Below are 57671 nucleotides of genomic sequence, written 5' to 3'. Positions count from 1 at the left end.
TTGCCGGGGGCGGTCGTGAACACGGCTCGGAAAAGTGTCAGAGGGTCGGGTCATGATGACGCCATGGCTCAGCCTTCTTCGATGCCCGCCCGCGCGATCCCTTCTTCGGTGCCCGCCCGCGTGGTCGAGGTGCCGCTGCATGAGGCTCGTGTGCGGCTCACGGCTCTGGCGCGGATGACCAACCTGGCCGGCGGTGTCACAATCCTGACCGATGGCGGGAAACCCGTTGCCGCGTTGGTTGCGGTTGACGCCGCCCGCAGCCGTCAGGAAGCTGGGGCTGCCGCTGCTCAGCATGAGGCGGCGGCCCGGGGATGGCAGCAGCGCCTGGAAACCATGAGAGACAACCTGCGCGCACAGCATCAGCGGCGGGTCGGGGAGCTGCAAACCGCCCTGGCCGCGGCGTGGCAGGTCATAGATCGGTTGCCCCGGTACGCACAAGATCGCGATGTTGAGCAGTTACGTGCCCAGCACCGCGATCTCAGGTGAGCCCGCGGCCGCCATCCGCTGCGTCCGCGCCTTCAGGCATCGGACCCCTGAACCGCGGCTCAGGCGCCGGAGTTGCGTTTGCCGGCCTCGCTCAGGCGCCGGAGTGTGTTCGTCCGCACCGCTCAGGCGCCGGAGTTGCGTTTGTCGGCCTCGTGATCGTCCTCGCCGACCAGGACGCCGTCGGAGTCGCGGCTGGCCTCGGCCAGGTCGGAGTCGTCGGCGGCGCCCGAGCGGACCGCATCCGCTGCGGCGTCGGAGGCGCCAACGGTGGGGCCACTGGCCGGCGGACCCGCGTCGCGGACAGCTTCGCCGGTGGTCTCGCGGGCCAGCTCGCCGGCTACCGGCAGGCCCTGCGGGGATTGCGAGTTGGTCATGACAGCCTCCGAGGGGACGGTGAGACTCATGGAGTACCCGCTATTCGGCGCAGCAGGCGTGCTTGGCCTCTTCGAGGTAAGCCGGGTCATGCCACCAGAACCCGGCGTTCGCCGGATGCTCCGGCAAGACCGCGACGCCCGCCGAAACCCTTGAACCAACCGCAGCCGGCGCGCCTGCCCCGCCCGGCGCGCCGGCTCCGGCGGGGACGTTCGCAAATGGCGCCAGCAGGTCGTCCATCGTGTGCAGCACTCCGTTGGCCATGACCTGCCGCACCTCCGCGGCTTGAGCGATGTCGGTGAGCGGGTCGCCGCCGAGCACCGCCAAGTCGGCGTAGTAACCGGGCTTGAGCCGGCCCAGCGGCTCGTTGAGGAACTCGCCGGGGATGCTGGTTGCCGTGATCAGTGCCTCGTACGGGGTCAGGCCGTACGCGACCATGGCTCGCAGGTTGTAGTGCAGGAACACCCCGTTGGGCGCGATCGGGGCGTCGGTGCCGCTGATGATCCGGCCGCCGCCGCGCAGGACCCGGGCCACGTGGGCTACCTGGCGGGCCAGGTTCTGCCGGGTGGCCGTCTGGTCGGTGGTGCGGGCCTGCTGGACGAAGCCTTGTAGGTTCGCGTATTCCCAGCTCGGGTACAGGGTCCGGGTCCGGATGTCGGTGACCAGGCTGTCGTCGTCGCTCAGCAGGGCCGAGGCGTTGAACAGGGTGGGCGTGAGCGTGGCCCGGGTGGTCGTGAAGACCTCGGCGACGTCGGAGCGGACGTTGCCGAGCGCTGTGACCGTACGGGAAAATCCAAAGCGGCTGGTGGCACCCACATGTTCCATGCCGTCGCCGCCGAAGGCGAAAGCCGGGTAGTGGTAGTGCGACGTGCTCGGGATGCCGTGGCGGTGGGCCCAATCGATGACTCTGCGTTGGCGTTCCGGGCTGAGCCGGACATAGGCTTTCATGAGGTCGTAGTCGAGGGCTTCGGCGCGCGACAATTCCAGGGCGAGTTGGGCGTCGCTGAAGGTTGGCCGCATGAAGTTGTAATAGATGCGCGAGCCGTCGATGGCCTCGCCGGTGGCGAAGTAGCGGGGGCCGAGGCGGGCGCCGGACTGGATGGATTCGCGTTCCTCGACCATGTGGTACGCCGGGCTGCCCGGCGAGCGAGTGGTGGTGACGCCCAGCGACAACCAGAGCCGGCCCTGCCGCGCGCCGTATGAGTAGCCCTGCATCTCCCGGTGGTGGTGCATGTCGATGAGCCCCGGCGTCACCACGGCGTCGCGCGCGTCGATCAGGGTGCCGTCGCGTCCCGCGCGGTGCGGTTCGACGGCCGTGATGCGGTGACCCTCGACAATGATGTCGACGTTGTCCCGCAGGTGCTTGCTGGTGCCGTCCCAGATTCGTCCGGCCTGGATGACGGTGCGTCCGCGGGGACGGGTGTTGGCCCAGGTGAGCGGTGTTCGTACCGGGTGCGGTCGTCCTCCGGCCGCGGCGATGCGGCGCAGCGTGCCATTGTGCAGATAGAGCAGGGTGCGCGAATCTCCGCTCCACGACGGCGCGTCGGTGACCTCGGTGGTCAGCTGCCGCGGCGTACCGATGATCGTGCCGTTCGCGGTGACCTCGGCGAGGTGGAGCACGCTGGCGACCACGAACGCCAGGTGCTTGCCGTCGGGCGACCAGACCGGTCCGTCATCGCCGCGCGTCTGAATCGACCGGCCCGGCAGCGCGTCAACATAGCGACCGGCACCCGTAGCGCGATCGACCAGCAGAATCTTGCTCAGGCCCTCCCGGTAGCGGGCGGAGAACGGCACGATCGCGGCCAGGGCTATGGTCTTTCCGTCGGCAGACCAGGTGGGCCGGCCGGGTTCGAACGTCGCGGCATACACCCGGGTGACGGCTCCGGTGGCGACCTGCACGGTGTGGAGCGCGCCGGTCTGGTCGAGGAAGGCGAGCATGGCGCTGTCCGGCGACCAGCTTGCGCTCACTGCGGCGGCGCCGGGCAGATCGGTGAGCTGCCGATCCGCGCCGGTACGCAGGTCGCGCAGCCAGATGTCCAGCTTGCCGCCGCGGTCGGTGGAGTAGGAGAGATAGCAGCCGTCCGGTGACCACGCCGGATCGCTCTTCCACCAGGTGTCCCGGGTGAGCGGACGCGGTGCCTGCCCGATGGTCATGGTCCAGATGTCGTTGAGCGCGCGGAACGCCACCCGGTTGCCGTCGGGGGAGAGCACCGGACTGCCGATGCCCAGCACCTGACGCCGTCGGGTCGAGTCGAAATCGCGGCGCTTACGGCGGTATCGTGGCGTCAGCACACTCAGCGGCGCGACGAAACCGATCCGCGCGGACCTGCCCGTGCTCCGATTGCGGCGGCGGATGTGCCCATCGGCGGTGTACAGGAAGTCGCCGTTGGGCGCCCAGGAAACCCGGAACGGGTAGACGTCCTCGCCGGTAACCTCGGCCGCAGTGCCACGCCACAATTCCGCGCGCCCGTCGTGCGCCAGCTGATAGATCAGCTCCGAGCCGTCGGGCGTCCACATAGGTGCATGCAAAACCTGCCCCGCCGGTACGACCACAGCGCTCTCGCGAACACCGGTGGCCACGGTGACGATATCGATACGCGTATTCGCCACTACAAAAGCGAGCCGAGCGCCGTCCGGCGACCAGGCTGGCTCATATTCCTCGGCCGCGCTGTCGGCGACCGTGGTGATCGTGCCGGACGCCACGTCGAGCATGTAGATGCCGTAGCTGCCGGCCCGGTCCGACGAGAAGGCCAGCCGGCGTCCGTCGGGGGAGAACTGGGGTTCCCGGTGGTCGTACGGGCCTTCGGTAAGCCGCCGCAGCCCGGACCCATCGGCGCGAATGGTCCACAGGTCGAACGAGCCGTAGCGGTAGGACTGGAACGCAATCGTGGCGCTGTCCGGCGACCAGGATGGTTGGGCGATATCGTCCAAGTCGCTGGTCAACCGGCGAGCCGGACCGCCGGACGCGGGCAGCACCCAGAGCACCCCGGCCAGGTCGACAGCTATTCGCTTACCGTCCGGCGAGATCTGCGCGGCCAGGTCGGTGCCTTCCCGGGCCCGGACGCTGCTGCCTCCCGAGGCTCGGCCGTCGTCCCGGGCTGCTGCCACCACGCTGCCGTCCGGGCCTGCTGCGCTGGTGACCTGGGCTGCTGCCGCGCTGTTCGGTTGCGCGGCGGGCAGCACCGTGGCTCCCGCCGCGCCGGCCAGAAGGGCGCGCCTGCTGATTCCCGTCATGATGACCCCGCTCCACGAATCGACGAATCTAGATGGACTCTACTGCCGCACAGTCCCGGGATTCAGTCGCGCAGTGCGCATCCAGCCTGCCCTGCGTCTTGGTCGCCCTACTCGGTTTTCGAGTCCACGCCGGTGTCACCGCCCTCGCCGACCCACACGGCCTTGAGGTTGCAGAATTCGCGGATCCCGGCGGCCGACAGCTCGCGGCCGTATCCGGAATTTTTCACCCCACCGAACGGCAGCTGCGGGAACGAGGTCACCATGCCGTTGATGAAGACCGCGCCGGCGTCCAGCGTGCGGATCAGCCGGTCGCGTTCCTGCGGGTCGTTGGTCCAGGCGTTCGAGCCCAGCCCGTACGGCGAACTGTTCGCAATCTCGATCGCCTCGTCCAGCGATCCGGCCCGGTAGACACCGGCAACCGGCCCGAACACCTCCTCGGCGTACATGCGCATGTCGGTTGTCAGATCGGTGACCACGGTCGGTGGGTAGAACCAGCCGTCGCCGTCACCGCGGACGCCGCCGCAGCGCACGGTCGCACCCTTGCTCACCGCGTCGGCGACCTGTTCTTCGATGTCGGTGCGGCCCTGCTCGGTGGCCAGCGGGCCGACATCCGTGTCGTCGTCCATCGGGTCGCCGACCGTGAGCGCTGACATCGTGGCCACGAACTTGTCGACGAAGGCGTCATACACCTCGGCGTGCACGATGAAGCGCTTCGCGGCGATGCACGACTGGCCGTTGTTCTGGCAGCGCGCGGTCGTTGCCACCTCGGCCGCCTTGTCGAGGTCGGCGCTGGGCAGCACGATGAACGGGTCGCTGCCGCCGAGTTCGAGCACCGTCTTCTTCAGCTCCCGCCCCGCGATGGCGGCGATGGACCGGCCCGCGCCTTCGCTGCCGGTCAGCGTGGCCGCCCGTACCCGGTCATCGCTGAGAATGTCCTCCACCGCGTCCGAGCCGACCAGCAGGGTTTGGAACGCCCCGGCCGGGAAGCCTGCGCGACCGAACAGCTCGCCCAGGTAGAGCGCGGTCTGCGGAACGTTGGACGCGTGCTTGAGCAGCCCGGTGTTGCCCGCCATCAGCGCCGGCGCCGCGAAGCGCATCGCCTGCCAGAGCGGGAAGTTCCACGGCATGACCGCGAGCACCGGGCCCAGCGGGTCATACCGCGTGCCGGCCTGGGTGGCGTTCACCGAAGCGGCGTCGACCGTCTCATCGGCCAGGAACTGCTCGGCGTTGTCGGCGTAGAACCGGCACGCCTTGGCGCACTTGGTCACCTCGGCCTTGGCGGCGCTCAGCGTCTTGCCCATCTCCAGGGTCATCAGCGCGCCGAGCTCGTCCTGCTCCTTGTCGAGCAGGTCAGCGGCGGCGCGCATCCACTGCGAGCGCTGCGCGAACGTGGTGCCCCGAAGCTCCCGGAACGCCTCGACCGACCGGCCGATCGCCGCGTCGATCTGCTCCTTCGTGAGCGCGTCGAAGGTCTTCAGCACCTCACCGGTGACGGGATTGGTAGTGGTTATCGGCATAGCACCCACCTCTTCTTCCTTGTAGAAGGGAGCTACCCGGTGGCGGTCCGGATAACCGGTTACGGCGCCTCGGCCCAGGGGTCGATGGCCGGGATGCTGCCGGTGTGCGGAGGGTGCTCAGGCGCGGGAGGGTATGCCGGAGGCGGCGCGGACCCGGCCGGCGGCACCGGCACATAGACGTAGGCCACGTTGCGGGGAATGCTGAAGAAGCGGTTGGCCGACGGCAACGCCAGCAGCACGAGCGCCGCGAGGACCGCGGCGACGGTGAGCAGATCGGCGGCGCCCACACTCGTGCCGTACGCCATGGGCATGACGTGCGCGAGCGCGCCACTGCCGGATGGCCGCGACGGGCGGTGCAGGTCGCCGGAGATCGAGCCGAGCCCGCCGCAGAGCAGGAAGAGCCCGCCCAGCACCAGCGTGGCGATGCGGGCGTTCTTGCGGCCGTGGTTGTTGAGGATGGCCAGGATGGCGGCCACCGCGGCGAAGAAGATGCCGACAGTCGCGCTCACCAGGCTGCCGAACCCCGAACCGGTGTCACCCCGGTAGGCGTCGCGGTAGACGCTGAGGTCGGTGTTGACGAAGACCAGCTCGATGATCGCCTGCAGCAGCGCGAGGCCGGCCACGCTGAACAGCAGCGCGGAGGAGGCCCGCACGCTGGTGGGCAATGGTGGTGGCATCGGTGCCGCTTGATGCATGCCAGCCACCGTAGACCTCGCTCGCCAGAGATGAGAAATCCGCTGGTCAGAGGGGTTCTGCGAGCCCGAGAAGGTCGTGCAGCGCGACCCTTCCGCCGGGGGTCAGCCGCACCGCCCGCCCGGTCCCGATGCGCTCCACCCAGCCGTTGCCGAAGAAGGCCGCACACACCTTGGCTCCGGCTGTTCCGGCCAGATGCTGCCGGCGCTCGGTCCAATCGAGACATCCGCGGGCCACCGGTCGCCGGCCGGGTTGCAGGTCGCCGGCCTCGACCTGGAGCGTGCCGGTCATCCAGGCCACCCCGGCCGGGGTGAGGGTGAAGCCGGCGCTCTGGTCCAGCAGCCCCGCGTGGGTCATGGCATCGGTGACGGCCACCCCGAGGCGTCCGGCAAGATGGTCATAACAGGTACGCCCACGCGCCAGCGCCGAGTTCGCGGTCACCGCCCGCAACCCTCGCGGTGCAACCGGACGGTGTCCGACGCGTGCCGCCACATCCTCGAGCAGCTCCGCGACGGAGGGGCCGGCCAGTTGGACGTACCGGTGGCGTCCCTGACGCCGCTCGACAAGCAACCCGCCGGCGATGAGACGATGCAGGTGTTCGGTCGCCGTGGAAGGGGCCACGCCGGCGTGCGCGGCCAGCTCACCCGCGGTCCACGCGCGGCCGTCGAGCAGCGCCAGGCACATCGCCGCCCGCGTCCGGTCGGCGAGCAGAGCCGCGAACGCCGCCAGGTCACAGGCTGCAGTCACTCACCCAGCCTAGGTCCGGCACACTTCGGCAAAGGCCAAACGATGGTGGCCGTACGTTCGCACTCATGCAGCACATCAGCGGCCCCGCCGCCGCCGTCGTCCTGACCAGCCCGGCCTTCATCGTGCCTCCGGTTCCGCCGGCGGCTACCGGGGTGGCCTGGCTGCGCGCCTCTGTCGGCCGGTTCGCCAACGGTGAGGTTCACCAGCGCCGGCGCGCCCTGTCCATCGCCGTGCTGGAGGCGATTCCGCCGGACTCGCTGCGCGGCGGTTGCCACCTGCATCCGGTGGAGGTGCTTGCGCAGGCCATGGGTATCGGCGAGCCGGTGGTGGACGTGGTGCGTGACATCGCGCAGGCGTACCAGCCGGGCACCGGGGATGACGCGCGAGCCGACCAGGCGGTCAAGCAGTTGATCCGGCTACTGGCTGGCAGGCACGACGAGATGACGGCTGCGCGCATCGGAGTGCTCGTGCAGGCGTGTGAACCCACTGCCGCGTTGATCGAACGGGCCAGGCTGCGCAGCGTTGAGGAGGTGCTGAGCGAGGACCCGCCGGTGCTGGCAACCAAGCGGCAAGCACGGACCCCGGTCACTGTGGGCCACGTCACGGTCGAAGCAGATGAGCTGGTCAGCGTGGGTCTGGCCGGCGACCTGGCGTTCGGAACCGGGCCCCGCCGCTGCCCGGGGCGGGTCCACGCACTGGCGATTGTCGATGGAGCACTTGACCCCGCGAAGTGGTAGGAAGACGGAGTGAGCCAAGAGCCTTTCGCAGACCTCGACGCGTACGTCGCCCTGCCCCGCATCGAGGGGCTGCGGCTGTCCCCGGGCGGTGACCTGCTGGTCATCGGCGCGGGCACACCTGAGCGCAAGAACGCTCGCTACGTCACCGCCTTGTGGGAGGTCGACCCCCAGGGGGAGCACCCGGCTCGCCGGGTGACGCGCAGCGAGCAGGGCGAGTCCTTGGCGGGTTTCACTGCGGCCGGCGATCTGCTGTTCGTCTCCACGCGCGACCAGCCCGGCAAGGACGCCGATGACGACCGGCGTGCGGCGCTGTGGCTGCAACCGGCCGGCGGCGGCGACGCCCGCGTGCTGGCCAGCCCGCGCGGCGGAGTGCGCGGCGTACAGGTCAGCGCATCCGGCCGGCTCGTGCTGGGCTCGGGCCTGCTGCCCTCGGCCAAGGACATGGCCGCCGACGAGGAGTTGCGGACCAGACGCAAGGACGGCGGCGTCTCGGCGATCCTGCACGAGGACGTTCCGGTGCGCTACTGGGACCACGATCTCGGCCCCGGCCGCACCCGGCTGCTCATCGCCGATCTGCCCGGCACCGACGCCGAACTCACGCTGCGTGACCTCACCGGCGATGCGGGCTGGGCGCTCAACGACATGTGCAGCTGGGACATCACCCCCGACGGTGCCACGGTGGTCAGCATGTGGGTGATCGGCGAGCCCGGCGGCGCCCAGCGGACCACCCTGGTGGCCATCGACGTGGCGTCCGGGCAGCGCCGCGTCCTCGCCGACGATCCCGGCCACGACTACGAAAACCCGCGGGTGTCCCCGGACGGCACCCGGGTCGCCGTCGTCGTCAGCAGCGAGACCAGCGCCGACGCCCCCGGCGACGGCTGGCTCAGCGTCATTCCGCTGGATGGCGGCGACGTCCACCCGCTGACCAGTTCCTGGGACCGGCTACCCGGATCGGTCGAATGGACCCCGGACAGCACCGCGCTCATCGTCACCGCCGACGACCAGGGCCGCTCCCCGCTGTGGCACGTGGATGCCACCACCGGCGAGGTGCGCCGGCTGACCGCTGACGACGGCGCGTACACCTCGATCGAGGTCGCCCCGGACGGCCGCTTCGTGTACGCGCTGCGCTCGGCCATCGACGCCCCGCCCGCCCCGGTGCGCGTCGCCTTGCCGGACGGCGAGCTGACGGTGCTGCCCGGCCCGGCCGACCCGATCACGGTTCCCGGGCGCCTGGAGGAGATCACGGCGACCGCGGCCGATGGCACCCCGCTGCGGGCCTGGCTCGCCCTGCCCGATATGGATACTCCGGCGCCGCTGCTGCTGTGGATCCACGGTGGTCCCCAGTCCTCCTGGAACGCCTGGCAATGGCGGTGGAACCCGTGGCTCGCCGTGGCGCGCGGATATGCCGTGCTGCTGCCCGACCCGGCGTTGTCCACCGGCTACGGCACCGAGTTCATCCGCCGCGGCTGGGGAGCGTGGGGCGACGCGCCGTACACCGACCTCCTGGCCATCACCGATGTGGCGCAAGCCCGACCCGACATCGACGCCAGCCGGGTGGGCGCGATGGGTGGCTCCTTCGGCGGCTACATGGCCAACTGGATCGCCGGCCACACCGACCGTTTCCAGGCCATCGTCAGCCACGCCTCGCTGTGGTCCCTGGAACCCTTCGTGGGCACCACCGACTATTCGTTCTACTGGGCCCGCGAACTGACCCGCGACATGGCCGCCGCCCACTCACCGCATCTGTCAGCCGCTGCCATCACCACGCCCATGCTGGTCATCCATGGCGACAAGGACTACCGCGTGCCGATCGCCGAGGGCCTGAGCCTCTGGTGGGCGCTCACGTCCGGCTGGACCAAGGACGAACCCAGCCCCCACAAGTTCCTCTACTTCCCCGACGAGAACCACTGGATCCTCAAACCCGGCAACATCAAGGTCTGGTACGAGACGGTGTTCAGCTTCCTCGCCCAGCACGTCCTGGGGGAGGAGTGGCGACGGCCCGAGCTGCTCGGGTGAGAGCGCCGCAGCGCTGACGCGGGCAGCCCAAGGCTCCCTTGTGCCCCCTGGCCTGGGCGCAGAAGGGACGAAAACGATCAAGGTAAGCATGGATATTGACAGCCGTAACCTAGCGGTGACACCGTTGTCACGTCTCTGACGCCCGCCCGTGCGTTCCGGCGGCTGTGCCGGGCAAACGGTGCGGTGCCGCTTCTCTGCGGGAGTGTGTGAATGTTCAGTAAGGTCCCTTTGCGGCGGTCGGCCGCCGCCGTGTCTGCCTTCCTCATGGTTGCGGGCGTGGCGGTCGGTTCCCCAGGTCAGGCCCTGGCTCGCCAGCGCGACGCCGGCTCCCAAGCGGTTGTCTCCGGAAATGCCCGCTTCGAGGTGCTCTCGCCGACGCTCATCCGCACCGAGTACGCCGGTGACAGCGAGTTCCTCGACGCCGGCACGTTCAATGTGGTCGGCCGCGACGAGTTCAAGCGCACCAAGTTCGAGCGGCGCACCGAGAACGGCTGGCTGACGCTCGAAACCAGCGCAGTCACGTTGCGCTACAAGGTTGGGTCGGGTCCGTTCACTGCGGACAACCTGACCGTCCGGTTGCACGCCGGCCAGCAGGTCGTCGACGCGGCTCCGTGGTCCGAGGCGGGCGCGAAGCTCTGCGACGTCGGCGTGCTCTGCGAGGCCGAAGAGCTCACCGTGCAGGGCGCCGGCCTGGCCAACGACCACACCGGCTACACCGGCCGGGGCTTCGCCGCCGGCTTCCAGGGCACCGGTGACTCGGTCAAGGGCCTGGTCACGGTGGCCGAGGCCGGTGACTACGTCATCACCACCAAATATGCGAACAGCACCGGTGGCGACGGCCAGAACACCACTCGCACGCTCACCGTCTCGGTGGATGGCAAGGCGTCCACGCTGACGCTGCCGCCGACCGCCAACTGGGACACCTGGGCCAACGCCGCAGTGCCGGTGACACTGAGCGCGGGCCAGCACGAGATCGCGATCCAGCGGACGGCCACCGACACCGGCAACATCAACCTGGACAGCCTCGCAATCCTGCGGCCGGGCCAGGCATACCCGCAGCCCACGCCGCGCGCCGCGCAGCCGTGTGCGTTCGGCACAATCTGTGAGGCCGATTCCGGCACGCCGGCCGGGGGAGCGCGCACGGCCAGCGACCACAACGGCTACTCGGGCACCGGGTTCCTGGCCGGGCTGGAGAGCACCAACGCCTCCGAGACCCTGCAGGTCACCGGGGTTCCCGCGGCGGGCACCTACCAGGTGCAGCTCCGCTACGCGAACGGCAAGGCCGGTGCTCAGCCGGTCCGCTCCCGCACGATGAGCGTGCAGGCCGGAACGGAGCAGGCTCAGGTGGTGACACTGCCGCCGACGAGCAGCTGGGATTACTGGCGCACGGTGTCCGTACCGGTGAAGCTTGCTGCTGGAAACAACACGCTGAAGCTCGGATGTCCGGATGCGGACAGCTGCAACGTCAACGTCGACACCGTGGCCGTGGCTGCACAGCCGGCGCCGCTGCTGGCCCCGCACGCGCCGCTCGGCGGTTACCGGCGTGGTCTTGACGGCGTCAACGGTTCCGGACCGACCTCGGCGGGCCTGCTCTACCAGGACGGCTGGTCGCTGCTCGACGACACCGCTTCGGCGCTGTGGGAGGAGGGCGACGACAACGTCGTTCAGCGCTCCAACCACGATGGCAAGCCCTACCAGGACGGCTACGTTTTCGCGTACGGCCAGAACTATGCTGTCGGCCTGAGCGACCTGTCCACGCTGACCGGTCCCACCATGGTGCTGCCCAAGTGGGCCTACGGCGTGTGGTACTCCGAGTACTACGACCGGACCGCCTCGGAGTTCCAGGCCATCGTCCAGCGCTTCAAGGACGAGAAGGTGCCGCTGGACACGCTGGTCATCGACACCGACTTCAAGTCGCCGGACAGGTGGAACGGCTGGGAGTTCGACCCCACCCGCTTCCCCGACCCCAAGGCGTTCTTCAAGTGGGCCAAGAAGCAGGATCTGCACACCCTGCTCAACATCCACCCGAGCATCCTCGGCTCGGACCCGGCGTTCCCGAGGGCTCAGGAGATCGCCAAGGGCAAGCTGCAGCGCACCGGCTGCAACAGCGGCCCGGACTGCTACGTGTTCGACTTCGGCGACCCCGACCAGATGAACGCGTACTTCTCGCTGCACGAGGCGATGGAGAAGCAGGGCGTTGACGCCTGGTGGCTCGACTGGTGCTGCGACAACTCGAAGTCGTCGCTGCAGGGCGTCACCCCGGACACCTGGATCAACAAGCAGTACGCCGACCGGCAGGACTTCGCGTTCTCCCGGGCCTACGGCTCGCTGCAGTCCGGCGGCTACGGCAACCCGGTGTCGGTGCCGACCGGCCCGTGGGCCGACAAGCGCACCACGCTGCACTTCACCGGCGACACCATCTCGACCTGGGAGTCGCTGCAGTTCCAGGTCGGCTACACCCCGGGCGAGTCGGTGGCGACCGGTCTGGCCTCGATCAGCCACGACATCGGCGGGCACACCGGTGGCCTGCAGGAGCCGGGTTCCGAGCCCGGCACCACCAAGCTGCCCGACGACCTGTACGCCCGGTGGGTGCAGTTGGGCACCTTCCAGCCGGTCGACCGGCTGCACTCCAACCACAGCGACCGGCTGCCCTGGCAGTACGGGCCGGCTGCGGAGGCTTCGGCGAAGAAGTTCCTGAACCTGCGCAAGGAGCTGCAGCCGTACACCTACAAGGCGGCCAAGCAGGCGAACAAGACCGGTGTGCCGATCGCCCGGCCGCTGTACCTGGCATACCCGGGGGAGCAGGACGCGTACGCGACGGCCGGCGCCGAGTACCTCTACGGCGACGACTACCTGGTGGCCCCGGTGACCACGCCGGGCGCCACGGCCGCCACGACGGTGTGGTTCCCGCCGGGTAACACCTGGAAGGATTACTTCACCGGCAAGACCTACGCCGGCGGCACCACTGCCGAGATCACCACGACGCTCGACACGATGCCGGTGTTCACCCGCGCCTGACAAAACCAGCGCTGGTTGCTCGCTGAGAACCCCGCCCGGGTGCACCACCCGGGCGGGGTTCTGTCATGTCAGCCCATGGTCGAGTTGGCGCCACCATCAATGGGGGACCTCGCACTACTGCACTGCAAAACCCGATGAAGCGTTCGAGACCGTGGCCGGGCAGATCAAGCGCATCTGGGCGGTGCGCAACCCGGCATCGGGCTGGCCTGCTCGATGGGCCAGTTCCTGCTCACCTCGAGCACGCCGGGCAAGCGCTACGCCCTGCCCCACACCCGGATCATGATGCACCAGGCCGCCGGTGGCATCGGCGGCACTGCTGCGGACATCACGATTCAGGCCGAGAACATGCTCTTCGTCAAGCGGCAGATGCACGAGCTCATCGCCCGGCACAGCGGCCGCCCGGTCGAGCAGATCGCCGAGGACTCCGACCGCGACCGCTGGTTCACCTCCGAGCAAGCCCGCGACTACGGACTGGTCGACGCCGTGATCACCGATGCCGCCGCGGTGCCCGCTTAAGAGATCAGCCTGCTGTGGCGGTGGCCGCCGAGTGCCGCCGCGGTGTCCGCTCACGTGGTCAGCTTGCTGTGGCTGCGGCCGTACGCGTAATAGACGATCAGGCCCGCCGCCATCCACAGCAGAAAGCGCAGCCAGGTCTCCACCGACAGGTTGGTCATGAGATAGAGGCAGGCCAGCGCCGAGAGGACGGGGATCACCGGCGACAGCGGCACCTTGAACGGGCGGGACAGTTCCGGGCGGGTGTGGCGCAGAACCGGCACGGCCACCGAGACGATGAGGAACGCGAACAGGGTGCCGATGCTGACCAGGTTCGCCAGCGAGGACAGCGGTACGAAGCCGGCCAGCAACGCCACGCCGATGGTGACCACGCTGGTGAGGCGGTACGGCGTGCCCCAGCGCGGGTGGACCGCGCCGACCGCAGGGGGCAGCAGACGGTCCCGGGACATGGCGAAACCGATGCGCCCGATCGCCACGATGTCCACCAGGATCACGCTGGTCAGCCCGGCCACCGCCGCGATCGACACCAGATGGGAGGCCCAATTGGCCCCGACCGCGCTGAACGCCGAAGCGATCGGGGCGCCGGGGTCGATCTGGCGGTAGTCGACCATGCCGACGACCACGAACGACACCGTCACGTAGAGCGCCGTGGAGATGCCGAGCGTGCCGAACAGCCCCAGGGCCAGATCGCGGCGGGGGTGCCGGGTCTCCTCAACGAGGTTGGCCACCGCCTCGAAGCCGGTGTACGCGAAGAACACCACGGCTGCAGCGGTCAGCACCCCGGCCACGCCGAACGCCGAAGGATCGATCCCGAACAGCAGCTGCGACAACGGCCGGGCCAAGCCGGCATTGTCATCCGTTGCGGGCTGGGCCGGCGGCACGAACGGCGAGAAGTTCGCCGCCTTGATGAAGAACAACCCGGCCACCACCACGAAAACGCAGATGGCAACCTTGATCGCGACCAGCGCATTGGTCACCCGCGACGACTGCCGGATGCCGATGGTGGCCACCGCCCCCAACACCAACGTGATCAGGACGGCGCCCACGTTCACCGTGCTCGACTCGCCAAAAATGGAGCCCGGCAAGCCGAACAACTCGGCCAGGTACCCCGACCACCCGCGAGCCACCACAGCGGCGCCCAGCGCGAACTCCAGCACCAGGTCCCACCCGATGATCCAGGCCACGACCTCACCCATGGTGGCGTAGGCATACGTGTAGGCGCTGCCCGCCGTAGGCACGCTGGAAGCCAGTTCGGCATAACAGAACGCAGCCAGCAAGCTGACCACCCCGGCCAGCACAAACGAAACAATGACCGCCGGCCCCGCATGATCGCGCGCCTCAACCCCGGTCAACGTGAAGATCCCCGTACCGATGACAATGCCAATGCCGAAGCCCATGAGGTCCAACGGCCCCAACCGCCGGCGCAGTCGCGGGCCGCCCCCACCCTCGTCATCACCCTGAGCCAGCACATCCTCAACAGGCTTCGTCCGCATGCCGCGCGCATACCCCAATCGCCTCCCGGCGAACGCGGGCAAGAAGGGGGCGCAGACGAGGAAGGTTGCTGAGGGCGCCTCGGCAGAACATCGCGGACCCGCGCCGCACCCAACCAGCCTGGTCAGCGGTTTGCGGCAGCTTGATCAGGGCAGAAGGGTCTTATGGCTGATTCCGGTACGCTCCGAGCCCTCGTTCTTGGCTGCTCCCTCAAGTCGACGTCGCAGGAGTCCAGCAGTGAGTTGCTGGGGCGTGAGTTGCTGGCCGCCCTTGCCGATCACGATGTTGCCGGGGAGGTGGTGCGGATTGCCGACCTGGGGGTCAAGTTCGGGGTCACCACCGACGAGGGTGACGGGGACGGCTGGCCTGCCGTACGGGAGAAGATCCTCGCTGCTCAGATCCTGGTGATTGCCACCCCGATCTGGATGGGTCAGCCGTCGAGCGTGGCCAAGGTGGTGCTGGAGCGGCTCGATGCCGAGATCTCCGAGACTGACGATCTGGGCAGACCTTCGATGTACGACAAAGTGGGCATCGTCGCGGTAGTGGGTAACGAGGACGGCGCGCATCACGTGTCCGCGGAAGTGTTCCAGGCGCTCAGCGATGTGGGCTTCAGCATCCCGGCCGGCGGCGTCACGTACTGGGTGGGCGAAGCCATGAGCGGCGTCGACTACAAGGACGCCAGCCCGAAGCCGGAAAGTACCGCGAGCACCACGAAGACCCTGGCCGCCAACGCCGCCCACCTCGCCCGCGTCCTGGCCGCCACGCCCTACCCGGCCTCCTGAAACGGCGGCACTCTTTCTCTTACCGGTTAGCACCCGGGTTACTACCGGTTGGCAATCAATCCGGCGCACGGTCGAAGTCCGGCTCCTAACCCCCTGGGAGACTTGACTTGTCTGACGGCGCTTTTCTCGGGTACCTCGCCATGCTGCTGCTCAGCGGCGCCACCTTTGTGGTGCTGGCCGCAGGTGGATTCGGCTTGCGGGTTGCCATGCGGGTCCTGATTGCTGCGTTCGCCGTGCTGTACTTCGGCTATGCCGTGTTCCTGGTGCTGTTCTTCGACGGCGGCGCTCTGCGGGTGTTTTATCTCGCGTTCCTGTTGCCGGTCGTCGCGGTGATCCGGACTGTCAAGGCCTGGCGCGAGTTGCAAGCCCGAGAGGGTACGCCGGGAGTGATGCGCTTCTGACACTCGCCGCGGCGTCCTGCCTTCGAGATCTCGGCGGCATGGCAGTCAGGGAGTCACCCCTCGGACCGGGCCGACAGCAGGTGCCGGATCACCGGCGTGCCCTCGGCCAGGCGCAGGGCTCGCTCCTCGACCTCCCGGTCCGATCCGGTCAGCCGCCCCTCGTGCTGGCGCACATGCTCATCCCAGCTGGGCACGACGTACGCCTCCACGAACCGCCCGGGATCAGCGCCGTCGCGGAACAATCCCCACCGCACCGCCCCGGTGCGCAGCCGTGTGCGCCGCACCCCTTCCATCGCCTCCACGAACACCGCTTCCCGTTCGGGGCTGACCTCGTAGGTCGCCGTGATCAGCACCGGGCCATGGCGGTCGGCCGGGTCGACCTGGACGTGCGGTTCGGGCCAGAAGACCGCCGGGTCGCGGTTCATGCCGGTGACGTCGCGCAGCGGCAGCCAGCGCAGAGTGACCACGCCGGCCAGCATCAGGGCGCCGGCCACCAGGTGGGCGGTGACCAGGCCGGCCGCGTCGGACAGCGCGCCCCAGGCGAGCGCTCCGGCGGCTTGGGCTCCGGCGAAGACCATCTGGTACACGCCGAGGCCGCGGGCGCGCACCCAGCCGGGCAGGAAGAGTTGCATGGAGGCGTTGATGTTGGACAGCACCATCACCCAGGCCACGCCGGAGGGCACAAGGGCCGCCACCACGGCGATCTCGGAGCGGCCCAGGGCCAGCACGATCAGCACCGCCGTGAAGACGAAGCCCGCGATCAACAGCAGCCGGTTCGGCGACCATCGTGCCCGCAGCTGGGGCAGCAGGATGGCGCCGGCGACCGCACCGACGCCGACGGCGCCGAGCAGCACGCCGTAGCCGCCGGAGCCCAAGCCGAGGCGGCGGCTGGCGACCAGCGGCAGCAAGGCCCACAATGCGCTGCCGGGAATCAGGAAGAGCCCGGCGCGTAGCAGGATGCGCCGGACGACGGGGGAGTGCCGCACGTAGCGTCCGCCGGAGCGTACTGCGGCGGCGAACTGTTCGGGGGCCGCGGAGCCGGCCGAAGTGGGGGAGCGCCAGCGCCAGAGCACGACCGCGAAGACGGCGAACGACACGGTGTTGAGGGCGAAGACCACCCCGACGCCGGTACGGGCGATCAGCACACCGGCCACCGCCGGACCGACCGCCCGGGCCAGGTTCATGCTGATGGCTCCGAGCGCGGAGGCCGACGCGAGCTGCGCGCGGGGCACCAGCTCGGGGATGATGGCCTGCCAGGCCGGGGCGGTCAGTGCCTGCCCGGCGCCCAGCACGAACGTCAGCGTGAGCAGCAGTGCGGGTGGCATGCGCTGAGCCAGGGTCAGCACGGTGAGCACGATCCCGGCGGCCACCAGGAAACCCTGCACGCCCATGAGCAGCCGGCGGCGGTCGAACGTGTCGGCCAGCGCGCCAGAAGGCAGCGCGAGTAGCACGATTGGCAGGGTGCTGGCGGTTTGCACGACGGCCACGAGGGTGTCCGTTCCGGACTGCTCGACCAGCAGCCACTGCGCACCAACGGTTTGCATCCAGGTACCGATGTTGCTCGCGAGCACGGCCAGCCACAGGCTGCGGAAGGCGGCGATGCGCAGTGGACCCCAAGCCGACGGCGCCGCGACCGGCGAGGTCTTTGACACGTCGATCACCCCTTGCGGCCCTGAGTTGCCACTCCTTCCACGAAATAACGCTGGCACGCAAAGAAAGCGACAATCATCGGTACGGTGGTCAGCACCGCACCGGCCAGCACGACTTCCCAGCGGGACTCGCCGGCTTGGCCGAACTGGTCGAGGATGGCCTTCATGCCGCGCGGCATCGTGAACAGCGCCGGGTCGCGCAGGTAGATCAGCGGGCGGAGCAGGTCCGACCAGCTTGCTCGCAGCTCGAACACGAACGAGACGATCAGCGCCGGTTTGCACAGGGGCACCGCGAGGCGCCAGAACAGCCGCCAGTACCCGGCGCCGTCGACCCGGGCGGCCTCGAACAGCTCGCGCGGCAGCCCCAGGAAGAACTGCCTGATCAGGAAGATGTAGAACGCGCTGCCGAACAGGTTCGTGGCCCAGAGCGGCACCTGCGTGGCGGCCAGGCCGAGTTCGTTCCAGATCAGGTAGGTCGGGATCATCGTCACCGCGCCGGGCAGCATCATGGTGCCCACGACCAGCGCGAACAGTGTGTTGCGGCCAGGGAAGCGGAAGTAGGCGAAGCCGAAGGCCACAATGGCGCTGGAGATCGTCACGGTTACCGCGGCGGCGAGGGCGACCACCACGCTGTTGACCAGCCAGGTCAGCACGGGGGCGGCCGACCAGATCGAGGCGTAGTTCTCCGGCGCCCAGTGGTGCGGGAGCAGCGCGTTGTCGAACACCTCGGGGCGCGGCTTGAGCGAGGCGCTGACCAGCCACAGGAACGGGTACAGGAACACCACCGAGGCCACGGCAAGCGCGACCCACCAGATCCAGCGCCGCATGCTCACTCGCTTTCGTAGTACACGAACCGCCGGCTGAGCCGCACCTGGACCAGCGTGATCACCACGATGACCAGGAACAACAACCAGGCCAGGGCGGAGGCGTAGCCCATCCTCAGGAACTGGAACGCCTCTTGGAAGAGGTAGACGACATAGAACAGCGCCGCGTCGTTGCCGTAGGTCTGCTGATTGGCGCTGCCGTAGAACGCCGTGTAGACCTCGTCGAAGGTCTGCACCCCGCTGATGGTGTTGATGATGAGCGTGAAAAACAACGAACCACTGATCATGGGTACGGTCACAGCCCGGAACCGCGCCCACGGTGAAGCGCCGTCCATCTCGGCCGCCTCGTACAGATCCCGGGGGACGTTCTGCAGGGCCGCCAGGTAGATGATCACTGTGCTGCCCAGGCTCCACAGGCTCATCAGCACGAGGCCGGGCTTGATCCACGGTCCATCGGTGGTCCAATCGGGGCCGTTCACGCCGGCGAACCCGAGCACCTTGCCGACCAGGCCGACCTGGCCGTTGAACAGCAGCAGGAACAGCACCCCCACGGCCACCTTGGGCGTCACGGTCGGCACGTAGAAAATGGTCCGGAAGATGCCCGCCGAACGCCGCCCGGCGCGGATCAGCACCAGAGCCAGCGCGAGCGATACCGCCATGGTCAGCGGCACGTGCAGCACCGTATAGATCAGCGTGTTGGCCATGCTCGTGCGCACCCGCGAATCGCTGAGCAGCTCGCGATAATTGTTCCCACCCACGAACTCGGTGCTGGTCAGCACGTCGTAGTCGGTCAGCGACAACACAAAGCTTGCCGCCATCGGACCGGCCATGAAAACCAGAAAACCGACGATCCAGGGCGAGAGGAAGCCGTACGCCGCCAAGCTCTCGCGCCGCCGCAGGCGCATCGTTACGAGCCGGCTCTGTCGAGGGCGGTCTGCGCTTCCTGCTGGGCCTGACTCAGCGCCTGAACCGGTGTTTGTTTGCCGTCGAGCACCCGATTCACCGCGTTCTGCCACGCGGCTTTGAATTCCTCACCGGCTGCCATGGCGGGCTCCGCCGTACCCGAATCCTGGGTTTGCAAAATGGTTTTCACGGCCGTGTCGAACTGCGGGTTGCCGCTGGGCTTGACCACGTCGCGGAAGATGACCTCGTCGGCTCTCTTGTTGCCGGTGAACACGCCGGCGAAGGGCTTGCCTGCGGCGGACCGGGCGGCGGCGCGGGCCTTGGCGGCAGCGATCCACGAGTCGCTGGCGGTCATCGTCTTGATCCACTTGCAGGCCAGCGCGGCGTGCGGACTTTTCGCCGGGATCGCCCACGCGTTACCGGTAACCCAGTTCACCGGCTGACCGTCCACACCTCGGAACGGCGCTACGGTGACCTTGACGGCGGGGGAGTTCTCGGCCAGTACGTTGAGATAGAAATCCTCCATCGGGAATGCGCCGAGCTGGCCTGCCGCGAACTCATTCCTGGCGCCGAAGAAATCGAAGGAGTCGCGGAACGACTTGAACGCCGACCATCCGCCCTGGGCCTTGATCAAGCTCACCGCGTACGCCAGAGCCTCAATGACGTCGGGGTTGGTCAGTTGGGCGGATCTGCCGTCAGCGCTCACCATTGCGGCGCCGTTCGCGCGCGCCCAGATCGGCAGGAATTCCGGCAGTTTCGGATCAAAGCCGATGCGCTGCAGCTTGTCGCCCTTGAGGGCGGTCAGCCGGGTGGCGGTGCCGGTCAGCGTCGTCCAGTCGGCGGTGGTGAAGCCCGCTGGATCCAGGCCCGCGCCCCGCAGCACCGCGTCGTTGATCATGAGAACGCGGTTGTTGAAGAAGTCGGGCAGGCCGTACAGCGTGCCGTTGAGCGTTGCCTCAGCCAGCGCAGCCTCGCGGAACTGGCCGGTGTCGACGTTCTCGCGCCGGACGCAATCGGTGAGCGGCATGAGCGCCTTCTTTGCCGCGTACGTGCCGAGCAGCCGCCGTTCCATGTACACCAGATCGGGTGGGCGCCCCGAGGCCACCGCGGACAGGAATTGCTGGGCGTTGAAGCTGCCTTCCGACGACGTCGCCTTGCTCGGAGCGATTGCGGCATTGGCCAGGTCGAAGCGCGTCTTTGCCGTCTCGTCACCGGTAGCGAAGCCCTGCATGCTCAACGTGGCGGCGCCACCGTCGTCGTCCTTGTCGCTCCCGCCCCCGCCGCACCCCGTGACCAGCGCCAAGAGCATTGCAGTGACTGTCGCGTGACGTAACGTTATGCCCATCCGCTCAATATAGAAGCAGATCGATGACGCTGCAGGTCGAGCGGGTCGAGCGGGTCGTGGGTCTGGGCGGGCGGAGCGCGGGCCGGGGCGAGCGCGGCTAGGTGCGCCTGTCTCGGCGGCGTACATGGCGCCGACCCGCAAGCTGAACTCCCGCAGGCAGCGAGCGGCGCTCAGGAACCCTCAGCCGACTTGATGCCGAAGGTGCTGTCGGCGGTGAACGTGGCCGAGTCGCCGGGTTCGTCGATGTAAAGCTCCGTGCCGCGCCGGTGGATGACGTGGTCCGGGTAGTTCTTGGAGCGGAGCCGCACCGCGCCGGCGGGTGTGCCGTCCTCGGGGCAGAACGTGGCGTCGTTGCGGAAGAGGTCGGCGTCCTCGGTGGCGTCGAAGCGGAGCCGGTAGTTGAAATGTCTCAGGTAGCGGCCGTCGTCCGTGCGTACCGAAAAACATTTGTCATCGGCAAGGCCCTTGACCACGTTCAGCGCCACCGGCTCGTTCTTGGTCAGCGCGGCGAAACCTTGCTTGGAGGTCAGGAAGGTGTCCGTCGCGTCTCGCGGAAAAATCAGCCAGGAACCGGGGGCCAGCCGGGTGGGTGCGGCCTTCGAGGGCGTGGCCGGCGACGGTGACGGGGAGGCCGAGGCTGTCGCAGCGGCGACCGGCTTGGTGGTGCCGGTGGTGGCTCGCCAGATCCAGTAGGCGAGCGCGAGCACCGCGATGATGGCGACGCTGACGCCGGCCGTGACCGCGGGATGCAGCCGGGTGAACAGACCCTGCCGCGGCTCTTTCGCATCGACGCCGCCGCGTCCGTACAGGGTCATCTGTTTCGCTCCTCACGAGAGAGCCCAAGGTGAAATGGGCCAAGGAGAGGCTACGCGAACACCTAGCGTGAACAGTTGTGTACTTGTCGCGGATTGCAGGGTCGTGACCGCGCTGCGTCTGACCCCCTTCCTGGACACCGGCTTCTGAAGCGTGGCGGTCCTATGCTGGCCTCGACCAGACATGCCTCGACATCTATCGAACAGGAGGCTCCTCGTGCGTCACAGAGGAACTCTCAGCTTGCTGGCCGGGTGCGTCACCGCGGTGCTCACAGCCGGGTTCACGCTGCTCGGCGCGGGCCCGGCGAACGCCATCGCCAACGGTGAGCCGGTCAAGGACGGGCGGTACCGGTTCGCGGTCAAGCTGACCATGACGGGTATCCCGGTGCTCGGCGGGGGCACCCGCAACAGCGCCTGCTCCGGCGCGCTGATCGCCCGGGACTGGGTGATCACCGCCGGGCACTGCTTCCGGGACGAGAACGGGGTGCGCGTCGAACGCCCGGTCGCCGCCTCCACGGTGGCCACGGTGGGCCGTACGGACCTGGTCACCGGCACCGGCGGGCACGACGTCGAGATCGTCGCCGTGCGCCAGTCGGCCACCGCGGACGTGGCGCTCGCCCGGCTCAGGACGCCGATCCGCGACATCCGGCCCGTCAAGCTGAGCGGGCGGGTCGCCAAGCCCGGCGAGGTACTGCGGCTCACCGGCTACGGCTCGCTGACCAGCACCAACCCGGTGCCCGCGACGCACCTGCAGACCGGCCTGCTCAAGGTCGAGTCGGTGCAGGACGCGACGCTCGGGGTGCGCGGGTTCGCCCCGCACCCCGACACCACGCCCTGCCCGTACGACTCCGGCGCACCCTATTTCCGCGAGCCCCGCTGGCGCGCACCCGAGCTGGTCGCGGTCGAGAGCAACGGTCCGAGCTGCCCGCACACCGCCATGGAAAGCCCGGCCCGCACCGACAACCTCGTCACGTGGATCCGCGGCATCATCCGGCCAGGCGGCCCTCGATCGCCTCGATGATCCGGGGGCGCAGCTCGGCGGCGCTGATCACGGCGTCGACCGAGCCGACCTCGACCGCGCGCTGAATGTTGTGCACCCGGTCGAACTCGGTGGCCACCTCGCCCAGCTTCTCGGCCCGTACGGAGGCCCGCAGCTCGTCGAGCTGGGCCGCCAGGGTCGCCCGGTCGGCGCCGGTGGCCGCCGCGACCTGAGCCTCCAGCTCCCGCACCCGCGGGTCGGCGGCGGTGCGGGCGTTGACATCACCGGCGAAGACCACAGCGGCGGCCGGGGCCCCACCGAGCACCGAGGCGAACGAACCCTCCAGCGCCAGCACCGTCATGTTCGGGTTGAGCGCCTTGGAGAAGACCACGAACGCGCCGCCGTGGTAGCGCGAGATCACGCAGAACACGATCGGGCCGCGGAAGTTGACGATCGCGCGGCCGATCTCGGCGCCGTACTCGAGCTGCAGTTTGCGCATCGACTCGGGGGAGCCGTCGAAGCCGGACAGGTTGGCCAGCACCACCAGCGGGCGGTTGCCGCTGGCCGCGTTGATCGCCCGGGCCGCCTTCTTCGACGAGCGCGGGAACAGCGTGCCGGCGGTGTAGGTGTCCGGCCCGTCGGTGGGCGGGAAGCCCCGGCGCGGCACGGGACGGGACTCGATACCGAGCAGGCACACCGGGATGCCGCCCAGGTGCACGTCCTGCACCGCTGCGGTTTCGGCGTCGGCCATCCCGGCCCAGCGCTCCAGCACCGGGTGATCCTGGTCGGACAGGGCACGCATGACCGTACGGATGTCGAAAGGCTTCTTTCGGTCGGGGTTGTGCGTGGCTGAGAAGATCTCGCCGACCGTGGTGAAGTCGCTGCCCTCGATGGTGTGCGGGAACGGCGAGATGTCGCGGCCGGCCGGGTCGGAGGTCTCGGCCCGGCGCGGCGACGACTCACCCGGGGCGACGTACGAGTGGTCGTAGTACGACATCAGCACGTCACGCGCGGCGGTCAGCGTCGGCGCCCAGTACTGCGCCTGACCGTTCGGGCCCATCACCCGGTCGTAGCCGCCGATGCCGAAGTTGTCCTCGGCCGACACACCGCCGGAGAAGTCCAGCGACTGCTTGCCGGTCAGCACCATCGCCGAGTCCGGGGTCATCACCAGGATGCCGCGGGTGTGCATGAGCATCGTGGCCTCGGCGTTCCAGTACGGCTGGGCACCCACGTTGATGCCCGCGACCACGATGTTGATCTCGCCGCCGTCCTGGGTGAACTCCACGATGCGCTTGAGCGCCGCGGCCACCCAGTCCATGTTCTCAGTGCCCGACTCCATCGAGATGCGCGCCCCGGCCGACAGCGCGTACCACTCCAGCGGCACCCGCAGCCGCTCGGCCAGGTCGAGCGCGGCGATCACCCGGCGGCACTCGGCCTCGCTCAGCGCACCCAGCGACTTGGTCGGGTCACCCAGCAGCACCACGCGGGTGACGCCCTGCGGGTGCCGCGACGTCGGGGTGGTGACGACGCCGGCCACGATGGCCGCGGAATTGCGACCCTTCGGGCGATCGACCGGGACCAGCGTGTGCGTGTCGTCCAGGTCGTGTTCGGTGAAGTCTCCGAGCAGACCGGTCAGCTCGTACGGATACACGGTGTTGCGGGCCGCCGCACGAAGAACCTTCAGCCGGTACGCATCCAGCGGCTCGACCGTTTCGGCGCTCAGCTCGCCAAAGGTGACCTTCGCGCCCCCGGTGACGCCGAGCGAGATCCGGACCGAGGTCTTGACCAGCTCGCCGGTCTGCTCGTCGCGGCGGCGGGCGATGAACTCGATCTCCTCGAGCCCGGCGCCGGCGGTGGTCGGCAGCACCCGCTCGGCGATCATCTCCACCTCGGCGTCGGTGATCGCGATGGGCGGCCACACGTACAGCACGATGCGGTTGGTGTTGAACCGGTTCTTCGACGCCCGCTGCGACTGGGCCCGCCGCAGCGAGTCGAGGCAGGTGGCGATGATGTCCTCGGCGGTCGGCAGCGCCACCAGCCGCCCGTTGTCGTCGCGCAGCTCGGTCAGGTCACGCACCTGGGCGAACGCCACGAGCCGGTCGTCGGCCGGGTTCTCGCGGGCCACACAGCGGAACAGGTAGACCTCCTCGTCCGCGGCGGGCAGCCGGGTGAGGTCGAACTTGCTCAGCCGTTCCAGCTGCATCCGCTCGGCGATGTACGGGTGCAGGCTGCGGATCAGCCGGTCCTCGCTCAGCGCCGCGCCGGAGGGCCGGAACGTGAAGTGGTGGTGCATGACCGAGCCGCCGCGACCGGCGACCGTGGCAGTGACCCGGCGCACCTGCGCGGGCAGCGGCTGGGCGCTGATCACCTCGCTGAGCGCGGCGGCCATCGCTTCGGAGTCCTCCGACTGCGTCTCCCAGGCCACATAGATGTCGGCGTCCACCGGGTCCTCCCCGGTCGCCAGCTCGGCCAGCCCGCGCAGCGCGGCGCTGAGCGCGTCGAAGCTCACCGCTGCCGACACGACCTGAGAGCCGACTCGCTGGGCGACCACGAAGGTGCTGCCCGCGGCCTCGCGCAAGGCGATGCCGGTGATGCCCTTGTTGCCGTAGTAGCGGCGGGTGAGCACCTCCAGCATGACCGTGTTGTCCAGCTCGGTGCGGGTGAGCCGCTGACCCAGCAGCCGGACCAGCGGCTCGGTGCTGCGGACCATCTCGGCGATGCGCTCGCCGCGGTCCGGGGCGTCCGGGTGCTCGTCGAGGTGGCGCAGGTGGCGACGGATGCCGGCGTAGACCACGGCGCGGTTGCGGCGCAGCAGTGGCTGGGCGAACCAGGCGAACACCACGCCGCGGGCCAGGTCGGCGACCACCGGGAAGCGCACCTGGGTGGTGGCGATCAGCCGTTCCAGGGCCAGGCCGACCGATTCGCGCAGCGCGTCCTCCGGCGGCGGCTCCTGCAGCCACACCCGTAGCAGCGCGGTGACGACCTTGACGTCGGCCGAGGCGCGCTGCTGGGCCAGGAAGATGCGGAACACTGCCGCTTCCAGCTCGGGCGTGCGCTCCACCTCGGTGACGCCGTAGTGCCGCAGCACCTTGGCGAGCTTGGCCTGGAAGGACGCGGGCAGACCGGCCCGATCAACGTCGAGGCTTTGCAGGTACGTGTGGAAGTGCTCGCGGGCGCTGTGCACCCGGGTGTCGCTGCCACCGTCCTCACCCGCGGGCCGGTTGCGGCTCAGCTCGGCGAGGTCGGCGAACACCGCGAGCAGGTCCAGCTCCTCGGCCAGCGGGCGGCGCCCGTCCTCAGCCGCGCGGCGCCGCGCGCCCAGGTAACCGGCCAGCACCCGCTGTTCGTCGTGCGGGTCGACGTCGTAGCCCAGCAGCAGGCTGCTCAGGTCGCCGATCCCGCGGGTCAGCTGCTCCTGCACCGGGCTCTGCTGCGGGCCCTGGGGCAGGTCAAGTTCGATGGCCCCGGTGTCGGCGGCCTCCTCGGCCTGGGTGTCGTCGGCCAGCGGCTCCAGGCGCAGCAGCGGCGCGCCCGACTCGACCTGGCTGCCCACCGCCACTGTCAGTTCCTTCAGCCGGGCCCGGAACGGCGCCCGCAGGACGTTTTCCATCTTCATGGCTTCGAGCACGAGCACCGGCGCGCCCGCCTCGACCTCGGCTCCGACGGCCAGCGGGGTGGCCACGACCAGCGCCGGCATGGGCGAGCGCAGCACGCCGCCCTCGTCGCGGCTGACCCGGTGGGTCACGCCGTCGACCTCAACCAGGTGGATCGGGCCGTGCGTGCCGGTCAGCAGCCGGAACCGCTCGCCGTTGACGGTGATCTGCCCGGCGTAGGCATCGAAGCGGTCGAGCTCGACGTCGGCGGTGCGCGTGTCGCTGCCCGATTCGATGCCGACGCGGAAGCGGTGCGCGCCCACGCGGGCCACCCGCAGGCGGTAGCTGGCGCCGCGCAGCTTGAGGTCGAGCGGCCGGCCGCTGCGGTGCTGCACCTGGGGGCGCCCGCCGAACGCGGTGGAGAGCAGGCGCTGACGTTCGGCGCGTTCCTCCTCCTCGTAGGCCTCGATGGCGGCGGCGGCCAGCGCGACGGCCGAGTGGCGGTGCAGGACCAGCCGGCCCTCGCCGCGGACCCGGTCGATCCAGCCGGTGTCGGCGCTGCCGTCGATGACCTCGGGCTGGTCGAGCAGGTCGAGCACGAAGCTCTTGTTGGTGGCGCCGCCCTCGATGATGACGGTGGTCCCGGCCATCGCCCGGCGCAGGCGCCCGAGGGCCTCGGTGCGGTCCCGGCCGTACGCGATGATCTTGGCGATCATGGAGTCGAAGTCGGCGGGGATCGTGTCGCCCTCGCTGACCCCGGTGTCGACCCGGATGCCCGGGCCGGCCGGCAGGTCGAGGCGCACGATCCGCCCCGGTGACGGCGCGAAGTCACGGTCGGGGTCCTCGGCGTTGAGCCGCGCCTCGATGGCGTGCCCGCGCTCGGCCGGCGCGCTGCCCTCCAGCCTGCCGCCCGAGGCCACGTGCAGCTGGGTCTTGACCAGGTCGAACCCGGTGGTCGACTCGGTGATCGGGTGCTCGACCTGCAGCCGGGTGTTGACCTCGAGGAAGGCGAGCAGGTCGTCGCCGGGGTGGTAGAGGAACTCCACGGTCGCCGCGCCGCAGTAGCCGACCTTGACGGCCAGCCGCTCGGCCGAGGCCTTGAGCTCGCCGACCCGGGCCGGGGGTAGCACCGGGGACGCCGACTCCTCGATGACCTTCTGGTTGCGCCGCTGCACCGAGCAGTCGCGCACGCCCAGTGCCCAGGCTGTCTCACCGTCCGCGATGACCTGCACCTCGACGTGCCGCGCGCCGGTGACCAGGCGCTCCAGGAACACCACGCCGCTGCCGAACGCGCGGGCGGCCTCCTGGCTGGTGCGCTCGTACGCGTCGTCGAGCTCGTCCACGCTGCGGATCACCCGGATGCCGCGCCCGCCGCCGCCGGCCGTCGCCTTGAGCATCAACGGGTAGCCGATCTGCGCGGCGGCTGCCCGGGCGGCCTCCAGCGTCTCGACGGCACCGCGGCTCCACGGCGCGACCGGCACGCCGACCTCCTCGGCGATCAGCTTTGCGCCGATCTTGTCGCCGAGCTTGCGCATGGCCTCCGGGCTCGGGCCCACGAAGGTGACGCCGACGCGCTCGCACAGCTCGGCGAACGCCGGGTCCTCGGCGACGAAGCCCCAGCCCACCCACGCGGCGTCCGCGCCGGTCTCGACCAGCGCCCGTTCCAGCGTCTTGAGGTCCAGGTAGGGCCGGGCCGATGCCGGTCCCAGGTCGTAGGACAGGTCGGCCTCGCGCACGAAGGTGGCGGTGCGGTCGACGTCGGTGTACAAGGCGACGGTTTCGATGTGCGCGCCGGTCTCCGCGGCGAGATCCCGTACGGCGTGAATGAGCCGCATGGCGGCCTCACCACGGTTGACGATGGCGACACGGCTGAACACGGTCGGCAGACCTCTCTCCGGTGAGCAGATGGGCGTCCGCCCCCACTTTTCCTTCTCCGGGTCGGCAGCGCCATGTCGTACTCAACGTGGCGGGCCGGGGGTTGTTTGTAGGAAACCACCAAAGGGAGTTGGCCGCATACCCCTAAAGGATGGCTAGAGTTGCGGTAATGAGCGATCACTCGAACTCCTCCCTGACCGGCCGGGTTGTCATTGTCACCGGCAGTTCCTCCGGCATCGGCGAGGCCACCGCGCGGCTGCTCCACCAGGCCGGAGCCCACCCGGTGCTGGCCGCTCGGCGCGCGGATCGGCTGGCTGCGCTGAGCCAGGAGCTGGGCGGCGCGCTGGCGGTGCCCACCGACGTGACCGATCCTGATCAGCAGCGAGCGCTCGTGGCCGCCACCGTGCAACGGCACGGCCGGGTGGACGGGCTCGTGGTCAACGCCGGGGCAAGCTTTCACGGCACGCTCGAAGATGTCGACCCGCGGGCGTACCTGGAACTGCTGAATTTGAATGTGGTCAGCGTGGTGACCGCGATCCAGTCGGTGCTGCCGGTGATGCGCGAGCAGGGCTCCGGGCGAATCGTGACGGTCAGCTCCGGCACCACCCGGATCGCGCCGCCCGGGGTGGGTGCCTACGCGGCCTCCAAATCGGCGGTCAACATGCTCACCGAGGTGGCGCGCAAGGAACTCGCCGGCGACGGCATCGACGTCAGCCTGGTGCTGCCCTCGGTCACGGCGACCGAGTTCGGCGGCGGCATGTTCCGCGCCGGTGCGTCGCCGCGACCGGGCATGGTCGTGCACAGCCCCGGGTACGTGGGCCGGTTCATCCTGCGGGCGTTGCGCACCGGCGAGGACAGCATCGACATCCCCCATGGTCCGGAGCAGACGGACCTTTCCTAGGACTGGGCTGCGCCCGCGGCGGACGCCGAACCCCGGCACCGAAGTGCTCCGCTCAGCGCAGTGCCCCTGTTCCTGGTCGGCTGGCTCCTCTTCGGCTCGGGTCAGCGGGTGTAGCGAGCGGCCACCACGGCGGGTTGTTCCAGGACCCGGCCGGCCTCGAGGTCGCGGGCCAGGCGCAGGTACTGGGCGTGCGTCCAGGCCAGCGGGGTGGCCGAGAACGTCGGCGTGCCGGGTACGAACGGCGGTGCGCCGGCCGGCGACTGGTTGTCCCAGACCTGCTCGGGCAGCATGGAGCCGGGTCCGGCGCTACGCGTCATCGTGCTCAGCTGGGTGTGCGCGGCGCTCTTCGCGCCCCGGGCCAGGTTGTACTCGCCGCGTTCGCCGTTGAGCAGGGGCCAGGCGCGGCCCCGGGTGATCCGGCTGTCGTCGGGCAGGCCGTAGTCCCAGGCGGTGCCGTCGAGCTTTTCGCCGTACCCGTCGAAGGATGCGCGGTGCCAGAAGAAGCCCCGTGCTGTGGGTACGCCCAACTGCTCGTCCACGACACGCAGGGTGTTGACGATCGCCGGGTCGGCGGCGGGCAGCACCCCCAGGCGCACCAGATCCAGGAAGCTCGGGTCGACCACGCGGCGCTGGTCCACGTTCGACGGGCCGCTGTCGCCGATCGGGTACGTGGTGCCCGCGTCGGGGTTGCCGTCCTTGGTCAGCCGCAGGAAGTACGGGCGGTCCGAGTACGGGCCGGTGCTCGTGACCGTCCACGCCTTGACCCGGGCCTGCCAGTCGTCGGCGGTCGCCAGGTAGCGTGCGGCGGAGGCCGGGTCCCCGTTGGCCCTGGCGATCGAGGCGGCACACACCAGACCGGCGATCTCCGCGGCGATCGTGGCGGGGGAGTAACCCGACTGGTTCTCCCAGCGCTCCTGCGGTGTCCACGGGGCTGCGTTGCCGTCCTGGGAGAAGCCGAGCAGGAAATCGGCGGCCCGGCGTACCCGGCTCCAGGTGCCCGCGTCGGTGCGCTTGAGCTGATAGGCCAGCACGATCGGCAGCGCCACCTCGTCCAGCTGCAGCCCACCCCACACCGGGGTGCCGTCGACCTGCGAGTTCTGCGGGAACGAGCCGTCCGGCTTCTGCTGCACGCCGAACAGGAAGTCCAGAGCGCGGTTGGCCCCGGCGACGTCCCCGGCGGCGATCAGCCCGGTGCCGATCTGATAAAGATCACGCGACCAGACCAGGTGGTACGGCCCGGACGGATCATCGCGGCCGAAGGCCCACGGCGCAGCGGGCGCAGCCACGTACGCCCCGCGGTGGGTCTTGTCCTCGCTGGCCGCCAGCACCATCGCCGACACCTGGTAGAGCCGCCGGTCGGCCGCCGCGGGGGCCCGCTTCAAACCGCCCAGATAGCGGTGCCACCCGGCCGCGTAGTCGCGTGCGACCGGCCGGAAACCCCGGCGCAGCGACGCTCGGGCGGTCGCCGGGGCGCTCTGCGCGGTGCCGAACCCGAGGGCCAAGGTGGTGTGCCGGTGCAGCTTCGCGGTCTGCACGAGGTTGCCCGCGGCGGCCGAGCGGTAGTGCCAGTCCATCCGCCCGTCGGCGCGCAGGTCGGTCCAGCCGTCGCTGACCCCGCGCAGGCCGTTGGAGGTGGCGGCGAAGGCGGGCGAGGCCACCAGGGCGCTGGCGGTCGTGCCGTCCGTAGCGACAAGCGCAGTCCCCTCGGTACGTCCACTGTCCCCCCTGCGCGTGTTCGCCAGAGCCGGGTCGTAGACGGTGAACAGGTCGTATCCGGCCCCGCTCAACGACACGTCGACCAGCACGGTGGGCCGGGCCGGGTCGCTGGCGTACGATGCGGTGAGCCGCCACCGGCCGGAGCGCTCGGTGAACGTCTGGCGGAAGCTGAGGCTGCGCTCATCGGTGAGCTGGGTTCGTACCGTGGCAGCGTCCTTGGCCTGGACTGCGTGCCCTTTGTGGTCGGCGACAACGAAGTCCAGCGTGCGCACGGCGGGCGACCCGACGGTCGGGTAGAAGATCTCGCCGAGCCCGCCCTGCTTCTGCACGGTGAACCAGACCGGGCTGGCTGTCGTGGCCGAGGTGCCGAATCCGGACTTGTCAGCGGGCAGATACTGCTCGTCCACGCCGGGCGCCCCGGGCGCATCAGGCCCAGCCGGCGTGGTGCGGGCCGGTGCCGGCGCGGCGGGCAGAAGCAGCAAACCGGCGGCGAGGCTGTGACCGAGCTGGGCGACCATCATCGTGCACCTCCATCGACCACAGCCTATGCATTACCGACCGGTCAGGCTACCGGGGCAGATGAAGCCGGGTGCTGATGGGCTGGGAGCGCTCCCGGGTACGTGCCGCAGCCATGGTGATCGCATTGCTGCTGGATCTGGCCACCATCGTCGGTGGTTTCTTGCTGGCTGTCGCGTTGCTGCGGCGGCTTCGAGATCGTGGGCATCGGGGTCGGGCTGGCCCTGCCGTGGGGCCGGCTGACCGGCCGGCGACCGCGGGAGGGTTCGCCCGGCGTGGGCCTGCTGCTGGCCGTCTTCGGGCTGATCGCCATCGTGTCCGGGCTGCAGGGCCTGTTCACCCCGGACAACTAGTCACCGCCTGCACGGGACCGACCTCCGGGCTCCACCGGACCGTCTTGCGGATTCCCCTGGACCGTCTCGCGGGCGAACATGCGTTCCTCGTCGAGCGCGGAGGTCTGCACCACCAGCACGTCGCACACCGCGTTGCGCACGACCGCGGCCGGAACCGAGCCCAGTAGCTGCCCCTCGCTGGCTCCCAGCCCGCGGTTGCCCACCACGATCAGGTTTGCCGGGTTCGCCCCGACCGCGTCCAGCAGGGCCTGCGCGGCGTCCCCGGCCACCAGGCGCTGGTCGATGTAGCGGGCCCGTTCACGGGTCAGCGCGGTCACCGAGCGGGACAGTGCGTCGCGGGCCGCCTCGGCGCCGTGCAGATCGCGGTGCATGCCAGAAGCTACGCCGGGCGACATGCCCTGATCGGTCTCCCGGTACGCCGTGACGACCACCAGCCTGGCCTGCGCGGCCTGCGCCACCTCGGCGGCCCGGTCCACGGCGTACAGGCTGGTCGGGGTGCCATCGGAGCCGACGACCACGCGGTCGTACACGGTGATGCTGCGTTTGCTGCCCAGCGGCATGATCGGGGACTCGTCGTTTTCGTTCGGCGGGTTGACCCAGAGCATGGCCACCGCGCCGATCGCCAGCAGCACCCCGGCCAGGGTGATCGCATTGCTGCCCTTGCCGTCCAGCAGGTGCTTGAAGATCCAGCCGAAGGTCACGGTCTGCACCAGCATCGGCACCACGATCATCATGTTGAGGATGCCCATGTAGACGCCGGTGCGCTTGGCCGGCACCATGCTCGCGACCATCAGGTACGGCACGCCGACCGCGCTGGCCCAGAAGATGCCGACCCCGATCATCGGCACCAGCGCGAGGTACTGGTTGTCGATGCGCGCGAGCCACACCAGTGACAGGGCGGCGAGCCCCAGAGCGATCGCGTGCACCCGTTTGGCGCCGATGCGCTGCGCGAAGCCCACCAGGAACAGCGCCGAGACCATGGTGACGAAGTTGTACGCGCCGTTCTGCAGGCCGCTCCACGCGATCGCGTCCTCCCAGGCCGGGCCGCCCTGTCCGGGGTTCGCGCGGAACACGGTCTCGCCCAGGCTGACCGCGAGGAACTGCCAGTAGATGAACATGGCGTACCACTGGAACGCGAACACCACGCCGATTTTGTGCATGGCCACCGGCATCGACCGGACAGCGCCGGCGATCTCGCGGATCGCGTTGCCCGCGCCCTTGGGGGTCGAGCGGATCTCCTCAAGTTCCTGATCCGACGGGGTCAGCTCGCGGGTGCGGGCCATCGCGGTGAGCACGGTCAGCAGAATGCAGATCGTGCCGATCATGAAGCACACGAACATCCAGTACGGCACCCCGTTGCCGGCGGTCTTGTCCAGCGCGTTGACCTTCTGCAGCAGGAACAGCGACACGTTGGCCAGCACGGCCCCGGCGCCGGTGAACATGCTCTGCGTCAGGAAGCCGCGGGCCAGTTGCGACTTGGGCAACCGGTCGGAGATGAACGCCCGGTACGGCTCCATCGAGGTGTTGTTGCCGACGTCGAGCAGCCAGAAACAGATCACGCCGAGCCAGAGCACCCCGACGAACGGGAACACGAACAGGATCACCGCGCACAGCAGCGCCCCGGCTGTGATGAACGGCCGTCGCCGGCCCCAGCGGGGATGCCAGGTCCGGTCGCTGATCGCGCCGATCAACGGCTGGATGATCAGCCCGGTGACCGGGCCGGCCAGGTTGAGGATCGGCAGCTGGTCCGGGCTGGCCCCGATGAGCAGGAACAACGGGTTCACCGCCGACTGGGTGAGCCCGAAGCTGAACTGCACGCCGAAGAATCCGAGGTTCATCATCAGCAGGGCGGGACCCGACATCAACGGCCGGCGTTCGGCTTGCCTGCTCTCGCGTTCCGTCGCCTCCATGACCATGGCGGACCCCTCCGGCGATATGTGATCTGGTTCACACCTCAGTCGACGCTAAACCGATCGAGCAGGCCGGCGCAACCATTGCCGCCGGTCCATGCGTCAGGGCGCGTTCTCGCAGGCCGGCGTTGACCCCGCGGCGGGCGCTGCCATGTACTGGCGGCTTCTGGCAGGAAGGAGCCGATAGTGGCCAGCTGGAAGACGATCGTGGTGGGCGTGGACGGGTCGCCGGGCAGCCGCAAGGCCCTGGTCTGGGCCGCCGCCGAAGCCGCCGACCACGGCGCCGGTCTGCTTGTGCTCAACGTCTGGGAGCACACGCTGCTGCCTCCGGCCGGCAGCATCAGCGTGTCCGAGCACTACGTCCCCGACCCCAGCCAGCGCACCGCCGACGACCTGGTCGAGGTCATCAAGGAGGAACTCGGCGAGGATCCGCCGGTGTTCGTGCAGTCGCAGGTGCGCCAGGGCCGCCCGGCCAAGGTGCTGATCGACGAGTCCGCGGGCGCCGACTTGCTCGTGGTGGGCAAGCGTGGGCACGGCGGGTTCGCGGGCCTGGTGCTCGGCTCGGTCAGCCAGCACGTGGCCGCGTACGCCAAATGCCCGGTGACGGTGGTCCGCTGAGCCGCTCCGCGCCCGTACGTCTGTAGCTGCGTGCACGGGCGCTCAGCTCCCTCAACTGCGGAGCTGAACCTGTTCTGCCGGGAGATCCGGTGTGTACGTCCTTCGAGGACGGCACTTTCTCCATTGATCATCGACTATTGACAGGGCGCTCCCGGCGGGGCAAAGCTCACAGCGTTGCGGGATGGCTGCGGAACTTGGTCAGGGGGCGTCATGTCCGGGCATGTCGGTAAACGAGGACTGGCCGCCCGGGTGGCTGGCTTCCTGACCGTCCTTCTCGCGCTGGCCCTGCTGCCCGGCGCCGCGCTCGCCGCGCCGGCCGCACCCCGGGTCCGCGGGCAGAGCGTGCAGGCCGGTCACCTTCGGGTGCAGGTGCTCAGCCCCACGCTGCTGCGGTTGGAGTATGCCGCCGACGACGCGTTCGAGAACCGTTCCACCTTTACCGCGGTGAACCGCAACCCGGGACGCACCTGGTTCACGGCTTTCACCCGAAACGGCGAATTGCGGGTACGTACCAGCGCAGTCACGCTGAGGTACAAGCTGAACAGCGGCCCGGTCACCGCCGCCAACACCACGCTTGAGCTGCGCGTCGGCCGCCGGGCCGGCACCGCGCACCCCGCGTTCGGCTCGCCCGGGCGTGCCGACTCGCTCGGCGGCTGGTATCGCGGCCTGGACTACTACGACGGGCAAGCCGGTCCGGTCGAGCAGATCGAGCTGCACCCGGGCATGCTCAACCGCAGCGGCTGGTACCTGCTCGACGACACCAAGACGGCGGTGCGCACGAGCAATGACTGGGTCGCGGCGCGGCCCGAGCGCGCCGGCGCGTACCAGGACGGTTACCTGTTCGGCTATGGCCACGACTACCAGCGTGGACTGGCCGACCTGAAGACGTTGACCGGCCCGTCGCTGCTGGCGCCGAAGTGGGCGCTGGGCACCTGGTTCTCCAAGTACCAGGCGTACAGCACCGAGGACTACGAGAACGAGCTGCTGCCCGCGTTCGACAAGAACAATGTGCCGCTTGACTCGCTGGTCATGGACACCGACTGGAAGTCGCCGAACCAGTGGGCCGGCTGGAACTGGAACCCCACGCTGTTCCCCGACCCGCAGAGCTTCCTGGCCGATCTGAAGAACCGCGGGATCAACGCCACGCTCAACGTGCACGCGGCGATCTCCGGTGACGATCCTCAGTTCGCCCAGGCGCAGGCCACAGCCAAGGGCAAGCTGACCCCGGCGACGAGCAGCTTCGCGCCTGACCCGTACCGCTTCGACTGGACCGATCCCGACCAGGCCGCCGCCTACGAGCACCTGCACCAGCCGTTCGAACAGCAGGGTGTACGGCAATGGTGGCTCGACTACTGCTGCGACGACAGTTTCGTCAGCACGCCCGGGATCACCGCCGACAGCTGGGTCAACGAGCTCTACAAGCGCGACGGCGACGCGCGCGGACAACGCGGCTTCTCACTGGCGCGAATCGGAGCCGCTTTCCCCGCGTACAACGAAATCGGTCCTTCCGGTCCGTGGGCCGAGCATCGCAGCACCATCCACTTCACCGGCGACACCCGCCCCGACTGGGACACGCTCAAGTTCGCCGCGGCGATGACCCCGGCCGAGGGCAGCATCGGCCAGTCCTATGTCAGCCACGACATCGGTAGTTTCGCCGGCACCCACCTGCCCAACGACCTGTACCTGCGCTGGGTGCAACTGGGCGCCTTCCAGCCGGTGCTGCGGCTGCACTCCGACCACGGCGACCGGCTGCCCTGGGAGTACGCCGACACCGTGGGCAAGCCCGCCGCGGACTTCCTGCGCCTGCGCGAGTCGCTGGTGCCCTACCTGTACACCGCGGCCCGGCAGAGCTACGACACCGGGATGCCCATGGCCCGCGCGCTCTACCTGCAATATCCCGAGCAGGACGAGGCGTACGAGCACGACACCCAGTATTTGCTCGGCGATTCGCTGCTGGTCGCCCCGGTCACCACTCCGGGCCTGAGCACCACCGTTCCGGTCTGGTTCCCGCCCGGCGTCTGGACGGACTTCTTCACCGGTACGACCTTCCGCGGCCCGGCGACCCGCACCGTCGCCGCCACCCCCGATCACATCCCGGTCTATGTCAAGGCCGGCGGCATTGTGCCCCGCTCGCAGGGCACCGAGAACGTGGCCGATCAGGACAAGAGTTGGCTTCGCCTGACCGCCTACCCGCACGCCCACGGCACCACCAGCGTGTACGACGACGCAGGCGACGGCCCCGGCTACCGCACCGGCCGATTCACGCGCATCCCGGTCAGCTATGACGAGGGCCGCCGCTCCAGCCTCACCGTCGGACCGGCCACCGGAACGTACCCGGGTGCTCCGGTCGCGCGCCGCTACACCGTCGAGTTCGCCGGGGTCTCCCAGCCGCGCGTGGTGACCGTCGGCGGGCGCCGGGCGCCGTTCACCTATGACGCGGCCAAGCACCTGGTGTCCGTCGAGGTGCCCGCCACCTCGGTACGCCGTTCGGTGACGGTGACCCATGACGGCTCGCCGCTGACCGTGGCGCAGCAGCCGGTCGTCGACCTGAGGTTCACCGCTCCCGACGGGCTGCAGTCCGGGGTGGCCAGCACGCTGGTGACCGAGGCGCGCAACGAGGGGCCGGGCACGATCACCGACCTGTCGGCGGCCGTGCGGGCACCCGAGGGTTGGGTCATCACCCCGCGCACGCCGACCACTGCGGCGTCGCTGGCCCCGGGCGCCACGTTCACTGTCACCTACGACGTCACGCCGGCCGGAGCGTCGCCGCGAACCGCTGACGTGACGGCGCTTCTGACGTACCGCAATCCGGATGGCACAACCGCGACCCTGCCCGCCGCCTTGACCGTTCCGGTGCGACCGGTCGCCGTGACGTTCCGCGTGCTGGCCCCGCCGGGCACGCCGGCCGACGCGACGCTGTACCTGCCGGGCAACATCACCGAGCTGGGCCCGTGGGATCCGGACAAGCTGGCGATGACCAACAAGGGCAACGGGATCTGGGAAGCCACCATCACCGTGCCCGACGGCACCGACATCCAGTACAAGTACACGCGCGGCTCGTGGGAGACGGTGGAGAACTGGGGTTCGATCACCGGCACCAACAACCGTAGCGTGACGGTCGACGGCGGGGTCACCCGGACCATGCTGGTCGACGACACGTCAACGGCCTGGGGCAGCGGTGCGCCCGACATCCACCTGGCCATCCAGTACTGGCGTGATCCGCTGGTGCTGTCCATCGCGCCCGGGGCTTCGGCGGTCACGGTCACCTTCCAGCGCGACATCCAGCCCACCGGCGTCGACTACTCGGGCTCGGTGACGGTGACTGGAGCGGCTGGTCCGGTGGCGGGCACGGTGGCCGAGTCCACGCCGGGCACGCTGGTCTTCACCCCGGCCAGCCCGCTGGTGCCCGGGTCGTACACGCTGACCGTGGACAAGGTGAGCAGCGTGCTGGTGGACGGGGTGCCGATGCAGAAGCCGTACACCAGCACCTTCACGATCGGGTGAGCGCCCGCTGGGCCACCGCCCAGCGAACCACGGGCGGGACCAGGCTGCCGGTCACCGCGAACAGCACGCCGAGCACGATCCAGCCCGGCGTGCCCCAGCCCAGGGTCAGCGCGGTGACCACGGCGGGCGCGATCATCTGGCCGAACTGGATGCCCATGCCGTACGTGCCCTGGTACTGCCCGTGCGCGTGCTCCGGGGACAGCCCGAACGAGATGCCCCAGCCGCCGGCGGAGTACCAGAGTTCGGCGAAGGTCTGGCACAGCACCGCGACGATGAGCAGCACGATCGTGACGGCGGAGCCGGTGCCGGCGGTCAGCGGGAAGATCAGGCAGGCGGCGAGCAGGCCGAACCCGGCGCGCCGGGACGCGCGGGCAGCGCCGTCCAGGGTGTCCGTGCCGGTGGCCGCCTTGACCTGCAGCAGCACCACGGTCACGGTGTTCACCGCGAACACCACGGAGATCATCCAGCGGGGTGCGTCGGTGCGGTCGGCGATCCACAGCGGCAGAGCCACCTCCAGCAGCCCGAAGTTGGTGGCGAGCAGCCCGTCGAGCACGATGAAGGCCAGGAACGGCCGGTCGCGTAGTGCGATCAGGCGAGGCCCGCCACCCTCGTGCGGCATCGGGGCGAGCGGGGCCAGGCGGGTGAGCACGGCGGCGGCGAGCAGGAAAGTCACCGCGTCGCCGAGGATCAGCGCCAGGTACGCCGTGCGGGTGTCCACGCTGAGCCCGATGCCCGCGATGCCGGCGCCGACCGTGATGCCCACATTGGTGACCGCGCGCAGGTAGGCCCTGGTGTAGACGCGTTTGTCCGGGGGCACCGCGTTGGCGATGAGCGCACCGCGGGCCGCCCGCTGCGCCGACTCGAACACCGCCATCGGCGCGGCGACCAGCAGGAACCCGGCCATGGACCGCACCTCGACCAGGGCCACTTCGCACAGCCCGAGCGCCACCAGGGCCCCGATGGCCACGCCGCGCGGGCCGAGCCGGTCGGCCAGGTAGCCCACCGCGGTGCTGCTCAACAGGCTGACCAGGGCCACCAGGGTGAGCGCCAGGCCGGTCTGGGCGACCGGCAACCCGACCGAGCGGGTCAGGAACAACGCGCTGCTGGCCATCCACAGCCCACCGCCGACCGTGTTGATCAGCGTGGCGGTAGCCAGCGTACGAATCGGGCCCGGTTCCGGCAGCAGAGGCATGGACCCATGTAACAGTACGGACGTACGGTTTGTAAAACGATTACCGCGCGATGCCGGCCGCTGCGCACGCCTGGCGGAACTCGTCGGTGCACAGTTGCGCGCTGGTGACGTACCCGTCGGCTATGACGTCCTTGACGGTGTTCCTGGTGATGGCCCTCGGCATCAGTAGTATCTCGCGCGGAGCGGCCGGCGGCTGCCCCTTGGCGAGCGCGATGGCCAGGCTCGACGCCGCATCCGCCTCCTCCTTCACCGGTTTGTAAACCGTCATGCACTGATCGCCGGCGAGAATGTTCTGCAGGCCCTGCACGGTGGCGTCCTGCCCGGTCACCGGCACGTGCCCGTTGAGCTTGTAGCGCTTGAGCACCTGAATGGCCGCATTGGCCAAGCCGTCATTGGCCGCCAGCACGCCGCGGATGCCATGGTGGGCGGTCAGCATCTGCTCGAAAATGGTTGCCGCTTGATTGTTGTCCCAATCGTGGACATTTTGCTGCGGACCGCGCACAAAGGTGCCGTCGGCGTAACGCGGATCGAGTACGGAATTGTAGCCCTGGGCGAACAGCGTGGCGTTGTTGTCGGTGGGGGCGCCGTTCAGCTCGGCGATCACCGGATGTGCGTCACCGCTGGTGGCCAGGCAACCGACCAGCCCCTGACCGAGCAACTGGCCCACCCGGACATTGTCGAATGAGACGTAATGATCGGCGTTGCCGTCGAGCGTCAGGCGATCGTAGTCAATGGTGGCGATGCCGGCCGAGCGCGCCTTGTCGAGAACTGCTTTGCCCGTACCGGAGTCCAGGTTCACAATCATCAGAACCTTGACCCCGCTGGAGATCATGCCGTCGGCAATGGTCTGGAACTGCGTTTTGTCACCCTGAGCGTTCTGCACATCCACCGGTACGCCCGCAGCATCGAAGGCAGCCTCCAGGTACTTGATGTCCGCGGTCGCCCACCGCGCCGACGTCTTCGTGTCCGGCAGAATGATGCCGACCTTGCCCGTCCCGCTGTCCGGATCGGTGCAGGCAGCCAGCCCGGCGGCCAGCAGGACCACGGCAAAGATTCGTCTGAACACGGTTCGCATTGTCCAGCCCGGGGCGCCACAGCGGTATGCTCGGGCATCGATCTCAACGATGCCGTGTCCTGGCAGTTGTCCGAGCCCGCGTTCTGGCGGCGTCCCGAACGCGAACGCGCCGCCGTCTTCGCCCGGCTGCGACACCTCGACGCGCCGGTCTTCTTCCCCGAGCGCCGCAGCGGACGCCACGCCGGCGCCGCGGCCGGCTTCACCGCTCTGGTCCGGCATCGCGACGTGGTGGCGGCCAGCCGGCGCCCGGAGGTGTTCCGCAGCGGCCACGGCGTGACGACACCACGGCCCGCGCGGTGGGCCCGGTTGCTGCTGGGCGACTCGATGGTCAACCTGGACGATCCGCGGCACGCCGAGCTGCGTGGCATCGTGGCCCGGGCGTTCACCCCGCGCGTGCTGGCCCGCGCGGCCGCCGACATCGATCACGTCGCCGCCGAGATCGCCGGCACCGTCGGTGCGGGCCGCGACGGCGACTTCGTGACCGCCGTCGCCGCGGTGCTGCCGCTGCGGGTCATCTGCTCGATGATGGGCATCCCGGCTGCCCGCTGGACCCAGGTGTTGCGGCAGGTGGACGCGACCAGCAGCCACACCGCGCTGCGGCGGATGCCCGGCAGCGGGCTCTCCGACCTGCTGCGGCTGCAGCACCTGGTCGCCGAGGTGGCGCACCGGCGGCGACGGGAACCGGCCGGCGACCTGATCTCCGCGCTGGTGGCCGCCGATCTGGGGCGCCGCGAGCTCGGCTCGTTCTTCTCGCTGCTGCTGGTCGCCGGGGTGGAAACAACCCGCAACGCGATCGCCCACGCCCTGTGGTTGCTGACCCGGCACCCCGAGCAGCGCGACCTGCTGCTGACCGACTTCGACCGGTACGGCCCAGGCTTCGCCGACGAGGTGATCCGGTACTCCTCGCCGATCGTGCAGTTCCGCCGTACGGTGGCGGTGGATGTCGAGCTGCACGGGCACTGGTTGCGGGCCGGGCAGGATGTGATGCTCTGTTACGCCTCGGCGAACCGGGACGAGACGGTGTTCGCCGAGCCCGAGCGCTTCGACCTCACCCGCTCACCCAACCCGCACGTCGGGTTCGGCGGTGGCGGCCCGCACTTCTGCCTCGGTGCCGTGCTGGCCCGCCAGGAGCTGACAGCCATCTTCCGCCAGTTGCTCACCCGGTTCCCGGCGATCCGCGCGACCGGGCCGCCCGGCTACGTACCGTCCAGCTTCGACCACAGAATCCGCCGTTTGCCGTTCGCCATCTGATAGAAACGTTTCTATGCTGGTCGGCCCTTCTCCGGCCCCTGTCCTGTTCCTGTCCCCCCACCCCGACGACGCGATCCTGTCGTGCGGCGCGCTGATGCGCTCGCTGGCCACCACCTGCCCGATCACGGTGGTCACGCCGTTCACCGACGCCTCGCCGCCGCCGCACACCTACGCGGCCCGCTCGTTTCTGCGGCGCTGCGCGGTGCCGGACGCGGCCGCCCTGTTCGCGTTGCGGCGCGCCGAGGACCAGCAGGTGTGCGGCGGTCTCGGGGCGGCGCACGTGCATCTGGGCTACCCCGACGCGCTGTTCCGCCACCGCCGGCCCGGTCAGCGGGTTCGCCGGCTGCTGCCCGAGCTGGGGCACCGCTACCCGACGTACCGCTTCGACGTGGCGCGGGGCCGCATCGCCCGGGGGGATCGCGAGGTCATCGAGTCGCTGACCGAGGCGGTGGGGGAGCTGATCGCTGAGACGGGCGCCCGCACGCTCTACTGCCCGCTGGGCGTGGGCCGGCACGTCGACCACCTGATCGTGCGTGCGGTGGGCGAACGCTTCCCGGATAACGTCGTCTACTACGCCGACTTCCCGTACACCCAGGTCGCCCGGCCGGAGACCGCGTTCCTGCACCGGCACGGGTTGATGGCGCATTCGTGGACCGAGGGGTTGGCGGGCAAGGAGGAGCTGATCCGCGGCTACCGCTCCCAGTTGGCTGCGCTGTTCCCGTCCGGGCACATCCCGGCGGTGCCGGAGACCTACTACGTGCCCCGGCGGCGGTCCAGCACCTCGGAGATCAGCTTGCGGTAGCGGGCGCCGATGACGTCCCAATCGTGCTCGCGGCTGAGGGCATGACCGCAGCGGCCCAGCTCGGCGCGACGGTCCTTGTCGTGGGACAGCTCGTTGAGAGCGGTGCTCAGGGCGCTCACGTCGTACCGTGGAATCCGCCATGCCGCTTCGGCCGGAATCCATTGCAACTGCGGCAGATCGAAGCAGACCACCGGTTTCCCCTCGGCCATCGCCTCCAGCGCGGTCAGGGAAAAAGTCTCGAACCGCGACGGTACGACCACAAGCGCGCTACCCCGGAGCAACTCCGCCTTCTGCATCCCACCCACTCGCCCGGCAATGCGCACATGCTCGCGGACCGGGCGCACGAGCTCGCGCAACCGATGCTCTTCGCGGGCCGTCCCCGCCCCGGCGATCACCAGCGGCAACGGCGGCGGATCGGCAGCAACCGCGGCCAGCAGCAGATCCAGCCCCTTCTGGCGCACGTCGATGCGACCCAGGTACAGAATGTGCTCGCCGGCACCGAAGACGGGCTCCGGACCGGGCGCGCGGGTGACACCGTTGGGAATCAGCATGCTCGTGGCCTTCGGGGCGTAGCGGCGCACCGCGGCAAGGTCGGTGCGGTTCAGCACCACCACATGCCGGTACGCCCGCAGCCCCCAGCGTTCGACAAGCGTGAACGGCAGGCGGTAGCGGCGTTGCATGTCGGCCGCGCTGAGCATCTGCACCAGGGCGACCACCGGCGCCGGACCCAGCAGCGGCAGCAAACTCGTGGACACCGGCGGGGTCAGGCTCTCGATCCACACATCTGGTCGCCGCCGCCGGGCCAGCACCGGCAGCAGCAACGGGAACAGCACCTGACCGCCGCGAGGCCCGGCCCAGCCCACCGGCAGGAACACGTACTCCACGCCGTCGCGCACCACCGAGCGCGGGCTGCCCCGGTACGAGCCGCAGTACACCGTGACCTCATGCTCCTCGGCCAGCCGGGTGGCAATCTCGTGCACCACCCTGGCCCCGCCGCCGCCGTAGTGCGGGTTGCCCACGTCATCGAAGATCGACAGCGCTACCCGCGGCACGTCAGCCTCCGGACGGCCGAGCGCAGCCGGCGCTCCCCGGCCGACAGCGGCAGCCGTTCCCAGCGCAACGCGTGGTAGCGCACCGCCTCGGCGCCGAACTGGGCCTTGTGGGCTTCGACGCCCGAGCCCGGGTCCGACTCGCCCAGGTGGAAGTACCCGGCCCCGGCTGCGCACGCCGTCTCGATCGCCAGCGACGACAACAGGTACGTCGCGCTGGTCTCCTTGGCCAGCATGCGATGCGCGGCCGACACCCAGCCCAGGGCGTGCCGTCCCCGGTGCAGCACCACGCTCGCCGCCACCGGCTCCCCATGCCAGTACGCCGACCAGATCACGCACGACTCACCCAGGGCCGCGGCGGCCGCGGCCAGTTCGCCGTCGGCGTTGCGTTGACGGGCCAGCAGCCGGGCCGCCCACAACGGCTGCCCGCGTTGCCGGGCCCACCGGTCCACCGCCAGGCGGTGCAGCACCGAGAACGCCGCAAGGCCGTGCCGGTGGTCGCGGTACACGTCAAGGGTCACCCGCCCGGCCCGGCGCACATGCCGGCGCACCTCGGTGCGGTAGCGCTGCGACCACACCGCGGGAAAACCACCGGCCAGGTCGAGGATCTGGGTCAGGTACGGCACCCGGTGCACCCCGCGCGGCGCCCCCGCCTCCCACAGCCCGGAGGCCAGCGGCATCGGCACCACACCGGTGCGCAACACCGGCTGGCGGGCCAAGTCGGCGAGCATCGCCCCGGCGTGCCGGTCGGTCATCCGGCCCGCGGCGACCAGGGCACCGCCGTAGCCCCACCCGTACGGCCACGACTCCTGCGCCACCGGCACCCCGGCCCAGGCCCGCGCGGCCAGCGGCACCACGATCCGGGTGCCGTCCTCGAACTCGTAGAGCCGGCTGGCATCGGTGTAGCCGCGCGCCCGGCTCAGCCCGGCGAGCCATTGCGGTGACTGGGTGACCACGGCATCGGGGTCAGCGGCGAGCGCCCCCTCCCACACGCTGCGCGGCGCCGGGGTGACAACGGTGAACCCGCTCACCAGCTCTCACCCTGCAGCACCGCGTACGACCCGGTCAACGTGTCCACCTCGGACAGCGCCCGCACCTGGTCGCCGGACACCGGGTACCCGGCGGCCCGCAGGCGGTCGACGGCTTCCGGGGCGGGTTCGCCGCGCACCACCTGCAGCATGGCGGCCGTGACCAGGACCGGGCCGTGGCCGTCGCCGTCGTGCAGGTACACCACCCCGGGCCGGGTGGCCATCGCAGATCGCAGGAACCGCACAAGCCCGAGCAGGCCGGCAGCCGAGGGTGCGCTGCCATCAGCCACATCGAGCTGCAGCGTGCGCAGGCCGAGTTCGCCGGTTGCGGCTTGTTCCGGGGCGCGCAGGCCGCCGATGCCGACCACGGCCCGTACCCCGTGGTCGTCGCGCAGCCGCAGCAGGTCGACGTCCGAGGGCTGAGCGCCGCGCAGCAGCCCCGGGGCCACGGGAGCCACGGCCAGCACCGGCGGCAGGCTGCGGTCGGTGCGCCCGGCCCCGATGAGCCCGGTGGCGCGTAACCCGAGCGCGGCGGCGAGCAACGCGATCGGCACGAGCAGCACGGTCAGCCGCTGCCGCCGGCCGGCCGGGGCACAGGTGCCGAACGCCGGGGTGTGCGGCCCGCGGCGGCGCCGCCGCAGGGGGATGACGGTCATGAAGGTCCTCCACGCGGGGAAAGCCGGGCGCGCCGGGGGAAGTCGTGGCAGACGGCCTCGACCAGCTGCAGCGTGCGCTCCGCGGCCCGGTCCCAGGTGTGCTCGGCGGCAACTGCCCGGCCCCGCGCGGCCAGATCAGCGGCCACCTCGGGAGCGGTGAGCACCCGGATCAGCGCCTCGGCCCAGGCGTGCGGGTCCTCGGCGGCGGCGACCAGCGAGGCTCCCGCCCCGGCCTCCACGACCGCCGGAGCGTCGCTGGTCACCGTCGGCACCCCGGCGGCCATTGCCTCCAGCACGGGCAGCCCGAACCCTTCGGCCCGCGACGGAAAGGCGAAGACCGCGGCGCCGGCGTACAACCGCAGCAACTCCTCGTCGCCGACCTGTTCCAGCAGCCGGATCCGGCCGGTGCTGTCGAGCTCGCGGATCAGCGAGGCCACGCAGCCGGGGAAGCGGGGATCGCGCTGGCCGACCAGGACCAGATGAACGTCCGGCAGCGCGGCGGCGACCTCGGCGAACGCGGCGATGAGCACGCGGTGGTTCTTGTGCGGGCGCTGGGCCCCGACGTGCAGCACATAGCGCCCGCTGCGCCGGGGCAGAGCGCGGAACTGGTCACCCACACCCTGCGGGACGACGGCGTGGGCGGGCAGGCTCTGGCCGTACCGCAGGAGCAGGTCCTGGCGGGTGGCCTCGGAGACGGTGGCCAGGCGGGTGGACCGGGCGATGGCCAGCCGGGTGGCGAGCCGGTAGGCGGCCAGGAAGCGGCGGCCGCCGGGGGCGAACGCGGGGTCGGTCTCGAAGATGCAGTCGTGCACGAACGACACGGTCGGCACCCCGGGATGCACCCAGGGCGTGGCCAGATGGTACGGAACCAGCAGCACGTCCGGCGCCACCCCGGCCAGCAACCGGGGCCAGCGCGGCTGGGCCAGCGGCGACACCACGGGAATGGGCAGGTCGACCAGCTCGACGTGCGGACCGGCCAGCGCGTCGACGTCGAGGCGCCCGCGCCGGGTGGGGTCGCGCACGATCACCAGGTCGACGTCGCGGGTGGCCAGGCGGCGCAGCAGCTCGTAGGTGTGGCGCCCGATGCCGTGGTAGGCGTCCTGCATGACCCTGCCGTCAATCGCGATGCGCCGGCGCACTAGACCGCCACCTTGATCGCGTCGGCGGGGCGGGGGCGGCGCCGTTCGCGCAGCAGGAAAACGGTCAGCACGCCGAGGTGTACGGCGACCGCCAAACCCAGCGGTGCCAGGAACGGTGTCACCGCGGATCGTTGCTGGGAAACGGTTTCGGCGAGACAGGGTGGGCTCACGGCCGGGATGCCGGGGACCTGCCACAGGTCCAGGCCGTCGTAGGTACGGCTGGGGAAGTGGGCGAGCCGGGTGCCGTGGGCGCGGATCCACGAGTTGAGCGCCGGGTTGCTGTCGCCGTAGCGCAGGGCGGCGTCCTTGTCGCTGAGGAAGAACAAGTGCACGCCACTGGCCAGGGCGGCCGAGCCCACGCCGTACGAGGTGATGCTGTAACCGGGCAGCAGTTGCGCGAACTTGTCCGGGTCGCCGCTGGCGTTGATGGCCGTGCAGGCCGGCACGGTCTCACGCACGAACGCGGTGGAACGCAGCATCGCATCGTTGCCCGGCACGTAGAAGCGGCCCCAGGTGACCAGCGCAAAGGCGGCCAGCAATGCCAGCGGTACGGCCACCAGCACCGGTTTGCGGACCACCGCCTCGGCCACCAGCACGGTCCCGGCGATCGCGGCCGGCATGAGGTAGACGAAGAACTGCTCGTTGAGTGTGCCCAGCAGCACCGTGTACGTGCCGAACCCGTAACTGGTCAGCAGCCACGCCAGCAGCCACCGGGCGGTCCGCGGCACCCGGTGCAACGCCAGCCACAGCACCGCCACCGCGCCCCCGGCGAGCAGCAGATAGCTGGTCGCGTACTGCCCGGCCTGGCCCAGCACCGCCGCGGCGAACGAGGTCTCCGGCCGGTTCCACCCGGTGATCTGCACCGTGCCGAGCAGGCGCTGCAACGTGGCGAACTTGACGTCGGTGAACTGGCCCGGCAAGCCCAGCAGCACCGCCCAGAGCGGGAACAGCAGCCACAACCCGACCCCGGTGAGCAGCGCCCCACCCGCACGCAGCAGGCCCCGCCGGTCCCGGCCGAGCAGGGCGTACACCACCGGGGTCAGCAGCAGGAACAGCGTCACCTCCTTGGTCAGCAGGGTCAGACCGGTGGCCAGCCCGACCAGGCCCACATACCGGGCGGTGGAACGCCGCCACAGCAGCACGGCCAGGTACAGCGTGATCAGCGCGCCGAGCAGCGCGAACGGCTCGATGATGGCCATCCGCCCGTAGCGCAGCAGGATCGGGTCGGTTGCGGCCAGCAGCACCACGGCAACGATCAGCACCGTGCGGCGGCGCGGGCCGGCCAGCGGGACGAGCCGGCGCACCAGCGCGGCCAGCACGAGCACCGCGCCGAAGCTGACGAGCGCGGCCAGCACCCGGGAGGCGAGGATCGCGTCGCTGAGCGGCGAACGGGCCAGACCGACCAGGTCCAGCCAGCCGGCCTGGGCGAGGAACGACAGCGGCGGGTGCACGAACACCGGGCGACCGTCCCAGGTGAGCTGGCCGCTCTGGGCGATCTCCTGCGCGGCGCGGGTGTAGACGATCTCGTCGTACTGGCTGTCCGGGCTGGCCCACAGGTTCCACAGCAGCGGCACCGCGGTCAGCACCAGGCCGGCGATCAGCAGCACGCGGCCGGTGGGCAGGCGCTGCCGCACGTGCTCGAGCTCGTCGCGCCGCACCAGGCCCAGGCCGATCACCAGCGCGGCGTAGGCCACCACGGCAACCCCGATGACCAGTAGATCGCCCGGTCCGCTCAGCCGCGAAGCCACCAGCAGCCCGGCAATCAGGACACCGATCGCCAGCAGGTACGAGCCGAGAACCCGGCGGCGTACCAGCCCCGGCCAGTGGTAGTTGAGGTAGGCCGCGCCGAGCAGGCTCGCCCCGGTCATGGCGGCCAGCGCGAACGCGACGGCGGCTCCCGTGGTTCCCCAGCGCGGCACCAGGATCACCAGCCCGGCCAGTTGCACGAGCACGGCGGCCGGGGCACAGCGGGCCACGGTGGTGGCGCGACCGCGGGCGTACAGGACCTTGACCAGCAGGTCAGCGGCGATCAGGGCGAGGGTGCCCGCGGTCAGGATGCGGATCAGGCCGGCGGCGTCGGCGTAGCCACCCGGGAACAGCACCCGCAGCGGCGCGGCAGGCACGATCAGGAGCACAAGCTGCAGCGGTACGAGCGCAATCACCACCCAGCGCAGCACGGCAACGAACCACGCGTGCGTCTCCTGGCGGGTCCGTCCGGTTGCCATGGACGGGAACGCCGCGTCGCCGAGCGCGTTCGCCAGGTAGAACGGGATCCGCGCCACGATCACCGCCACCTGGTACGCGGCCAGCGCGGCGGTGCTGATGCCGTACCCGCGGCCCAGCGCGCTGAGCACCAGCACATCGAGGGTGACCAGGAACGCGATGCTGCCCGTCCCCGCCCCGGTCGGCAGCGCCTGACGGGTCACCGCGGACCCGGCCAGCGGCCCCCAGCCGGGCAGCCGGTCGCGCAGCCCCCACCAGGCGCAGCCGATCGCCACCGCCGCGCCGGCCAGGAACCCGATCGCCACCCCGGCCGCGCCCAGGCCGAGAAACGCGACGAGGGCCAGCCCGACGACCGCCTTGGTGGCGATCTCGGCGGTCTGCATCGCGCCGAGCCCGTCGAAGCGGCGGCTGCCGTGCAGGCCACCGCCCAGCACCGAGGTCACCGCCAGCAGCATGATGGTCAGCGCGACCGCCGCGGTCACGCCGGACGACGCGTCCGGCAGCACGTGCAACGGCGTTGCCTGCAGAACGAGCAGCACCCCGGCGAGCGCGGCGGCCACCGCCAGGTTCACCGCGACGGCCGAGCGGAACGTGGGGTGCCAGGCGTCGGAGGCCGGGTCCCCGCTGCGGGCGATCGTGCGGGCCAGCACCCAGGGCATCCCGGCGCCGAGCACCATCCCGGCCAGCAGCAGCACGTTCTGCAGCACGCTGACCGCGCCGAACTCGCTGCGCGGCAGCAGCCAGACCAGCGCCACGCCGAAGCCGTAGTTCAGCACCGACGTGGCGACGAAGCGAGCCATGAGGACGAAGCTGCCGCCCGCGGCGGTGCGTTCGGTCCTCAGATCCGGCATGCGGGCATCACCGGACGTGCCGGCGGGTGGTCGACAGCACCACGGCCCGCGGCGGCACCGGATGCCACACGGCTCGTGGTGGCAGCGTGCTGAGCAGGGCCTGCTCGTACAGCGAGACGCAGGTGTCCCAGCCCAGGCCCTCGGCTCGGCGGCGGGCCGCACGGCTCAGCTGATTGAGCCGGGCGCCGTCCGCGGCCAGGGAGAGCAGGGCCGCGCGCAGCCGTTCCCGGTCACCCGGTGGCACCACGACACCGGTGCGCGCGACCAGATCGCGTACCCCGGGCAGATCCGAGACCACGGGCACGCAGCCGGCCGCCATGCCCTCCAGCACCACCAGGCCGAACGCCTCGGCCTTGGTCACCGAGGGCAGCACGACGACGTCGCTCCGGTCGTACGCGTGCGTCAGATCCTGATCGGAGAGGCGCCCGAGGAATTGCACGTTGGTGCCCGCGAGATCGGCTGCCAGGAGCCGGTACTCGGTCAGGTGATCGCCGCTGCCGACCAGCGCCAGCTCGATCTCGTGGCACCCGGAAACCGCCGGCAGCAACGTTTCCACGCCCTTGTACGGCCGCATCTGACCGACGAACAACACCCGCAACGGGCGCAGGCCACCGCGCGGGCGCTGCGGTTCGGCCCGCGGGTCGACACCCCAGGGCACCACCCGCACCGGCCGCCCGCCCGGCACCCCGAGCAGATCCGCGTAGTAGCGCGAGGTGGTCACCGTCAGCGCCACGCGCGCCGACAGCATCCGGTGCAACCGGTCGTAGATCCGGCACAGCCGCTCGGCCCCGCGGATCTGCAGCGCCGAGTGATGGGTGTAGACAATCGTGCACGGCACCCGGGAAAGCCTTGCCAGCAGGAGGAAAGCGTCGCTCATCGTGGGCACCGGGCCGTGCAGGTTGACCACGTCGTAGCCGCCGAGGCGCCGGGCCAGCGCCGGCCAGTACAGGGCGAGCGCGCTGATCCGCACCTCGCCGAGCACCAGCCGGGGGATCTGCACCGAGGACAGCACGTCGACGTGGTGCCCGCGCCGGCGCAGCCCGGTGGCGAGCCGCTCGACCGAGCGGGAGATCCCGGACACAATCGGCGGTGCCTCGCTGGTCACGATGAGGATGCGAAGGTGCCGGCCCGGCTGGGCGCGCGGTGGGTGGAACGTCCGGCGTAAGTGCCGCCCGGCGGCCACCACCGCGGCCAGCGGCAGCAGCGGGATCAGGACCAGCGCTATCACCAGGGCCGGTTCCACGCTCATATACGGATAAGCGCCGGGGCCGCCGAAACTGTCACTCACGCCCGGCGTTGACCTTCGCAATGAGATCGGCGTACCGCTCGAAAGCCCCGGTGCCGTTCCACGGTCGCCGGTCCCACAACTGCTGGTCGTGCGCCCAATAGAAACCTTGAAAACCGCAGGACGCCATTTCTTGTACGCCCGCAGCCATCATTCCGCGCGGCGAGGTGTCCCGGTAATGACCGTTGAGCCGGGCCGGGAAATCCAGCCCCGGGTTCTCGCCGCTGAGCCCGAAGCCGTGGCCGGCGGCCACCCGGGTCAGCCAGCGCGTGGCCGGCCAGCCGCTCACCCGGGGATCGGTCAGCGGCACCTCGCGGTCACCGGGGTCACACAGATGCGGTTGCCCGGGTTCGTCGGCCATTGAGGACACGTAGGCGATCAGCCGCGGATTGGCGGGCAGGGCGGCGTAGAAGACATGCCACACCGCGCCGACGCCGGTGATGCCGTCGGGCAGGTACTCGGCGATGTCGCGGGCGTAGGTGAAGGGCTTCGACCCCGCCCCGGGGGTGAGCACCTGGAAATAACCGGTGAAGCCGAGTCCGGACAGCAGGTCGATCTGCCACGTGACGACGCCGGCGAGGCTGTGGACGTACCAGTCGGCCCAGGTTCTGATCTCGGTCACCGGGACCGACCGGTCGCCGGGCCGCCATCCGGGCAGGGGGTTGGGGGCCACGCCGGGCGGCCGGTCGGGTCCGTTCTGCGCGCCCGGGTCGAACGCCCAGTAGCTGCCGCCGGGCGGGTACAGCACCTCGGGTTGCGCGCCGGAGGTCAGCCGGAGCGCCCAGAAGCTGCTCAGATCCAGGTCACGATCGAGCCGGCTGAGGTAGCGGGCCGCCTTTTCGCGCATCCGCCGGCTGAAGACCAGGTTGAGCCCGGCCGAGCGGTTGCCGTGCTGGTCAACGAGCCGGCTGCCCGGATCGCGCAGCAGCCACGCCGGGGTGTAGTGCAGGCCCAGCCCCAATGTCACGCGCATCCCGGCGGCTCGGTAGCTGGCGATGCGCTCGCGCAGGCGCTGGGCGTACGCGTCGTCGAAGCGCCCGTCGGCGGGCTCGTAGGACCCCCAGTCGGCCTCCAGCATGGCCACCCTGATCCCGTGCGCCGCCTCGGTCGCCGCGTGCTCGGGCAGCGTCTCCAGGGTGCCGAACAGGAATGGCGGCGGGGGCGGCTCGCGGGTGGCCCGCACCACCACGCAGCCGGCCAGCGTGAGCAGCAGGACCGCGATCACATACCGCCGAGACGGCTTCCACACGCGTCCTCCGTTTCGACGCGCGCAGCCAGCCGGCGCAGCCCCCGGGAGGCCGCCATGCGCACCGCACCCGGGCGCTTGCCGAGCATCCGGGCCGCCGCCGGGCCGTCGAAGCCGACCACCACGTGCAGCAGCACCGCCTGCGCCTGATCCGGGGGCAGCCCGGCGATCAGGCCCATGGCGTTGGTGGTGGCCATCCGCTCGGCCGCCTGCTCGCCGGCGTCCCCGGACACCGCGATCTCCGCGAGGTGCTCGATCGGGATCAGCACGTCGGGCTGGCGGCGCGAGTGCCGCACGTGGTCGATGGCCCGGTTGTGCGCGACGGTCAGCGCCCAGGCCCGGAACCGGCTGGTGCCGTCGCGCTGACCCTCGGGGTCGCCGGGGCGCGCCCCGCGGCCGTGCTCGGAGAAGCCCGCGAGGTCGCGGGCGATGCGCAGCCACGCCTCGGACGCGACATCCTCCGCGTCGTCGCCGACCAGCGCCCGCACATGACGCAGCAGGGCCGGGTGGATGGCTTGATAGAGGGAGCGGAATGCGTTTTCGTCACCGTCTTGAGCCGCAGAAACCAACGGCGACAAGTCCCGCGCCATATGTTGTCCCGATCTCTGGAGAAGAGGGGCGACGTCATCCTATGCCCCGGGTCCGAGATCACGAGAGTTATTCCGGTCAATGTCGCAGTTGAGTAATCCGGTGCCCACCACCGAGTAGGGGGCACCGGATCCCGCTCAGCTGCGCACGTCCACCTCGTAGATGCGGGCGGCAGCGGAGCCGTCCTGGGTGGGCGTGACCACGGCAACCCGCAGGTAGCGGGCGTCCGCGTTGACCGTGGTCGTGGTGGAGTCGGCGGTGTTGCCCCGCACCTGGGCCCGGGTGGTCCAGGTGCTGCCGTCGGCGGAGGTCTGCACGTCGAAGTCGCGCGTGTTCCACTGCGGATACTCACCACCCGCTCCGGCGTGCCGGATGACCACCGAACCGATGTGCTGGGTGCTGCCCAGATCGGTCTGCAGCCACTTGCTGGCACCCTGCGAGCACCACTTGTCGTACCAGCCACCGAGCCAGCTGCCGTTGAACGCGCGGTCCGGGCTCTCCGTGGCCGCGCAGGACGAGTCGGCGGTAGCCGGGCGGCGCAGCGCGATGTCGGTGGGGGCGCTGCTGCTGCCGTACACCTCGAGCTCGTAGATGCGGGCCGTGCCGCTGCCGTCGTTGGCCGGCTGGGATGCCTCGAACCGCACGTAGCGGGCCGTGCGCGCCGGGACCGGCAGGTAGCTGCGGCTGTTGCGGCTGCCGGAAACGGTCACCGCGTTGCTCCACGTGGAGCCGTCGGTGCTGGTGGAGATGGTGAACGCGCCGGTGTTCCAGCCGGTCTGCTCACCGCCGAGCCCGGCGTGCTTGACCACGAACGAGCTCACCGTCCGGGCCGAACCGAGGTCGACCTGAAGCTGCTGCGGTGCCGTAGCGGAACAGAACTTGCTGTTGCCCGCGATGACCCCGTCGACCGCCTTGGCCGGCGACTCCGAGCTGTTGCAGCCGGCGCTGCCGGTGATCGTGCGGCCCTGGGCGAGGTTGGCGCCGAGGTCCGGTTCGGCCGGCGGCTGGTTGCGGCCATCGGCAAAACTCGGCGGTACGTCGCCGGCACCCGTTCCCCAGGAGGAGGCGGTGCTGCCCATCGTGTAGGCAACCGTGCCACGCGCGGCGATGTCGGCGTACCGGAAATAGTTGTGGCTCGTCGTTGATCCACCCACCGACAGCGTCTGCACATAGCGGTTGCTGGTGCTGCCGCCGGTGACCGTGATGTTGCCGGTGGAACGCTGGATGAGCACGTTGGGGAAGACGCCGCCGTGCACCGCCAGGGTGTCCGCGCCCGGCGTGACCGGATAGAAGCCCAGCGCCGACCAGACATACCAGGCCGAGGTGGCACCCAGGTCATCGTTGCCCGGCAGGCCACCCGCACCGGTGGTGAACGACTCGTTCATCACCCGGCGCACCGCGTCGCCGGCCCCGGCGGGCTTGCGGGCGAAGTTGTACGTCCACGGCACGCTGTGCTCGGGCTCGTTGCCGATGTAGAAGTACGGCCGCGACAACCCGCCGTTGAGCTCGGTGAAGTGGTGATCGAGGCGCTGCACCGCGGTGGCCGGGCCACCCATCAGCGTGACGACAGCGCCCAGGTTGTGCGGCACCATCCAGGTGTACTGGGCTGCGTTGCCCTCGACGTACGGGCTCTCCTGCGCCGGGTTGAGCGGCTGGGTGAACGCGCCGCCGCTGTCGCGGGTGTGGATGAACGCCGACTCGCCGTTGAACAGGCTGCGCCAGTACTGCGAACGGGTCGCGTACGTGCTGGCTGCGCCGGTGTCGCCGAGCGCCTTGGCGAAGTTGGCGATCGCGAAGTCACTGGATGCGTACTCCAGGGTCTCCGAAGGGTTGCCGGGGATGAACTGGTTGTTCTGGTATGTGCTCTGGTTGCCGCGCAGCACGTAGCCCTGCGAGGTGCCGCCCGAGCCGCTGTTCTTCATCAGCGCCAGCGCCGCCGCGGTGTCGAAGCCACGTACGCCGAACGCGTACGCGCTGCCCACGATGATCGGCCCCGGGTCGCCCGGCATCACGAAGTCCTCGATGCTCTGCTGCGACCACTTCGGCAGCGAACCCCCCTGCTGACCGTCGAGCACCATGGACTTGACGATGTCGGTCATCACGTCCGGCGCGATCATCGCCACCAGCGCCGCCCACGAGCGGTAGATGTCCCAGCCCGAGTAGTTCTGATAAACGGGGTGGGCGGCGGTGTGCACGGCGCCGTCGAAGCCGCGGTACTCGCCGTTGGTGTCGCTGGCGATGTTCGGGTTCTGCAGCACGTGGTACAGCGCCGTGTAGAACTTCTGCAGGTCCGTGGTGCCGCCGCCGGTGACCTGCACCCGGTTGAGCGCGGTGTTCCAGGCGGCGCCGGCGTTGCTGCGCACGGTGGCGAACGAGGCTGCCTCGGCGGTGGCGTTGTTCTGCGCGTTGGCCACGCTGACGAACGACACGCCGATGCTGGCGTTCACCACGGCGTTACTGGTCGTGTCGAACGTGACGTAGGCGCCGGTCTGGGTGCCACTTGTGCTCGCCGAGCCGGCGGTGACCGTGCCGGCTTTGAACGTACCGAATCCCGAGGGTGTGCGGTCGAAAAGAATGGAGTAGTAGACCTTGTAGGTACGTCCACCGCAGAACCCGCCGGCGGTGTGCTCGCCATACACCCGGTTCCCGGCCACTGTCACGTTGCCGTCGCGGTCCCCGGTCGCCGAGCGGCTGGCGTTGATCAGCACCCGGGCGCTGGTCGAGGCCGGGTAGGTCAGCTTGAGGGCGCCGGTGCGCTTGGTGGTGCTCAGCTCGGCGTCCACCCCGTACTTGTCGAGGCGGTTCTTGTAGTAACCGGGCGTGGCCACCTCGTTGGTCTTGGTGTAACCCGAGGCGTAGCTGGTCCACGCGCTGCCCGGCGACGATCCGATGGCGCCGGTGATGGGCAGAATCGGGAGGTCCTCGTTGTTCGGGCAGCCCGCGCCGTTGAAGTGGGTCAGGCTGAAGGACTCAATCGTGCGGTCCCTGTCGCGGTAACCCGACGGCGAGGCGGTCGGGGTGTCCGGGCTGAACTGCAGCATTCCGAACGGAACGGTGGCGCCGGGGAAGGTGCTGCCACCGGCCCCGCCCCCGACCGGGTTCGGCGAGTTGCTGTCGTCGGTGCCGACCAGGGGGTTGACGTACTGGGTGAGGGCGAGGTCCGCGGCGGCCGCCTTCGGTGCTGCCTGCGCGGCGTGGGGGATTGACAGTGCTGCGGCGGAGAGGAGAACCGCCGCGGCGAGGGTACGGAGCATCGGGGTGCCGTCCCTTCAGCAAGTGGGGATGACAACGCTGTCACTTTGTATTTGCAACTGTCAATATTGTTTGCCAACTATGTTTCGACCGGGAAGGCCGGACAACTACCCCACCTGCGGCTCAAGTCAGGAGCAGACCCGTGAGTGACAACTGCACCGCCACCCTCCCCGCGTCCGGCGGCCGCGCCCGGCTCTTGGCCCAGCCGCGCCTGATGGCTGATCATGGTGGGGTGAGCCCGGCTTCCTTCTCGCTGACCGTACCGCCGCTGTTCGCCGCGCTGGCCCCCGCGCGCCGCGTCTTGATCGCCGGCGCGGGCGGCGGCTTCGACGTGTACGCCGGTCTGCCGCTGGCCCTCGCGCTGCGGCAGACCGGCGCACAGGTGCACCTGGCCAGCCTGTCATTTTCCGAACTGGAGCTCATCGACCGCGCCGACTGGGTAGCCGAGAACGTCGCGGCCGTGACCCCGGGCTCGGTCAGCACCGACTGGTACTTCCCGGAGCGCACCCTGGCCCGCTGGCTGGCGGCCCACGACCTGCCGTCGACGGTGTACGCGTTCCCGCCGCTGGGTGTCGAGCGGCTGCGGGAGGCGTACCGGCATCTCATCGACAGCTTGCAGGTCGACGCGGTCGTGCTGGTCGACGGCGGCACCGACATCCTGCTGCGCGGCGACGAGAGCAACCTCGGCACCCCGGTTGAGGACATCACGAGCCTTGCCGCCGTGGCCGGCCTGGACGTACCGGTGAAGCTGGTGACCTGTCTCGGATTCGGCATCGATGCCCATGACGGCGTCAACCATGTTGAGGTGCTGGAGAACCTGGCGGCGCTCGACCGGGAGGGCGGCTACCTCGGCGCGTTGACGATCCCGGGCTCCAGCCGCGAGGCGGAGTTGTATCGCGATGCCGTGGCCGACGCCCAGGCCGCCACCCCGGAGCGGCCCAGCATTGTGCACGGTCAGATTGCCGCGGCCACCCGAGGCGCCTTCGGCGACGTCCGGTTCACCCGGCGTACCAGCGGCAGCGCCCTGTTCGTCAACCCGTTGATGGCAATGTACTTCACGGTCGACCTGGACAAACTGGCCGCCCGCTGCCTCTACCTCGACCGCATCGAACACACCTGGGGCCGGCGGCAGGTGACGGGGCGCATAGCAGCGTTCCGCGAGGAGATCTCACCCCGCATCCCCCGCACCTTCCCGCACTGATCAGCGCTTTTCTCCCCGTGGCCGGGACAACTTTCCACACTGAACAGTGTTATAAAGCCGCTCATGCGCATCGTTTTCGTCGCGGCTCCGCTGCAAGGCCATGTTCTGCCGCTGTTTGCGCTCGCCGCGGCCTGCCGGGACGCCGGGCACGACGTGGTGATAGCCGCCGGTGGCTTCCCGCCCGACGTTCTCGACCTGCGCACCGCCGACATCGGGGGCTCGTTCAACCTGGCCCGCAGCGCGATCCGGGTGGCACTGCGCCATCCGCGCCTGGCGCGCGCCGAGCTGCGGGGCACCGCCGGTCACGAGCTGGTCGGTCAGCTCTTCGGGCGCGCCAACCTGGCCCTGATCGACCCGCTGCGTGCCCTCATCGCGCAGGAACGCCCCGACCTGATCGTCTACGAACCGCTGGCCGAGGCCGGTGCCGTGGTGGCCGGGCAGCTGTCCATCCCCTCGGTGCTGCAGGAGAACACGCTCTGGCCGGCCACCGAACTCTTCCAAGCGGTCACGACCAGCACAGCCCTCACCGCGTACGACATCCCAGCGCCGGGGCTGACCATCGCTGTCACGCCGCCCAGCCTGCGCAGCGCCCCCGCGGCGGATGCCGTCATGATGCGGCCGGTGCCGTTCTCCGGGGGCGGTTCGGTTCCGGAATGGCTGCTCACCAAGAGCGATCGGCCCCGGGTGCTGGTTTCGCGCAGCACCCTCGACGGTCCGAACGACGGTGACCCCGGTCCCGCGATCATCGCGGCGGCCGCCCAGGTGGACGCCGAGTTCGTGTTGATCCGCCCGGCGGCTACCGCGAACCTGCCGGCCACCGTGCGCGCCGTCGACCGGGTGCCCATCAACGAGGTCCTTCCGTTCGCCTCGGCCTTTGTCCACCACTCCGGGGCCGGCAGCGTGCTGGGCGGGCTGGCCGCGGGGGTTCCGCAGCTGACCACGCCGGGTGCCGGTGACCGCCGGTACAACGCCGAGCTGCTGGCCAAGCGTGGCGCCGGGCTGGCCGTCGAGGCCAAGGCCATCACCGCTGAGCACCTGATCCGGCTGCTGAGCGACGACGCTCTGCGTACCGCGGCCCAGCAGGTAGCGGCCGAGATCGCCGCGATGCCGGACCCGGCGACGGTGGTACCCCGGCTGGAGAAGCTGGCGGGGCGCTGACAAGATCCCGGGATGTCCGATCGTCTGCTGCGCATCCGTAGCGCCGAGTTCCACGTCATGTCCGAGCGGGTCCTCGAGGTCACCCAATTGACCTCCCGCCTGAACGTGCTGCCCTTCGACGACGAGGCCGGCAAGGCGGAGTTGTTCGAGCGGATCCTCGGTCGCCCGCT

General features: G+C 70.2%; 41 protein-coding genes and 1 pseudogene (1 of these 42 running past the window's edge). 17 read left to right on the top strand and 25 right to left on the bottom strand.

Annotated elements, in window-relative coordinates:
- Positions 1–63 precede the first annotated feature (63 nt).
- Entirely contained in the window at positions 64–486 is a 423-nt protein-coding gene (locus tag TFC3_RS12770; RefSeq protein WP_153040211.1) for a hypothetical protein, read from the top strand.
- Positions 487–608: 122 nt separating this feature from the next.
- On the opposite strand, the gene TFC3_RS12765 is transcribed toward TFC3_RS12770, so the two are convergent.
- From TFC3_RS12765 to TFC3_RS12745, 5 genes are all read right to left on the bottom strand, one after another.
- Positions 609–890 carry a hypothetical protein gene (locus TFC3_RS12765; protein ID WP_236718102.1) on the bottom strand — a complete coding sequence of 94 codons (282 nt, stop codon included), beginning with the start codon at positions 888–890 and terminating at the stop codon, positions 609–611.
- 10 nt (positions 891–900) lie between these two features.
- Positions 901–4092 carry an amidohydrolase family protein gene (locus TFC3_RS12760; protein ID WP_067499439.1) on the bottom strand — a complete coding sequence of 1064 codons (3192 nt, stop codon included), beginning with the start codon at positions 4090–4092 and terminating at the stop codon, positions 901–903.
- 107 nt (positions 4093–4199) lie between these two features.
- Complete coding sequence (locus tag TFC3_RS12755; RefSeq protein WP_067499437.1) at positions 4200–5609, bottom strand: NADP-dependent succinic semialdehyde dehydrogenase; 1410 nt, start codon at positions 5607–5609, stop codon at positions 4200–4202.
- A 59-nt stretch (positions 5610–5668) separates the two neighbouring features.
- Positions 5669–6304, bottom strand: a complete 636-nt coding sequence (locus TFC3_RS12750; RefSeq protein WP_153040210.1) for a hypothetical protein — start codon at positions 6302–6304, stop codon at positions 5669–5671.
- Positions 6305–6350: 46 nt separating this feature from the next.
- Entirely contained in the window at positions 6351–7049 is a 699-nt protein-coding gene (locus TFC3_RS12745) for a helix-turn-helix transcriptional regulator (RefSeq protein WP_067499433.1), read from the bottom strand.
- 65 nt (positions 7050–7114) lie between these two features.
- Between TFC3_RS12745 and TFC3_RS12740 the strand changes: the two genes are divergently transcribed.
- The 4 genes and pseudogenes from TFC3_RS12740 to TFC3_RS12725 all read left to right on the top strand — a co-directional run.
- Positions 7115–7786 carry a hypothetical protein gene (locus TFC3_RS12740; RefSeq protein ID WP_067499431.1) on the top strand — a complete coding sequence of 224 codons (672 nt, stop codon included), beginning with the start codon at positions 7115–7117 and terminating at the stop codon, positions 7784–7786.
- A gap of 9 nt (positions 7787–7795) precedes the next feature.
- Positions 7796–9802 (top strand): alpha/beta fold hydrolase, encoded by a 2007-nt coding sequence (locus tag TFC3_RS12735; RefSeq protein ID WP_067499429.1) that lies wholly within the window; start codon positions 7796–7798, stop codon positions 9800–9802.
- A 276-nt stretch (positions 9803–10078) separates the two neighbouring features.
- Positions 10079–12820, top strand: coding sequence for a TIM-barrel domain-containing protein (locus TFC3_RS12730; RefSeq protein ID WP_236718101.1), 2742 nt, complete (start codon positions 10079–10081; stop codon positions 12818–12820).
- Between the two features lie 195 nt (positions 12821–13015).
- A pseudogene (locus TFC3_RS12725) lies at positions 13016–13336 on the top strand (ClpP family protease); the annotation flags it as partial.
- A gap of 50 nt (positions 13337–13386) precedes the next feature.
- On the opposite strand, the gene TFC3_RS12720 reads toward TFC3_RS12725, so the two are convergent.
- Entirely contained in the window at positions 13387–14826 is a 1440-nt protein-coding gene (locus tag TFC3_RS12720) for an amino acid permease (RefSeq protein WP_067499425.1), read from the bottom strand.
- A gap of 162 nt (positions 14827–14988) precedes the next feature.
- Between TFC3_RS12720 and TFC3_RS12715 the strand changes: the two genes are divergently transcribed.
- Together TFC3_RS12715 and TFC3_RS12710 are read left to right on the top strand one after the other, a co-directional pair.
- Positions 14989–15606, top strand: coding sequence for a flavodoxin family protein (locus TFC3_RS12715; protein WP_067499423.1), 618 nt, complete (start codon positions 14989–14991; stop codon positions 15604–15606).
- A gap of 140 nt (positions 15607–15746) precedes the next feature.
- Positions 15747–16007 carry a hypothetical protein gene (locus tag TFC3_RS12710; protein WP_067499421.1) on the top strand — a complete coding sequence of 87 codons (261 nt, stop codon included), beginning with the start codon at positions 15747–15749 and terminating at the stop codon, positions 16005–16007.
- 53 nt (positions 16008–16060) lie between these two features.
- Here the strand turns inward: TFC3_RS12710 and TFC3_RS12705 are convergent, their stop codons facing one another.
- The 5 genes from TFC3_RS12705 to TFC3_RS12685 form a co-directional block, all read right to left on the bottom strand.
- On the bottom strand, positions 16061–17659 hold the full coding sequence (locus tag TFC3_RS12705; RefSeq protein ID WP_067506541.1) for an MFS transporter: 1599 nt from the start codon (positions 17657–17659) through the stop codon (positions 16061–16063).
- Positions 17660–17664: 5 nt separating this feature from the next.
- Positions 17665–18483, bottom strand: coding sequence for a carbohydrate ABC transporter permease (locus TFC3_RS12700; RefSeq protein ID WP_201787151.1), 819 nt, complete (start codon positions 18481–18483; stop codon positions 17665–17667).
- A 2-nt stretch (positions 18484–18485) separates the two neighbouring features.
- The gene (locus TFC3_RS12695; protein WP_067499417.1) at positions 18486–19385 is read right to left on the bottom strand and encodes a carbohydrate ABC transporter permease; all 900 of its coding nucleotides are present in this window, start codon (positions 19383–19385) and stop codon (positions 18486–18488) included.
- Positions 19386–19387: 2 nt separating this feature from the next.
- Positions 19388–20692, bottom strand: a complete 1305-nt coding sequence (locus TFC3_RS12690; protein WP_236718100.1) for an extracellular solute-binding protein — start codon at positions 20690–20692, stop codon at positions 19388–19390.
- A gap of 206 nt (positions 20693–20898) precedes the next feature.
- Entirely contained in the window at positions 20899–21543 is a 645-nt protein-coding gene (locus tag TFC3_RS12685) for an AbfB domain-containing protein (protein WP_067499413.1), read from the bottom strand.
- A gap of 214 nt (positions 21544–21757) precedes the next feature.
- Here TFC3_RS12685 and TFC3_RS12680 point away from each other — a divergent pair, with 214 nt between their 5' ends.
- Positions 21758–22561: a trypsin-like serine protease gene (locus TFC3_RS12680; protein WP_236718099.1), complete on the top strand. Its 804-nt coding sequence runs from the start codon at positions 21758–21760 to the stop codon at positions 22559–22561.
- Here the strand turns inward: TFC3_RS12680 and TFC3_RS12675 are convergent.
- Entirely contained in the window at positions 22527–27989 is a 5463-nt protein-coding gene (locus tag TFC3_RS12675; RefSeq protein ID WP_067499411.1) for a carboxyl transferase domain-containing protein, read from the bottom strand. The genes TFC3_RS12680 and TFC3_RS12675 overlap by 35 nt on opposite strands.
- A gap of 167 nt (positions 27990–28156) precedes the next feature.
- Here TFC3_RS12675 and TFC3_RS12670 point away from each other — a divergent pair, with 167 nt between their 5' ends.
- Entirely contained in the window at positions 28157–28888 is a 732-nt protein-coding gene (locus tag TFC3_RS12670) for an SDR family oxidoreductase (RefSeq protein WP_067499409.1), read from the top strand.
- 101 nt (positions 28889–28989) lie between these two features.
- Here the strand turns inward: TFC3_RS12670 and TFC3_RS12665 are convergent, their stop codons facing one another.
- Complete coding sequence (locus tag TFC3_RS12665; protein ID WP_067499407.1) at positions 28990–31125, bottom strand: glycoside hydrolase family 15 protein; 2136 nt, start codon at positions 31123–31125, stop codon at positions 28990–28992.
- Positions 31126–31320: 195 nt separating this feature from the next.
- On the opposite strand from TFC3_RS12665, the gene TFC3_RS39250 reads away from it, so the two are divergent.
- On the top strand, positions 31321–31473 hold the full coding sequence (locus TFC3_RS39250; RefSeq protein ID WP_236718098.1) for a hypothetical protein: 153 nt from the start codon (positions 31321–31323) through the stop codon (positions 31471–31473).
- Here TFC3_RS39250 and TFC3_RS12655 read toward each other — a convergent pair.
- Positions 31470–33389: an MFS transporter gene (locus tag TFC3_RS12655; RefSeq protein WP_067499406.1), complete on the bottom strand. Its 1920-nt coding sequence runs from the start codon at positions 33387–33389 to the stop codon at positions 31470–31472. The genes TFC3_RS39250 and TFC3_RS12655 overlap by 4 nt on opposite strands.
- Positions 33390–33569: 180 nt before the next feature.
- Between TFC3_RS12655 and TFC3_RS12650 the strand changes: the two genes are divergently transcribed.
- The gene (locus TFC3_RS12650; RefSeq protein ID WP_161952587.1) at positions 33570–34001 is read left to right on the top strand and encodes a universal stress protein; all 432 of its coding nucleotides are present in this window, start codon (positions 33570–33572) and stop codon (positions 33999–34001) included.
- 210 nt (positions 34002–34211) lie between these two features.
- A complete protein-coding gene (locus tag TFC3_RS12645; RefSeq protein WP_067499403.1) occupies positions 34212–37505 on the top strand; it encodes a TIM-barrel domain-containing protein in 3294 nt (1097 codons plus the stop codon).
- On the opposite strand, the gene TFC3_RS12640 is transcribed toward TFC3_RS12645, so the two are convergent.
- On the bottom strand, positions 37492–38697 hold the full coding sequence (locus TFC3_RS12640) for an MFS transporter (RefSeq protein ID WP_067499400.1): 1206 nt from the start codon (positions 38695–38697) through the stop codon (positions 37492–37494). The genes TFC3_RS12645 and TFC3_RS12640 overlap by 14 nt on opposite strands.
- A gap of 40 nt (positions 38698–38737) precedes the next feature.
- Positions 38738–39772, bottom strand: a complete 1035-nt coding sequence (locus tag TFC3_RS12635) for a sugar ABC transporter substrate-binding protein (RefSeq protein WP_067506535.1) — start codon at positions 39770–39772, stop codon at positions 38738–38740.
- A 273-nt stretch (positions 39773–40045) separates the two neighbouring features.
- On the opposite strand from TFC3_RS12635, the gene TFC3_RS12630 reads away from it, so the two are divergent.
- Together TFC3_RS12630 and TFC3_RS12625 are read left to right on the top strand one after the other, a co-directional pair.
- Entirely contained in the window at positions 40046–41023 is a 978-nt protein-coding gene (locus TFC3_RS12630; RefSeq protein ID WP_236718097.1) for a cytochrome P450, read from the top strand.
- Between the two features lie 13 nt (positions 41024–41036).
- Complete coding sequence (locus TFC3_RS12625; RefSeq protein ID WP_067499398.1) at positions 41037–41825, top strand: PIG-L deacetylase family protein; 789 nt, start codon at positions 41037–41039, stop codon at positions 41823–41825.
- Here the strand turns inward: TFC3_RS12625 and TFC3_RS36990 are convergent.
- From TFC3_RS36990 to TFC3_RS12580, 9 genes are all read right to left on the bottom strand, one after another.
- Positions 41777–42877, bottom strand: coding sequence for a glycosyltransferase family 4 protein (locus TFC3_RS36990; RefSeq protein WP_067499396.1), 1101 nt, complete (start codon positions 42875–42877; stop codon positions 41777–41779). The two genes, TFC3_RS12625 and TFC3_RS36990, sit on opposite strands and share 49 nt — an antisense overlap.
- Positions 42865–43905 carry a GNAT family N-acetyltransferase gene (locus TFC3_RS12615; RefSeq protein ID WP_067499394.1) on the bottom strand — a complete coding sequence of 347 codons (1041 nt, stop codon included), beginning with the start codon at positions 43903–43905 and terminating at the stop codon, positions 42865–42867. Before TFC3_RS12615 ends, TFC3_RS36990 begins: the two co-directional genes overlap by 13 nt.
- Positions 43902–44558 carry a hypothetical protein gene (locus tag TFC3_RS12610; RefSeq protein ID WP_067499392.1) on the bottom strand — a complete coding sequence of 219 codons (657 nt, stop codon included), beginning with the start codon at positions 44556–44558 and terminating at the stop codon, positions 43902–43904. The genes TFC3_RS12615 and TFC3_RS12610 overlap by 4 nt, the downstream gene beginning before the upstream one ends.
- Positions 44555–45697 carry a glycosyltransferase family 1 protein gene (locus TFC3_RS12605; protein WP_067499390.1) on the bottom strand — a complete coding sequence of 381 codons (1143 nt, stop codon included), beginning with the start codon at positions 45695–45697 and terminating at the stop codon, positions 44555–44557. Before TFC3_RS12605 ends, TFC3_RS12610 begins: the two co-directional genes overlap by 4 nt.
- On the bottom strand, positions 45697–48771 hold the full coding sequence (locus TFC3_RS12600) for a glycosyltransferase family 39 protein (protein WP_067499388.1): 3075 nt from the start codon (positions 48769–48771) through the stop codon (positions 45697–45699). The genes TFC3_RS12605 and TFC3_RS12600 overlap by 1 nt, the downstream gene beginning before the upstream one ends.
- 7 nt (positions 48772–48778) lie before the next feature.
- Positions 48779–50059, bottom strand: a complete 1281-nt coding sequence (locus TFC3_RS12595) for a glycosyltransferase family 4 protein (protein ID WP_153040208.1) — start codon at positions 50057–50059, stop codon at positions 48779–48781.
- A complete protein-coding gene (locus tag TFC3_RS12590) occupies positions 50052–51305 on the bottom strand; it encodes a hypothetical protein (RefSeq protein WP_153040207.1) in 1254 nt (417 codons plus the stop codon). The genes TFC3_RS12595 and TFC3_RS12590 overlap by 8 nt, the downstream gene beginning before the upstream one ends.
- Positions 51278–51892 carry an RNA polymerase sigma factor gene (locus tag TFC3_RS12585; RefSeq protein WP_067499382.1) on the bottom strand — a complete coding sequence of 205 codons (615 nt, stop codon included), beginning with the start codon at positions 51890–51892 and terminating at the stop codon, positions 51278–51280. Before TFC3_RS12585 ends, TFC3_RS12590 begins: the two co-directional genes overlap by 28 nt.
- Positions 51893–52027: 135 nt before the next feature.
- Complete coding sequence (locus TFC3_RS12580; protein WP_067499380.1) at positions 52028–55144, bottom strand: GH92 family glycosyl hydrolase; 3117 nt, start codon at positions 55142–55144, stop codon at positions 52028–52030.
- 140 nt (positions 55145–55284) lie between these two features.
- On the opposite strand from TFC3_RS12580, the gene TFC3_RS12575 reads away from it, so the two are divergent.
- From TFC3_RS12575 to TFC3_RS12565, 3 genes are all read left to right on the top strand, one after another.
- Positions 55285–56343, top strand: coding sequence for a DUF1152 domain-containing protein (locus tag TFC3_RS12575; RefSeq protein WP_236718096.1), 1059 nt, complete (start codon positions 55285–55287; stop codon positions 56341–56343).
- A gap of 63 nt (positions 56344–56406) precedes the next feature.
- On the top strand, positions 56407–57501 hold the full coding sequence (locus TFC3_RS12570) for a glycosyltransferase (RefSeq protein WP_067499378.1): 1095 nt from the start codon (positions 56407–56409) through the stop codon (positions 57499–57501).
- Between the two features lie 12 nt (positions 57502–57513).
- Positions 57514–57671: the 5' end (the start) of a DapH/DapD/GlmU-related protein gene (locus tag TFC3_RS12565; protein WP_067499375.1), read on the top strand. 382 nt of this gene lie beyond the right edge of the window; only the first 158 of its 540 coding nucleotides appear in the window; it begins with the start codon at positions 57514–57516; its stop codon lies off the right edge, out of view.

The organism is Actinoplanes sp. TFC3 (genome assembly GCF_001553785.1).
Taxonomy (GTDB): domain Bacteria; phylum Actinomycetota; class Actinomycetes; order Mycobacteriales; family Micromonosporaceae; genus Actinoplanes.
This window is presented reverse-complemented; position numbering and strand designations above follow the sequence as displayed.

Bases quoted from the DNA above. Each gene is read 5' to 3' on its own strand.
- TFC3_RS12720 (WP_067499425.1), bottom strand. From the start codon at position 14,826: ATGCGGACGAAGCCTGTTGAGGATGTGCTGGCTCAGGGTGATGACGAG.
- TFC3_RS12580 (WP_067499380.1), bottom strand. From the start codon at position 55,144: ATGCTCCGTACCCTCGCCGCGGCGGTTCTCCTCTCCGCCGCAGCACTG.
- TFC3_RS12740 (WP_067499431.1), top strand. From the start codon at position 7,115: ATGCAGCACATCAGCGGCCCCGCCGCCGCCGTCGTCCTGACCAGCCCG.
- TFC3_RS12715 (WP_067499423.1), top strand. From the start codon at position 14,989: ATGGCTGATTCCGGTACGCTCCGAGCCCTCGTTCTTGGCTGCTCCCTC.
- TFC3_RS12655 (WP_067499406.1), bottom strand. From the start codon at position 33,389: ATGGTCATGGAGGCGACGGAACGCGAGAGCAGGCAAGCCGAACGCCGG.
- TFC3_RS12690 (WP_236718100.1), bottom strand. From the start codon at position 20,692: ATGCTCTTGGCGCTGGTCACGGGGTGCGGCGGGGGCGGGAGCGACAAG.
- TFC3_RS12695 (WP_067499417.1), bottom strand. From the start codon at position 19,385: ATGCGCCTGCGGCGGCGCGAGAGCTTGGCGGCGTACGGCTTCCTCTCG.
- TFC3_RS12610 (WP_067499392.1), bottom strand. From the start codon at position 44,558: ATGACCGTCATCCCCCTGCGGCGGCGCCGCCGCGGGCCGCACACCCCG.
- TFC3_RS12770 (WP_153040211.1), top strand. From the start codon at position 64: ATGGCTCAGCCTTCTTCGATGCCCGCCCGCGCGATCCCTTCTTCGGTG.
- TFC3_RS12710 (WP_067499421.1), top strand. From the start codon at position 15,747: ATGCTGCTGCTCAGCGGCGCCACCTTTGTGGTGCTGGCCGCAGGTGGA.
- TFC3_RS12585 (WP_067499382.1), bottom strand. From the start codon at position 51,892: ATGGCGCGGGACTTGTCGCCGTTGGTTTCTGCGGCTCAAGACGGTGAC.
- TFC3_RS12670 (WP_067499409.1), top strand. From the start codon at position 28,157: ATGAGCGATCACTCGAACTCCTCCCTGACCGGCCGGGTTGTCATTGTC.
- TFC3_RS12765 (WP_236718102.1), bottom strand. From the start codon at position 890: ATGAGTCTCACCGTCCCCTCGGAGGCTGTCATGACCAACTCGCAATCC.
- TFC3_RS12600 (WP_067499388.1), bottom strand. From the start codon at position 48,771: ATGCCGGATCTGAGGACCGAACGCACCGCCGCGGGCGGCAGCTTCGTC.
- TFC3_RS12750 (WP_153040210.1), bottom strand. From the start codon at position 6,304: ATGCATCAAGCGGCACCGATGCCACCACCATTGCCCACCAGCGTGCGG.
- TFC3_RS12665 (WP_067499407.1), bottom strand. From the start codon at position 31,125: ATGATGGTCGCCCAGCTCGGTCACAGCCTCGCCGCCGGTTTGCTGCTT.
- TFC3_RS12625 (WP_067499398.1), top strand. From the start codon at position 41,037: ATGCTGGTCGGCCCTTCTCCGGCCCCTGTCCTGTTCCTGTCCCCCCAC.
- TFC3_RS12645 (WP_067499403.1), top strand. From the start codon at position 34,212: ATGTCCGGGCATGTCGGTAAACGAGGACTGGCCGCCCGGGTGGCTGGC.
- TFC3_RS12755 (WP_067499437.1), bottom strand. From the start codon at position 5,609: ATGCCGATAACCACTACCAATCCCGTCACCGGTGAGGTGCTGAAGACC.
- TFC3_RS12700 (WP_201787151.1), bottom strand. From the start codon at position 18,483: ATGCGGCGCTGGATCTGGTGGGTCGCGCTTGCCGTGGCCTCGGTGGTG.
- TFC3_RS12685 (WP_067499413.1), bottom strand. From the start codon at position 21,543: ATGACCCTGTACGGACGCGGCGGCGTCGATGCGAAAGAGCCGCGGCAG.
- TFC3_RS12570 (WP_067499378.1), top strand. From the start codon at position 56,407: ATGCGCATCGTTTTCGTCGCGGCTCCGCTGCAAGGCCATGTTCTGCCG.
- TFC3_RS12635 (WP_067506535.1), bottom strand. From the start codon at position 39,772: ATGCGAACCGTGTTCAGACGAATCTTTGCCGTGGTCCTGCTGGCCGCC.
- TFC3_RS12640 (WP_067499400.1), bottom strand. From the start codon at position 38,697: ATGCCTCTGCTGCCGGAACCGGGCCCGATTCGTACGCTGGCTACCGCC.
- TFC3_RS12760 (WP_067499439.1), bottom strand. From the start codon at position 4,092: ATGACGGGAATCAGCAGGCGCGCCCTTCTGGCCGGCGCGGCGGGAGCC.